Source organism: Streptomyces blattellae, from assembly GCF_009709555.1.
GTDB classification, from domain to species: domain Bacteria; phylum Actinomycetota; class Actinomycetes; order Streptomycetales; family Streptomycetaceae; genus Streptomyces; species Streptomyces blattellae.
This window is the reverse complement of sequence record NZ_WJBG01000253.1, coordinates 56,166-113,836: the sequence shown is the minus strand read 5'-3', so window position 1 is coordinate 113,836 and position 57,671 is coordinate 56,166. Positions and strand designations below refer to the sequence as shown.

At 70.8% G+C, this 57,671-nt stretch carries 48 protein-coding genes (2 of these 48 cut by a window edge); 31 read left to right on the top strand and 17 right to left on the bottom strand.

Features of this window, described 5'->3' with window-relative positions:
• Positions 1–638: the 5' portion of a magnesium and cobalt transport protein CorA gene (locus tag GFH49_RS38835; RefSeq protein WP_155060758.1), read on the bottom strand. The gene continues 478 nt to the left of window position 1, outside the view; 638 of the gene's 1,116 nt are visible here — the first part of the coding sequence; it begins with the start codon at positions 636–638; its stop codon lies off the left edge, out of view.
• A gap of 466 nt (positions 639–1,104) precedes the next feature.
• Between GFH49_RS38835 and GFH49_RS38830 the strand changes: the two genes are divergently transcribed.
• The 4 genes from GFH49_RS38830 to GFH49_RS38815 all read left to right on the top strand — a co-directional run bounded on the left by GFH49_RS38830 (position 1,105) and on the right by GFH49_RS38815 (position 4,178).
• Complete coding sequence (locus GFH49_RS38830; protein WP_155060757.1) at positions 1,105–1,689, top strand: suppressor of fused domain protein; 585 nt, start codon at positions 1,105–1,107, stop codon at positions 1,687–1,689.
• 194 nt (positions 1,690–1,883) lie between these two features.
• A complete protein-coding gene (locus tag GFH49_RS38825; RefSeq protein ID WP_155060756.1) occupies positions 1,884–2,525 on the top strand; it encodes a DUF6758 family protein in 642 nt (213 codons plus the stop codon).
• Between the two features lie 138 nt (positions 2,526–2,663).
• Positions 2,664–3,521, top strand: a complete 858-nt coding sequence (locus GFH49_RS38820) for a PHP domain-containing protein (protein WP_155060825.1) — start codon at positions 2,664–2,666, stop codon at positions 3,519–3,521.
• 51 nt (positions 3,522–3,572) lie between these two features.
• Positions 3,573–4,178 (top strand): MarC family protein, encoded by a 606-nt coding sequence (locus GFH49_RS38815; RefSeq protein WP_155060755.1) that lies wholly within the window; start codon positions 3,573–3,575, stop codon positions 4,176–4,178.
• A 78-nt stretch (positions 4,179–4,256) separates the two neighbouring features.
• Here GFH49_RS38815 and GFH49_RS38810 read toward each other — a convergent pair whose 3' ends face one another.
• Positions 4,257–4,409, bottom strand: a complete 153-nt coding sequence (locus GFH49_RS38810; protein WP_155060754.1) for a DUF8834 family protein — start codon at positions 4,407–4,409, stop codon at positions 4,257–4,259.
• 191 nt (positions 4,410–4,600) lie between these two features.
• On the opposite strand from GFH49_RS38810, the gene GFH49_RS38805 reads away from it, so the two are divergent.
• Positions 4,601–5,494 carry an NYN domain-containing protein gene (locus GFH49_RS38805; protein ID WP_196218290.1) on the top strand — a complete coding sequence of 298 codons (894 nt, stop codon included), beginning with the start codon at positions 4,601–4,603 and terminating at the stop codon, positions 5,492–5,494.
• Between the two features lie 214 nt (positions 5,495–5,708).
• Here the strand turns inward: GFH49_RS38805 and GFH49_RS38800 are convergent, their stop codons facing one another.
• Together GFH49_RS38800 and GFH49_RS38795 are read right to left on the bottom strand one after the other, a co-directional pair.
• The gene (locus tag GFH49_RS38800) at positions 5,709–6,581 is read right to left on the bottom strand and encodes an alpha/beta fold hydrolase (RefSeq protein ID WP_155060753.1); all 873 of its coding nucleotides are present in this window, start codon (positions 6,579–6,581) and stop codon (positions 5,709–5,711) included.
• A gap of 134 nt (positions 6,582–6,715) precedes the next feature.
• Positions 6,716–9,121: a DEAD/DEAH box helicase gene (locus GFH49_RS38795; protein WP_155060752.1), complete on the bottom strand. Its 2,406-nt coding sequence runs from the start codon at positions 9,119–9,121 to the stop codon at positions 6,716–6,718.
• A gap of 506 nt (positions 9,122–9,627) precedes the next feature.
• On the opposite strand from GFH49_RS38795, the gene GFH49_RS38790 reads away from it, so the two are divergent.
• Positions 9,628–10,383, top strand: coding sequence for a ferritin-like fold-containing protein (locus GFH49_RS38790; RefSeq protein WP_155060751.1), 756 nt, complete (start codon positions 9,628–9,630; stop codon positions 10,381–10,383).
• A gap of 115 nt (positions 10,384–10,498) precedes the next feature.
• Here the strand turns inward: GFH49_RS38790 and GFH49_RS38785 are convergent, their stop codons facing one another.
• The 4 genes from GFH49_RS38785 to GFH49_RS38770 form a co-directional block, all read right to left on the bottom strand.
• Positions 10,499–10,768 carry a hypothetical protein gene (locus GFH49_RS38785; RefSeq protein ID WP_155060750.1) on the bottom strand — a complete coding sequence of 90 codons (270 nt, stop codon included), beginning with the start codon at positions 10,766–10,768 and terminating at the stop codon, positions 10,499–10,501.
• A 268-nt stretch (positions 10,769–11,036) separates the two neighbouring features.
• A complete protein-coding gene (locus tag GFH49_RS38780) occupies positions 11,037–11,264 on the bottom strand; it encodes a DUF3107 domain-containing protein (protein ID WP_037674258.1) in 228 nt (75 codons plus the stop codon).
• A 189-nt stretch (positions 11,265–11,453) separates the two neighbouring features.
• A complete protein-coding gene (locus tag GFH49_RS38775) occupies positions 11,454–12,095 on the bottom strand; it encodes a TetR/AcrR family transcriptional regulator (protein WP_155060749.1) in 642 nt (213 codons plus the stop codon).
• Between the two features lie 171 nt (positions 12,096–12,266).
• Complete coding sequence (locus GFH49_RS38770) at positions 12,267–12,497, bottom strand: Rv3202a family protein (RefSeq protein ID WP_155060748.1); 231 nt, start codon at positions 12,495–12,497, stop codon at positions 12,267–12,269.
• Positions 12,498–12,730: 233 nt separating this feature from the next.
• Here GFH49_RS38770 and GFH49_RS38765 point away from each other — a divergent pair, with 233 nt between their 5' ends.
• The 7 genes from GFH49_RS38765 to moeZ all read left to right on the top strand — a co-directional run bounded on the left by GFH49_RS38765 (position 12,731) and on the right by moeZ (position 21,884).
• Positions 12,731–13,729: an alpha/beta fold hydrolase gene (locus tag GFH49_RS38765; RefSeq protein ID WP_155060747.1), complete on the top strand. Its 999-nt coding sequence runs from the start codon at positions 12,731–12,733 to the stop codon at positions 13,727–13,729.
• 8 nt (positions 13,730–13,737) lie between these two features.
• Complete coding sequence (locus tag GFH49_RS38760) at positions 13,738–15,273, top strand: DUF3152 domain-containing protein (RefSeq protein ID WP_408055992.1); 1,536 nt, start codon at positions 13,738–13,740, stop codon at positions 15,271–15,273.
• A 283-nt stretch (positions 15,274–15,556) separates the two neighbouring features.
• Positions 15,557–17,386: a DUF3492 domain-containing protein gene (locus GFH49_RS38755; protein WP_155060745.1), complete on the top strand. Its 1,830-nt coding sequence runs from the start codon at positions 15,557–15,559 to the stop codon at positions 17,384–17,386.
• Positions 17,383–18,654, top strand: a complete 1,272-nt coding sequence (locus GFH49_RS38750; protein ID WP_155060744.1) for a hypothetical protein — start codon at positions 17,383–17,385, stop codon at positions 18,652–18,654. Before GFH49_RS38755 ends, GFH49_RS38750 begins: the two co-directional genes overlap by 4 nt.
• Before the next feature lie 291 nt (positions 18,655–18,945).
• Complete coding sequence (locus GFH49_RS38745; RefSeq protein WP_155060743.1) at positions 18,946–19,905, top strand: NAD-dependent epimerase/dehydratase family protein; 960 nt, start codon at positions 18,946–18,948, stop codon at positions 19,903–19,905.
• The gene (locus GFH49_RS38740) at positions 19,893–20,642 is read left to right on the top strand and encodes a spherulation-specific family 4 protein (protein WP_155060742.1); all 750 of its coding nucleotides are present in this window, start codon (positions 19,893–19,895) and stop codon (positions 20,640–20,642) included. The genes GFH49_RS38745 and GFH49_RS38740 overlap by 13 nt, the downstream gene beginning before the upstream one ends.
• Before the next feature lie 63 nt (positions 20,643–20,705).
• Positions 20,706–21,884 carry an adenylyltransferase/sulfurtransferase MoeZ gene (moeZ, locus tag GFH49_RS38735; RefSeq protein ID WP_155060741.1) on the top strand — a complete coding sequence of 393 codons (1,179 nt, stop codon included), beginning with the start codon at positions 20,706–20,708 and terminating at the stop codon, positions 21,882–21,884.
• Positions 21,885–21,946: 62 nt separating this feature from the next.
• On the opposite strand, the gene GFH49_RS38730 is transcribed toward moeZ, so the two are convergent.
• The 3 genes from GFH49_RS38730 to GFH49_RS38720 form a co-directional block, all read right to left on the bottom strand.
• Positions 21,947–23,521, bottom strand: coding sequence for an alpha/beta hydrolase (locus tag GFH49_RS38730; RefSeq protein ID WP_155060740.1), 1,575 nt, complete (start codon positions 23,519–23,521; stop codon positions 21,947–21,949).
• Between the two features lie 138 nt (positions 23,522–23,659).
• Positions 23,660–25,204 carry an alpha/beta hydrolase gene (locus tag GFH49_RS38725; protein WP_155060739.1) on the bottom strand — a complete coding sequence of 515 codons (1,545 nt, stop codon included), beginning with the start codon at positions 25,202–25,204 and terminating at the stop codon, positions 23,660–23,662.
• Between the two features lie 61 nt (positions 25,205–25,265).
• Complete coding sequence (locus GFH49_RS38720; protein WP_196218288.1) at positions 25,266–28,061, bottom strand: lysylphosphatidylglycerol synthase domain-containing protein; 2,796 nt, start codon at positions 28,059–28,061, stop codon at positions 25,266–25,268.
• A gap of 186 nt (positions 28,062–28,247) precedes the next feature.
• Here GFH49_RS38720 and GFH49_RS38715 point away from each other — a divergent pair, with 186 nt between their 5' ends.
• The 5 genes from GFH49_RS38715 to nudC all read left to right on the top strand — a co-directional run bounded on the left by GFH49_RS38715 (position 28,248) and on the right by nudC (position 38,551).
• Positions 28,248–28,697, top strand: a complete 450-nt coding sequence (locus GFH49_RS38715) for an MGMT family protein (protein ID WP_155060737.1) — start codon at positions 28,248–28,250, stop codon at positions 28,695–28,697.
• A gap of 266 nt (positions 28,698–28,963) precedes the next feature.
• Positions 28,964–32,398: an ATP-dependent helicase gene (locus tag GFH49_RS38710; protein ID WP_155060736.1), complete on the top strand. Its 3,435-nt coding sequence runs from the start codon at positions 28,964–28,966 to the stop codon at positions 32,396–32,398.
• Between the two features lie 92 nt (positions 32,399–32,490).
• Positions 32,491–36,039 (top strand): ATP-dependent helicase, encoded by a 3,549-nt coding sequence (locus GFH49_RS38705; RefSeq protein WP_155060735.1) that lies wholly within the window; start codon positions 32,491–32,493, stop codon positions 36,037–36,039.
• Positions 36,040–36,049: 10 nt separating this feature from the next.
• Complete coding sequence (locus GFH49_RS38700; RefSeq protein WP_155060734.1) at positions 36,050–37,462, top strand: dipeptidase; 1,413 nt, start codon at positions 36,050–36,052, stop codon at positions 37,460–37,462.
• A 144-nt stretch (positions 37,463–37,606) separates the two neighbouring features.
• Positions 37,607–38,551 carry an NAD(+) diphosphatase gene (gene nudC / locus GFH49_RS38695; protein WP_155060733.1) on the top strand — a complete coding sequence of 315 codons (945 nt, stop codon included), beginning with the start codon at positions 37,607–37,609 and terminating at the stop codon, positions 38,549–38,551.
• A gap of 55 nt (positions 38,552–38,606) precedes the next feature.
• Here the strand turns inward: nudC and GFH49_RS38690 are convergent, their stop codons facing one another.
• Positions 38,607–38,849 (bottom strand): mycoredoxin, encoded by a 243-nt coding sequence (locus GFH49_RS38690; RefSeq protein WP_155060732.1) that lies wholly within the window; start codon positions 38,847–38,849, stop codon positions 38,607–38,609.
• 185 nt (positions 38,850–39,034) lie between these two features.
• Here GFH49_RS38690 and GFH49_RS38685 point away from each other — a divergent pair, with 185 nt between their 5' ends.
• The 5 genes from GFH49_RS38685 to GFH49_RS38665 all read left to right on the top strand — a co-directional run bounded on the left by GFH49_RS38685 (position 39,035) and on the right by GFH49_RS38665 (position 42,934).
• The gene (locus GFH49_RS38685) at positions 39,035–41,233 is read left to right on the top strand and encodes an ATP-dependent DNA helicase UvrD2 (RefSeq protein ID WP_196218287.1); all 2,199 of its coding nucleotides are present in this window, start codon (positions 39,035–39,037) and stop codon (positions 41,231–41,233) included.
• Positions 41,234–41,399: 166 nt separating this feature from the next.
• Entirely contained in the window at positions 41,400–41,726 is a 327-nt protein-coding gene (locus tag GFH49_RS38680; RefSeq protein ID WP_155060731.1) for a hypothetical protein, read from the top strand.
• A 173-nt stretch (positions 41,727–41,899) separates the two neighbouring features.
• Positions 41,900–42,268: a WhiB family transcriptional regulator gene (locus tag GFH49_RS38675; protein WP_155060730.1), complete on the top strand. Its 369-nt coding sequence runs from the start codon at positions 41,900–41,902 to the stop codon at positions 42,266–42,268.
• The gene (locus tag GFH49_RS38670; RefSeq protein WP_155060729.1) at positions 42,265–42,588 is read left to right on the top strand and encodes a putative WhiB-interacting protein; all 324 of its coding nucleotides are present in this window, start codon (positions 42,265–42,267) and stop codon (positions 42,586–42,588) included. The genes GFH49_RS38675 and GFH49_RS38670 overlap by 4 nt, the downstream gene beginning before the upstream one ends.
• Before the next feature lie 136 nt (positions 42,589–42,724).
• A complete protein-coding gene (locus GFH49_RS38665) occupies positions 42,725–42,934 on the top strand; it encodes a hypothetical protein (protein WP_155060728.1) in 210 nt (69 codons plus the stop codon).
• 7 nt (positions 42,935–42,941) lie between these two features.
• Here GFH49_RS38665 and GFH49_RS38660 read toward each other — a convergent pair whose 3' ends face one another.
• A complete protein-coding gene (locus GFH49_RS38660) occupies positions 42,942–44,312 on the bottom strand; it encodes an ABC1 kinase family protein (protein ID WP_155060727.1) in 1,371 nt (456 codons plus the stop codon).
• Complete coding sequence (locus GFH49_RS38655) at positions 44,305–45,519, bottom strand: ThiF family adenylyltransferase (RefSeq protein WP_155060726.1); 1,215 nt, start codon at positions 45,517–45,519, stop codon at positions 44,305–44,307. The genes GFH49_RS38660 and GFH49_RS38655 overlap by 8 nt, the downstream gene beginning before the upstream one ends.
• Before the next feature lie 292 nt (positions 45,520–45,811).
• Here GFH49_RS38655 and GFH49_RS38650 point away from each other — a divergent pair, with 292 nt between their 5' ends.
• From GFH49_RS38650 to GFH49_RS38635, 4 genes are all read left to right on the top strand, one after another.
• Entirely contained in the window at positions 45,812–46,408 is a 597-nt protein-coding gene (locus GFH49_RS38650) for a M48 metallopeptidase family protein (RefSeq protein ID WP_155060725.1), read from the top strand.
• Between the two features lie 139 nt (positions 46,409–46,547).
• Positions 46,548–48,308, top strand: coding sequence for a TerD family protein (locus GFH49_RS38645; protein WP_155060724.1), 1,761 nt, complete (start codon positions 46,548–46,550; stop codon positions 48,306–48,308).
• A 13-nt stretch (positions 48,309–48,321) separates the two neighbouring features.
• Positions 48,322–49,002 (top strand): AIM24 family protein, encoded by a 681-nt coding sequence (locus GFH49_RS38640; protein WP_155060723.1) that lies wholly within the window; start codon positions 48,322–48,324, stop codon positions 49,000–49,002.
• Positions 49,003–49,016: 14 nt separating this feature from the next.
• Entirely contained in the window at positions 49,017–49,772 is a 756-nt protein-coding gene (locus GFH49_RS38635; RefSeq protein ID WP_155060722.1) for an AIM24 family protein, read from the top strand.
• A 41-nt stretch (positions 49,773–49,813) separates the two neighbouring features.
• Here the strand turns inward: GFH49_RS38635 and GFH49_RS38630 are convergent, their stop codons facing one another.
• Positions 49,814–50,329 carry an NUDIX hydrolase gene (locus GFH49_RS38630; RefSeq protein ID WP_155060721.1) on the bottom strand — a complete coding sequence of 172 codons (516 nt, stop codon included), beginning with the start codon at positions 50,327–50,329 and terminating at the stop codon, positions 49,814–49,816.
• Positions 50,326–51,744, bottom strand: a complete 1,419-nt coding sequence (locus GFH49_RS38625) for a zinc-dependent metalloprotease (RefSeq protein ID WP_155060720.1) — start codon at positions 51,742–51,744, stop codon at positions 50,326–50,328. Before GFH49_RS38625 ends, GFH49_RS38630 begins: the two co-directional genes overlap by 4 nt.
• Before the next feature lie 191 nt (positions 51,745–51,935).
• Here GFH49_RS38625 and GFH49_RS38620 point away from each other — a divergent pair, with 191 nt between their 5' ends.
• The 3 genes from GFH49_RS38620 (at position 51,936) to GFH49_RS38610 (ending at position 55,127) form a co-directional block, all read left to right on the top strand.
• Positions 51,936–53,054 carry an SDR family oxidoreductase gene (locus GFH49_RS38620; protein ID WP_155060719.1) on the top strand — a complete coding sequence of 373 codons (1,119 nt, stop codon included), beginning with the start codon at positions 51,936–51,938 and terminating at the stop codon, positions 53,052–53,054.
• Positions 53,055–53,167: 113 nt separating this feature from the next.
• Positions 53,168–53,626, top strand: a complete 459-nt coding sequence (locus tag GFH49_RS38615; protein ID WP_155060718.1) for a molybdenum cofactor biosynthesis protein MoaE — start codon at positions 53,168–53,170, stop codon at positions 53,624–53,626.
• A gap of 406 nt (positions 53,627–54,032) precedes the next feature.
• A complete protein-coding gene (locus GFH49_RS38610; RefSeq protein ID WP_155060717.1) occupies positions 54,033–55,127 on the top strand; it encodes a YlbL family protein in 1,095 nt (364 codons plus the stop codon).
• A gap of 101 nt (positions 55,128–55,228) precedes the next feature.
• Here GFH49_RS38610 and GFH49_RS38605 read toward each other — a convergent pair whose 3' ends face one another.
• On the bottom strand, positions 55,229–55,771 hold the full coding sequence (locus tag GFH49_RS38605) for a PPA1309 family protein (RefSeq protein ID WP_155060716.1): 543 nt from the start codon (positions 55,769–55,771) through the stop codon (positions 55,229–55,231).
• A 171-nt stretch (positions 55,772–55,942) separates the two neighbouring features.
• Between GFH49_RS38605 and GFH49_RS38600 the strand changes: the two genes are divergently transcribed.
• Positions 55,943–57,671, top strand: the 5' portion of a protein-coding gene (locus GFH49_RS38600; RefSeq protein ID WP_155060822.1) for a UPF0182 family membrane protein. Its footprint extends 1,226 nt past the window's final position; the window shows 1,729 of its 2,955 coding nt (coding positions 1–1,729); it begins with the start codon at positions 55,943–55,945; the stop codon falls past the right edge of the window.

Below are 57,671 nucleotides of genomic sequence, written 5' to 3'. Positions count from 1 at the left end.
TCCGTCTCGACCTCGTCGATGTCGTCCTGCACGGCGTCGGCGACCGCGACGTACCCGTCGACGACATGGTCGGCGATCGCGTGCAGCACCGCCGAGGGGCCCTTGGCGAGCAGTTCGGGGTCGTCCTGCAGCCGGTGCCTGAGCGCCCGCAGTGAGCCCTGCCCGCCGTGCCGGACGGTGATGAAGAAGTCCCGTCCGGTGAAGCACATGACCTCGCCGGTCTCCACGATCTCGCTGGTGGCGGTGAGTTCGTCGTGCTCGATGTAGTGGATGGTCTTGAAGACCGTGAACAGGGAGTCGTCGTAGCGCTCCAGCTTGGGCCGCTGATGGGCCTGGACGGCGTCCTCGACGGCCAGCGGGTGCAGCCCGAACTCACTGGCGATACCGGAGAATTCGGCTTCGGTGGGCTCGTGCAGCCCGATCCAGACGAAGCCCCCGTCGCGCCGCACCTGGCGCATCGCCTCGTGCGGGGTGAGCGGCGCCGGGGTCTCAAGGCGGGCGCCGTCGCGGTAGATGGCGCAGTCGACCACGGCCGAGGGCGTCGACGGGTCGCGCGTCGTGTCGTACCCGGCGGTGTCCTTGCGGAGCGACGGACGGGACGGACGGACGGCGGCACGCAGGTCGCGGATCATCGACATGGCAGGCTCCTTCGCGGGCAGGCAGCGAAAGGCTCCGACGAGGGGTGGAACTACCCGGAATGGGGACGTCCGGACTTCACATGTTTGGCACGTCCACAAAGCGGGGAGCACCGCACCATCGCGGTGGTGAGCTTCGCTGCTGATTCAGCTACTGCTGCGGGACAGACAGATCAGGCAATACGAAACGAAGGCTCTTCCGCGGTGAAGAACATGCGAGAGGTGGCGGCCGGCTAGAGAAGCAGAGCGGCTACGTCAGCGGCGGGAAGAGCGGGTGCTACTGCACGGTCGACTTCGATCCATTGCAGCCCCACCTCCTCCGGCCGGTCCCTCGTAAGGGAATGTCGTCGGCGTCGGGACTCGATCGCGACGCCGCAGCGTGCTGCCCCGAACCACGGGCAAGAGTATCAGCCGAGCGAAGTGTCAAGGCGCTCGTTTGCCCGGTCCTGACGAGTTCTATGCTCACCGCATGGTTGATGTTCTCCCTCTGGTCGAGGCCCGGTTGCGCAGCGCGCTGGGCGAACCGGACGCCCGCGCCGCGGTCACCTTCCTCGGTACCGAACGCATCGAGGTGCTGCGTTTCCAGCAGGAGGACATCGTCCGCTACGCCACGCTCGGTATGTCCGCGCACCCCATGACGGACCCCACCGCGGTCGTCGCCGACCCGGTCAAGGGCCCCCGCGCCGAGCTGCTCCTCTCCGTACGATCCGGGCTCGCCGACACCGGCAAGGTGCTCCGCCCGCTCGCCGTACTCGCCGCCTCTCCGCAGGTGGAGGGCGTGATCGTGGCTCCCGGCGGGTCCCTGGACGTTGGCGATCCGCTGTGGCCCGGCGCCCCCTTCACCTCGGTCCTGGTCGCCGAGCCGGGCGGCCTGGTCGAGGACCTGGACCTCGACGAGCCCCTCGACCCGGTCCAGTTCCTGCCGCTGCTCCCCATGACCCCGAACGAGGCCGCCTGGAAACGGGTGCACGGCGCCCAGGCGCTCCAGGAGCGCTGGCTGACGAACGGAACGGACCTGCGGGATCCGTCCCGCAGGTCCGTCCCGCTGGACTGACCGGTCAGTGACCGATCTCACCAACTCTCACCAAAACTCTCACCAACCGGCGGTCGGCATCGGTCAGTTGGCGGAGGCAGTGAGTTAGCCCGGCAAATTAATGCAAGCACATCTGATTGCGCCTCGTCAGGCGTTCCAGCCGGACGGGTGATCGTCCTTGACGTGACGGAGCAGGGGTAGGACCGTGGGGCCCTATGAGGGGCGAACCCAGTTGCCCGAAGTGTGGTGGCCGGGTCAGGGCTCCCGGACTCTTCGCCGATTCCTGGCAGTGCGATGTGCACGGCGCCGTGCATCCGCTGCAGCCCGTGATCCCGCCCAGCGTCGAGGCACTCAGCGTCGTGGTGCACCGTACGCAGGTACCCGTGTGGATGCCCTGGCCGCTTCCGGTCGGCTGGCTGTTCACCGGTGTGGCCTGCGCGGGCGACGACCGCAGCGGGGGGCGCGCGACGGCCGTGGCCTGCTCGGGGCCGGGGCCGCTGGGCGGCATGGGCGAGCTGATCCTGGTCGCCGAGGAGCTTGGCGTGGGACTCGGTGCGTGGTACGCGGGGATCGACGGGCCCGACCCGGGACCGTACATGAACGTCGAGAAGCCGCCGCAGGCGAAGGTGCTGGCCGCGGGGCGTCCGACCCCGCTGTGGCATGTCGCCGGCTCGCCCGACGACCGTGCGGTCTTCGCCGGTGAGGCGCGGGGGCTGTGGCTGTGGGCGGTCGTGTGGCCCGAGCAGTCGGGGCTGCTGATGTATGACGAACTGGTGCTCACGGATCTGCGGGATGCGGGGGCCGAGGTGGACCTGGTGCCCTGCGGAGCGCTGTCGCCGCGCTTGCTTGAGCCATAGGGGGCGGGTGACGGGGATGCGCGGGCGGTTGCGGGTTCATTGCGGCTTGTCGTGCGGCTCCCCGTGATCCTTAGGCCGGTCGGGCAACCGTTATTCTTGGGTGTCCCCTTGATGCCGTTGCGCTTGGAGTTCCACCTCGTGCGAATAGATCTGCACACCCACTCCACGGCTTCGGACGGTACGGACACCCCGGCTGAGCTGGTGCGCAATGCCGCCGCTGCCGGGCTGGACGTTGTCGCGCTGACGGATCACGACACCACCCGCGGGTATGCGGAGGCCATCGCCGCGCTGCCGGAGGGGCTGACGCTCGTGACCGGGGCCGAGCTGTCCTGTCGTATCGACGGGATCAGCATGCACATGCTGGCTTACCTCTTCGATCCCGAGGAGCCGGCGCTGCTGGCCGAGCGTGAACTGGTGCGGGACGACCGGGTGCCGCGAGCCAAGGGCATGATCGCCAAGCTGAACGGGCTGGGCGTGCCGGTGAACTGGGAGCAGGTCGAGCGGATCGCCGGTGCCGGGTCCGTGGGGCGGCCGCATGTCGCCTCCGCGCTGGTGGAGCTGGGCGTCGTGCCGACTGTGGGCGACGCCTTCACGCAGGACTGGCTGGCGGACGGCGGGCGGGCGTTCGTCGAGAAGCACGAGACCGACCCCTTCGAGGCGATCCGGCTGATCAAGGCCGCGGGCGGGGTCGCGGTGTTCGCGCATCCGGCGGCCAGCAAGCGGGGACGCACCGTGCCGGAGTCCGCGATCGCCGAGATGGCGGCCGTGGGCCTCGACGGCATCGAGGTCGACCACATGGACCACGACCTCCAGACGCGTGAGCGGCTGCGCGGGCTGGGGAAGGAGCTGGGGCTGCTGACCACCGGCTCCAGCGACTACCACGGCAGCCGGAAGACGGTCCTGCTCGGCGAGTACACGACGGATCCCGAGGTGTACGGGGAGATCACGCGGCGGGCGACGGGGGCGTTTCCCGTCCCGGGGACCGGCGGAGTCTGAGGCTCGACACCCTCGCACCCACGTCCGCACTTTCTTTCCGCAAGGCACCCCGTGTTCGACGTCGCCGTCTTCGGCTCTCTCTTCCTCACCCTTTTTGTCATCATGGATCCCCCTGGGATCACCCCGATCTTCCTGGCGCTGACCTCCGGCCGTCCGGCGAAGGTGCAGAAGCGGATGGCTTTCCAGGCCGTCTGCGTGGCCGGCGGTGTGATCACCGTGTTCGGGCTGCTGGGACATCAGATCCTCGACTATCTGCATGTCTCCGTCCCCGCGCTGATGATCGCGGGCGGGCTGCTGCTTCTGCTGATCGCGCTCGACCTGCTCACCGGCAAGTCGGACGAGCCGAAGCAGACGAAGGACGTGAACGTGGCGCTCGTGCCGCTGGGCATGCCGCTGCTCGCCGGGCCCGGTGCGATCGTCTCCGTCATCCTCGCCGTGCAGAAGGCCGACAGTGCCGCCACGCAGGTGTCGGTGTGGTCGGCGATCGTGGCCATCCATGTCGTGATCTGGCTGGTGATGCGGTACTCGCTGCTGATCATCAGGGTCATCAAGGACGGCGGCGTGGTCCTGGTGACGCGGCTGGCCGGAATGATGCTGTCCGCGATCGCCGTGCAGCAGATCATCAACGGGGTCACACAGGTGATCCGGGCGAGTTGAAACCGCGCAAGCGCAGAGCCCCCGTCCGGCGTCGGCGCCGGACGGGGGCTCTGAAGCTTCTGCGGTGATCCGCGTCTGTTACGAGGCCGTGGTGTCGGCCGGACGGATCCACAGCCGCTGACCTATGGCGGCGGCCTGCTGAACGATCCGGTTGACGGAGGCGGCGTCCACAACGGTCGTGTCCACGGGCGTGCCGTCGACGTCGTCGAGTCGCATGATCTCGAAGCGCATGGCTTCTCCCTTCGTCTGGTCATCCTCCTGAGGAGAATTGCTGTACGCCGTAGTCAACGGGCTGCGTGTAACAAATATTCCCTACGCTAAAGAAATTTTTCGAACGGCTAACTACTGTCGGGTATCGGAGATTCCGGAGACCCATTGGGATCGGTTGTGTTCGCAGCGTGACCGCCGGGACAATGGAGGCGATGAACGACGACCTCGCGGCGCTCGGCGCCCGTATCGACCGCACCAACGAGCTGCTTCAGCGCATGCTCGCCGAGGTGGCGAAGACGCCATCGACCCATGCGATCTTCGTCGACGCCGGGTATCTGTACGCGGCCGCGGGCCGGCTCGTCGCCGGGACCGAGGACCGGCGCTCCTTCGACCTCGACGCCGAAGGGCTGATCGACGCGCTCATCGACAAAGCCCGCACGATCTTCGCGGACAGCAGGCTGCTGCGGGTCTACTGGTACGACGGCGCCCGCCGCCGTATCCACACCGCCGAGCAGCAGTCCATCGCCGAACTCCCCGACGTCAAGGTGCGGTTGGGCAATCTCAACGCCAACAACCAGCAGAAGGGCGTCGACTCGCTGATCCGCTCCGACCTGGAGTCGCTCGCCCGGCACCGCGCGATCAGCGACGCTGCCCTGCTCGGCGGCGACGAGGACCTGGTGTCGGCCGTGGAGGCGGCGCAGGGGTACGGCGCGCGGGTGCACCTGTGGGGCATCGAGGCACCGGAGGGCCGCAACCAGGCGGAGCCGCTGCTCTGGGAGGTCGACAGCCAGCGCACCTTGGACCTCGACTTCTTCAAGCCGTACGTCGCCCGGCGCACCGCACCCCCCTACGAGGCCACGGGCGCCCGCCCCACCCGCGAGGACGTGCGGTTCGTCGGCGCGCAGATCGCGGCGAAGTGGCTGGCGGCGCGCGGGCGGGAGTCGCTGGTGGAACTGCTGCCCGGGCATCCGTATCTGCCCGGATCGGTGGACCAGGACCTGCTGGTGGAGGCGGAGGGGCTGCTGCAGTACTCGCTGCGCGGCCAGGCGGATCTGCGCCGGGCGCTGCGCGACGGCTTCTGGGAGCACCTGCAGACGCTGTACTGAGCGGGTCCGTCGGCGTCCGGTGTGTTTCGGCAGCGTCCCGAGGGGTGCGGGGCCGTATCCACATCCACATCCACGTCCGCGCCCACGTCCACATATGCGGCTGCGGTGACGACGGTCACGACGGCGAGGACGGCGAGGACGGCGACGACGGCGAGGACGGCGACGAGACGGACCTGCGGCCGACGTGCCGGGCTTCCAGTGCGGAGCGCTTGGCTCATTCCCGGCCGACGGCGTCCCAGAAGTCCGCGAGGGCGTGGGCCGTGGGGAGCGGCTGGTCCGCGTTGGGCGAATGATCGGCATCGGCCACGACCGTGCGGTGCGCCTTCAGCCGTACGGCCATGTCGTCGAGGAGCGTCACCGGCCAGGCGTCGTCGCGGGAACCCGACAGCACATGGAACGGGAGCGGCACGGCGGCGAGTTCGGCGACCCGGTCCGGCTCGGTGCACAACTGGCGGCCCGTCGCGATGAGCTGGGCGGGCCTGTTGCCCAGCCAGCGTCGCTGGAGCTGGCCCAGGTCACCGATTCCGCGGGCCGGGCCGCCGACCTCCTCCGGGGGGCCCATGGCCAGGATCGCCTCCCACACCTCGGGCATGGTCAGCACCGCGAGCGTGTCCCGCAGCAGTTTGATGCGCTGCTGCTGGGAGTCGGAGACCTGGGCGGGACCCGAGGACATCAGGGTGAGCGAGCGGAAGGGCGAGTGGTCGATGAGGACGGCGGCGCGGGCGATCAGGCCGCCGAGGGAGTGCCCGAGGAGGTGCAGGGGCGTGCCGAGCGCCGCGGTCTGGGCGAGGACGTCCTTCGCCAACTCGGCCTGTGCGTAGGCCGATTCATCGTCCTCCGGGCCGTCGGACTCGTGCTGTCCGCGGCCGTCCACGGCCACGACCCGGTAACCGCGCGCGGTCAGCGGCTCGTGCATCAGCGTGAAGTCCTCTTTGCTGCCCGTGTAGCCGGGGACCATCAGCACGACGCCCTTCGGCTCGATGCCGGAGCGCACGGGCGAGTCGACGGCAGCGAAGTCGCCACGGGCCGTGTGCAGTCGGCGGAGGCGGGCGCCGTGCGGCGGGGGAACGGACGCTGAGCTGGTCACCAGGTGAGGTTATCGGGCGGGACGGCTACGGCGGTGCCCGGTACCCGGCCGTTGTGGGACCGGGCCATCCGGGTGCGCAACAACGCCGATGGCCCGGCCCACGGGAGGTGGGACCGGGCCATCCGGGTACGGGATCAGCTCTCCGCGGGCTCCGCGGCGGCCGTGGCCTTGCGGGTGCGGCGCGGCTTCGTCTCCGTCGTCTCCGGAGCCTCGGTGGCCGCCGTGGCCTTGCGGGTGCGGCGGCGCGGAGCGGCGGCCTCCGGCTCCTGCGTGGCCTGCGCCGGAATCTCCGCCGTCTGGGCGGTGGCGGCGGCCTTGCGGGTGCGGCGGGGCTTGGGCTCCGTGGCTTCCGGTGCTTCGGCGGCGGCTGCCGTCTTGCGGGTGCGGCGGGGCTTGGCCTCTATGGCCTCCGGCGCCTCGGTGGCCGCCGTGGTCTTGCGGGTGCGGCGGGGCTTTGCGTCCGTCGCCTCGGCTGTGTCGACTGCGGCTTCGGCGGCGGCTGCGGTCTTGCGGGTGCGGCGGGGCTTTGCCTCGGTGGGCTCCGGTGTCTCGGTGGTGGCCGTGGTCTTGCGGGTGCGGCGGGGCTTTGCGTCCGTCGCCTCGGCTGTGTCGACTGCGGCTTCGGCGGCGGCTGCCGTCTTGCGGGTGCGGCGGGGCTTGGCCTCTATGGCCTCCGGCGCCTCGGTGGCCGCCGTGGCCTTCCGCGTACGGCGCGGCTTGGCCTCCGTACTCTCGGCCGGGTCGGTCGCCACCTCGGCGGCTGCCGTCTTCTTACGGGTGCGGCGGGGCTTGGTCTCCTCCGCGCCCTCGGCCGTGTCGACCGCGGTCTCCGCCGCGGCCGTGGCCTTGCGGGTGCGACGGCGCGGGGCGGGAGCGTCGGTCTCGGGGGCCTCGGCAGCGGCCGGAGTCTCCGGGACCTGCACGGCGGACGCGGTCTGCGTCTCCTCGGTGACCGTCGGCTCCGCCGACTTGCGCGTACGGCGGCGGCGCGGCTTGGCCGGGGCGTCGGGGGCGTCCAGGGCGGGGCCCTCCGCGGTCGCTACGGCGGTTGCGGCGGGCTCGCTGGTCGGCTCCGTGGCCGTCGGCACCGGCTCTGCCGCCGCTCCGGCGCGCGTGCGGCGACGGCGGCGCGGAGTACGGGGAGCGGCGGTCACGTCGCCCGCGGTGGTCTCCGCCGGGGTGTCGGCCGCGGGGGCCGTACCGCTGGGAGCCGTCTCGTCCAGTTCGGACCCGCCGCGCGTACGGCGGCGGCGACGCGGCGTGCGGGCCGGGCGCTCGCGGTCGGCGGACCGGGACTCGCCCCGGTCACCGCGACCGCCACGGCCACGGCCGCGAGGACCGCGACCGCCCGTCTCGCCGAGGTCCTCGACCTCCTCCGCGTCGAGCCCGGCGCGCGTGCGCTCCGAGCGCGGCAGGACACCCTTGGTGCCCGCGGGGATGTTCAGTTCCTCGAAGAGGTGCGGGGAGCTGGAGTACGTCTCCGCCGGGTCGTTGAAGTCCAGCTCCAGCGCCTTGTTGATCAGCTGCCAGCGCGGGATGTCGTCCCAGTCGACGAGCGTGACGGCCGTACCCTTCGCGCCCGCACGGCCGGTGCGGCCGACGCGGTGCAGGTACGTCTTCTCGTCCTCGGGAGACTGGTAGTTGATGACGTGCGTCACACCCTCGACGTCGATGCCGCGCGCGGCGACATCGGTACAGACGAGGACGTCGACCTTGCCGTTGCGGAACGCGCGCAGGGCCTGCTCGCGCGCGCCCTGGCCGAGGTCGCCGTGGACCGCGCCGGAGGCGAACCCGCGGCGCTGGAGCTGCTCGGCGATGTCGGCGGCCGTGCGCTTCGTACGGCAGAAGATCATCGCCAGCCCGCGGCCCTCGGCCTGCAGGATGCGGGCGACCATCTCCGGCTTGTCCATGGAGTGCGCGCGGTAGACGAACTGCTTGATGTTCGCGACCGTCGCGCCCTGGTCGTCCGGCGCGGCGGCGCGGATGTGCGTGGGCTGCGACATGTAGCGACGGGCGAGACCGATGACCGCGCCCGGCATGGTCGCCGAGAACAGCATCGTCTGGCGGCGCGGCGGCAGCATGTCGATGATCTTCTCGACGTCGGGCAGGAAGCCCAGGTCGAGCATCTCGTCGGCCTCGTCGAGGACGAGCGCCTTGATGTGCTTGAGGTTGAGCTTCTTCTGGCCCGCGAGGTCGAGCAGCCGGCCCGGGGTGCCGACGACGACGTCGACGCCCTTCTTGAGGGCCTCGACCTGAGGCTCGTACGCCCGGCCGCCGTAGATGGCGAGCACGCGGACGTTGCGCACCTTGCCCGCCGTCAGCAGGTCGTTGGTGACCTGGGTGCACAGCTCGCGCGTGGGGACGACGACGAGGGCCTGCGGGGCGTCGGTGAGGGCCTCGGGCTCGGCACGCCCGGCCTCCACGTCGGCGGGGACGGTGACGCGCTCAAGGAGCGGGAGGCCGAAGCCCAGCGTCTTGCCGGTGCCGGTCTTGGCCTGGCCGATGACGTCGGTGCCCGAGAGGGCGACGGGGAGCGTCATCTCCTGGATGGGGAAGGGGTTGATGATGCCGACGGCTTCGAGGGCCTCGGCGGTCTCGGGAAGGATCCCGAGCTCTCGGAAAGTCGTAGTCAGGGTGCTGCCTCTTCTGTGTGCGCGGCGCGAGGCGAGCGCGGGGGTCGTGTCAGACCGTGCCGGGGACGTCGGCTGCCGTACGGCGAGCCGTATGGCACGGGAGACCTCTGCCGACGCTCTAGCGCTCGAACCGCTGAGGGGTCCCTCCAGACTTCGTACGCAGAGTGCCGTACGGCCGTGGAGAGCTGTCTGGTCGGAGCCGATCGGGCCACCGACCGGGCATCCTCATACGTGCAGCCTGTCGAGTAACCGTCGAGCTACGTCGAAGTACTCAGCAGGCGCATTACCACCATACCCTGGAAACGCGCACATGTGATGGCCGATTCGGTCACGTAGTCGTCGTCACACCTCTTCACGTACTCGTCGTCACAGTGACTGACCAGGGACTTCCTTAGTCCGGCGAGCGGGCTATTGTGCGCTTCATGACGACCTCTGACAAGCCTGACAACGCCTCCGACACCCCTGCCGAACACACCGGAGTCGCCGCCCAGGACTGGGCGAAGGCCTCCGCCGACCCGCAGTACCGCGCCGCGGTCGTCGACCTGCTCGGCGCGCTCGCCTACGGGGAGCTGGCGGCGTTCGAGCGGCTCGCGGAGGACGCCAAGCTGGCCCCGACGCTGGCGGACAAGGCGGAACTGGCGAAGATGGCGTCGGCCGAGTTCCACCATTTCGAGCGGCTGCGCGACCGACTCACGGAGATCGGTGAGGAGCCGACGCGGGCCATGGAGCCGTTCGTCGCCGCGCTGGACGGCTTCCACAAGCAGACGGCGCCTTCGGACTGGCTGGAAGGGCTGGTCAAGGCGTACGTCGGCGACTCGATCGCCAGTGACTTCTACCGTGAGGTCGCCGCGCGGCTCGACGCGGACACGCGTGAACTCGTCCTGGCTGTCCTGGACGACACCGGGCATGCCGGTTTCGCCGTGGAGAAGGTGCGTGCGGCGATCGACGTGGACCCACGGGTGGGCGGGCGGCTCGCGCTGTGGGCGCGGCGGTTGATGGGGGAGGCGCTGTCGCAGTCCCAGCGGGTGGTGGCCGACCGGGATGCGTTGTCGACGATGCTGGTGGGGGGTGTGGCCGACGGGTTCGATCTTGCTGAGGTCGGCAGGATGTTCTCGCGGATCACGGAGGCCCATACGAAGCGGATGGCTGCGTTGGGGTTGGCTGCGTAGCGCTCCGTTGGGGGTGCTTCTGCCGATTCGCGGCCGCGGGGTGGTGGGGGCTGGTCGCGCAGTTCCCCGCGCCCCTGAAGGGTGAACGGCGTTCTAGGGGCTGCGCGGTTGTCCTTTACGCCGTTGCCGATCGTCGGCGGAGTCTTCCCGATGGGCGCAGGAGGAGGGACAGGGAGGCTGCGGAGACGGTTGCCGCGCCGATCAGGATCAGCAGGACGTTGCCTGCGTCCAGGGCGCCCTGGGTGAGGAAAGCGCCGAAGACAGCGCCTGCGACGCCGGTCGGGACGACCAGGCGGCGGGCGGGGAGGCGGTGCGAGAGGCGGTGGATCGCGGCCCAGGCCAGTGCGAGGCCGAGCACTGCGGAGCCAAGCGCTTCCAAGATCATGACGAGGTCCCTCCCACACGGCCTGCCTGCGCACCACGGACGTAGCCCGTCATACCCGTGACCTGCGGAATGCAATCCTCCTCTGTGCTCGATATGTGCTCCGTCTGTGAAGGAAACCGGCCAGGGGGAAGCCAGGGGGAAGCCAGGGGGAAGCCAGGGGAAGCCAGGGGGGAAGGGAAGTCAGGGGGAAGCCAGCGGACAAGGAAAGGGCCCGGCGGTCGAGCGACCGACCGCCGGGCCCTACTTCGCGTATTTCCTTCACGCGTGACTACAGGGCGCCGAAGCCCACCTTGCGTGGCGCCGGCTCGCCGAGCTCGACGTAGGCGAGGCGGTCCGCCGGGACCAGGACCTTGCGGCCGTGTTCGTCCACGAGGCTCAGCAGCGCCGACTTGCCGGCCAGCGCTTCGGACACCGCCCGCTCGACCTCCTCGGCACTCTGACCGCTCTCCAGAACGATCTCGCGGGGCGCGTGCTGCACGCCGATCTTGACCTCCACGGCTATGTCCCTCCGACGGTCAGTGAAGTGCGCGACCTTCCGCGCCGTACGCAGCACACATTAGCCCGGTGAGGGGATGTACACGTTGCGCGGGGGAACGCCAGGAGCGAACAACAGGCGGGAACAAACGGACGGTATGCGGTGCGCGCCGGCATACGGCCGTCAGCGGTGCGCGCTGTTGTACGGCGGTCAGTGGTGGTCGATGCCGTGCAGCGGGAAGCCCGCGATGCCCCGCCAGGCCAGCGAGGTCAGCAGCTGGACCGCCTGGTCGCGTGGGACGCTGCGGTCACTGTGCAGCCAGGAGCGTGCCACCACCTGGGCGAGGCCGCCCAGACCGGAGGCGAGCAGCATCGACTCGGCGCGCGAGAGGCCGGTGTCCTCGGCGATCACGTCGCAGATCGCCTCGGCGCACTCATTGGTGACCTTGTCGACGCGCTCGCGTACCGCGGGCTCGTTCGTCAGGTCGGACTCGAAGACCAGGCGGAAGGCGCCGCCGTCGTCCTCGACGTACGCGAAGTACGCGTCCATCGTCGCCCGTACGCGCTGCTTGTTGTCGGTCGTCGACGCCAGCGCGTGGCGTACGGACTGGATCAAGGACTCGCAGTGCTGGTCCAGCAGGGCGAGGTAGAGGTCGAGCTTGCCCGGGAAGTGCTGGTAGAGCACCGGCTTGCTGACCCCGGCGCGCTCGGCGATGTCGTCCATCGCGGCCGCGTGGTAGCCCTGTGCCACGAAGACTTCCTGGGCGGCGCCCAGAAGCTGGTTCCGCCGGGCTCGGCGCGGCAGGCGCGTGCCCCTCGGGCGTGCCGCCTCTGTCTGCTCGATGGCTGTCACGCCGCCTCCCAAAGTCGTCCACATGCGGTGTGCGCCGCGCGGCCATCGTACTTTTCGGTAACCGTGGTGTGCGCGGTACGAGCGCAGAATTTCACGGACCGGACGGCTACGAAAGTGGTGTGAAAGGTTTGAAACAGGGGCGGGTCGGGCATTGTGCCGTCTCGTCGCTGCTCACCGGTAGTCGTCCTCGTCCAGTGACACCACGCGGGCCTGTTCCAGAAGATCCGCCTCGCTGGCGCGGTCCGGGTCCACGCCGTTCAGTGAGTCGTCGCGGTCCGGCGCGACATCGGCGTGCTGTTCGGCGGCATCGCCTTCCGGGGCCTCGACGTCGATGTCCTCGTCGCTCTCCTGGAACTCCTCGAACTCCTCGAAGGTGTCAGGATCGGTCGGGTCTACGGCCATGACGGGCTCCCTTCCTACGAACGTCCCCGGGGAAGCAGGGGCCACATGCGGGTGCCCTCTTTACGAGCCTAGGAGACACCCGATCCGGACGCTATGCGATCCGCGTCCGGATCGTGACGTGGAGTTCGTGCGGGGCGGGGGTGTGGGCTCGCGTGAGTTCCCGTGGGGCAGGGGGCGTTGGTTGTGATGGCGAACACATGAACCACTGCGTGATCGTCTCGTAACATTGCTGCATGTCTTCGACCGAGCTGCCGTCCGCACCTGCCAGCAGTGCGCTCCCGAAGGTGTCGCCCGTCAGGGTCGCGGAGGGCGAGCGGCTCAGGTCGGTGCGGCTGCCGGGGATCACGCTGACGGTCCGGTCGAGGCCCGCGGCCCGCGAAGGCCTTCCGCCCGCGCTGTACGTCCACGGACTCGGCGGCTCCTCGCAGAACTGGTCGGGACTGATGCCGTTGCTCGACGCGCATGTCGACAGCGAGGCCCTCGACCTCCCCGGCTTCGGCGACTCCCCGCCACCGGACGACGGCGACTACTCGATCACCGCGCACGCCCGCGCGGTGATCCGTTATCTCGACGCCTCCGGGCGCGGCCCCGTGCACATCTTCGGCAATTCGCTGGGCGGCGCGGTCTCCACCCGCGTCGCCGCCGTGCGCCCCGACCTGATCCGCACGCTCACCCTCGTGTCCCCCGCGCTTCCGGAACTGCGCATCCAGCCCACCGCCGTTCCGACGGCCCTGCTGGCGCTGCCCGGCGTGGCGCCCCTGTTCACCCGGTACAGCAAGGACTGGTCAGCGGAGCAGCGGGTGCGCGGGGTGATGGGGCTCTGCTACGGCGATCGCGGGCGCGTGACGCCCGAGGAGTTCGACAACGCCGTGCAGGAGATGACGCGGCGGCTGCAACTGCCGTACTTCTGGGACGCGCTGGCACGCTCCGCGCGCGGGATCGTCAACGCGTACACGCTGGGTGGCCAGCACGGGCTGTGGCGCCAGGCCGAGCGCGTCCTGGCGCCGACCCTTCTCATCTATGGTGGCCGGGACCAACTCGTCGGCTACCGCATGAGCCAGAGGGCGGCGCGTTCCTTCCGCTCCTCCCGGCTGCTGTCCTTGCCGGATGCCGGTCACGTGGCGATGATGGAGTACCCCGAGGTGGTGGCGCGGGCCTTCCGGGAACTCCTCGCCGACACCGGTGAGTTGAATGCCGTCACGGGGACTGCCGTCGAGACCGCGGGGAGCTGAGGGGCGAGGTGGGACGCCACAGCCGGCGCGGACCCGCGCCCAAGGGTGCGGCCGAGGGTGGTTCCGACGGCACTCCGGCCCGGAGTGAGCCGAGGGTTCCTGACGGTTCCTCACCACGGGGTGTACCGAGGGTTCCTGGCGGCTCCTCGCCACGCGGTGGGCCGAGGGTCCCTGGCGGCACGCCGGCGTACGGCTTTCCGAGGCTTGCGGACGGGACCCCGGCTCGTGGTGCGCCAAGGGTTCCCGAGGGGACGCCGGCTCATGGTTTCCCGCGGTTGCCTGATGGGACGCCGGCTCATGGTTTCCCGCGGTTGCCTGATGGGACGCCGGCTCATGGTTTCCCGCGGTTGCCCGACGGCACCCCCGCTCATGGCACCCCCCGTTACGCCGACGGCACGCCCGCGCGTGGTGTCCCCCAAGCCCGGGGTGGGCACCCTGAGCAGCGGGAACCCGGTGAGGGCTGGGGCGAGCCGAGCGGACGCGGCGGGGGCGGGTACGGGGCTCCGGCCGGGCCCGGCGCCGCGATACCGCGACAGCGGCAGGCACCTCCGGGTGGGCCGCGCCAGGAGTACCTCGCCGCGTTCGACGAGGAAGTCGACGCCTTCTCACCCCGTACACCCGCCTCCGATCCGTATGCCTCCGTCACCGAGTGGTCCGCCGGGGCGACCGGCCTCGCGAACGACACCGAGGACGACGCCGACGACGCGCCGCCCACCGGCGAGCCCGTGCAGGCCAAGGGCGGCAAGGGGCGGACCTTCACGGGCATCGCGGCCCTCGCTGTCACGACCGTGCTGGCCGTTGTCGTGGCCGGCCAGGTCACCGGGGGGCGCGACGACGACACCGTACGGTCGCAGTCCGCCACCGACCAGTCCCGGGACGCCCGCGACGGTGCCTCGCGCGCGGACGGGCGGCCGACGCCCTCCACGTCGCCGAGCGTGGCACCGCTGACGTATGCGCAGAAGATGGACCAGAAGTACGCGCTCAGCCCGACGCTCGACGGCTCCGGCAAGTTCGACGCCATCGCCGGCATCGACAAGGCGCCCGGCACGGGGCAGAAGTACACCTACCGCGTGGACGTGGAGCAGGGGCTCGACCTCGACGGTGAACTCTTCGCGCAGGCCGTGCAGGAGACGCTCAACGACGACCGGAGCTGGGCCCACAACGGCGCCCGTACCTTCGAGCGCATCTACTCCGGCAAGCCCGACTTCGTGATCACGCTCGCCAGCCCCGGCACCACCGCCGACTGGTGCGCCAAGTCGGGCCTGGACACGACCGAGGACAACGTGTCCTGCGACTCCGCGGCGACGGAACGCGTGATGATCAACGCCTATCGCTGGGCGCAGGGGGCGAAGACGTACGGCGATCAGATACACGCGTACCGGCAGATGCTGATCAACCACGAGGTCGGTCACCGTCTCGGCTACAGCCACGTCACCTGCGACAAGGACGGCGACCTCGCCCCGGTCATGCAGCAGCAGACCAAGTTCCTCGACCACGACGGGATCCGCTGCCGGGCCAACCCCTGGCCGTATCCCGGGAGCTGACCCCTCACCGGGGCCGCTGCGCTGATTTCATCGCCCACGATCTGGCCCCCGTACGCCGCGTCAGTGCTCGGGTCGCGGCTGGCCGTGATCTAGCGAAACGTAACTGCTTGATCTCTTAGCGCGATCGAACGTGACCCGCACGGGAAAGTTACGACCGTTCACCCCTTTTGGTGGCGTGATGGACAACCGTCCGTCGCGCCACCGCCTTGTCCGCATACGTTCTTCCCGCTGCGAGCCGTCGAGTCAACGGCGGCTCCCCATATGGGAGATCGGGGGTGCACTCGTGCGCATCGGACTGCTTACGGAAGGTGGCTATCCGTATGTGAGCGGTGACGCCAGGCTGTGGTGCGACCGGCTCGTGCGCGGGCTTGAGCAGCACGAGTTCGAGGTCTACGCGCTCAGCCGCAGCGCACGCCAGGAGGACGAGGGCTGGGTGCCGCTGCCGTCGCAGGTCGGCCGGGTACAGGCGGCACCGCTGTGGACGGCCGAGGACGACGGCGTCCGGTACGGGCGGCGCGCGCGACGGCGTTTCGCCGACTGCTACGGCGAGTTGGCGGCCGTGCTGTGCGCGACGAGGGGCAGCGGGGCGGAGGCCGGCGTGGACGCGGGGGGCACTGCTGGGGCTGCCGCCGCCTCTGGGGCAGCGGCCGCCTCTGGGACGGCGCCCACCTCTGAGGCGGACCGTTTCGGCAGTGCGCTGTACGGACTTGCCGAACTCGCCCGAGACGAGGGCGGCCTGGTGGGAGCGCTTCGCTCCGAGACCGCCGTACGCGCCCTCGAACGCGCATGTCGCGCGCCCGGCGCCCTGCGCACGGCGCGGGAGGCGCGCGTACCCGAACTCCTCACCGTCGCCGCGCAACTGGAACGCGTCCTGCGCCCCCTCTCGCTCGACTGGTACGAGGACGACGGGCTCGGCTCGGTCGACCTGTGCCACGCCGCGTCCGGCGGCCCGGCCGCCCTGCCCGGACTGGTCGCCCGCCACTTCTCGGGCGTACCGCTGCTGGTGACCGAGTACGGCGTACAACTGCGCACGCACTATCTGACCGCCGGCGACGCGGCACCCGCCGTACGGGCCCTGCTCGCGGCCTTCCACGGTCGGCTGGCCGCCGAGATCTACCGCCGGGCGGCCGTCATCACACCCGGCAACTCGCACGCCCGCCGCTGGCAGGAGCGCTGCGGCGCCGATCGCGACAAGCTGCGCACGGTCTACCCGGGCATGGAGGCCGCCCGCTTCACGGAGGTGGGCGAGGCGCCGGAGTGCGCGGATCCGGACACCCTGGTCTGGGTCGGCCGGATCGAACCCACCAAGGATCTGGTCTCGCTGCTGCACGCCTTCGCGGAGGTCCGCAAGGAGGAACCGAAGACCCGGCTGCGGATCGTCGGCACACCCTCGGGCGCCGAGGGCACGGCCTACCTGGTCCACTGCAAGGCACTCGCCGCACAGCTCTTCCCGGACGAGGCGGAGGGACCGCACGCGATCGGCCGTAACCCGGTGGCCTTCGAGGAGATCGGCGGGCCCGAGGCGCCGACGCTCGCCGAGGCATACGCCGGGGGAGCGGTGACCGTCCTGTCCAGCGTCGTCGAGGGCTTCCCCCTCGGCCTCGTCGAGGCCATGCTCTGCGGCCGTGCCACGGTGTCCACCGACGTCGGCGCCGTTGTGGAGGTCATCGGCGGCACCGGACTGGTCGTGCCGCCGCGCAATCCGCGGGCGCTCGCCGAGGCGTGCGTGGCGCTGCTCCGAGCTCCCGAGCGCCGTGCACGCCTGGGCGCCGCCGCCCGCGCCCGCGCGCTCGAACTCTTCACGGTCGAGCAGAACACCGCAGCGTTCCACGGCATTTACCTGGAGATCGTCTCGCAGAGCCCGGTCCGCCGGGTCGTCCTCGACGACACCGGAGAACCCCTGCCGTTCGGTGTCCCCGCCGAGGCCCACGTCCCCGGCCGCTGGACCGCCCCGGCGGCCCGCGTGGCGGCCCGCGGCGGCCCCGGCTGGGCGACGGGAGGGCCGGTACGGGCGAGTGGACCCGTATCAGCGAGGGGAGGTCCCGTAGCTGCGACGGGTGGCTCCGTTTCTGCGACGGGCGGCCCCGTCCCCGCGACGGAGGGAGCACGATGAGCGACCTGGGCGAACTCGACCGCCCCGGCCCACCGGCCGGCGCCGCAGCGTGGGACATGCGCTCGGAGGAGTGGCTGTCGGGAGCGGCGTGCCTGCGGGATGACGGGCAGCCGCACTCACGGAGCGGGGAAGAGCACACCAAGCCCGCCTCCGACGACGCCCCTGCCCATGGTCCCGGGCGCCGTGCCGCCGCCGCGGACCCGGTGAAGGCACTGATGCACCGTCACCGTGAGCTGTGCGAACGCGCCGTGGATCCCCTGGAGATCGCGGCCGGCCTGGAGGCCCACGGCGTCACCGACCGCACCGCGTCCCGCTTCCGTCACCGGGACGTGTTCTCCCTGGCGGAGGAGATGTACGCCCGCGTCCCGCGCGACGGCGGGACAACCCACCGTCCCACGCCGCCGGCAGCCTCCCGGCGCCGAGCCGACTGGGCGCTGCTCGCGCTGCTGCCGGGCGCGCTGTGCGCGGCCACGCTGGCCGGCCTCCGCCTCACCCACGGCCAATCACGCCTGATCACGGCAGCCGTCGGCGTCCTGGCCGTGGCTCTGGCCGTCCGCGCGGTCCTGTCCCGCGGCCCGCTCGCCACAAAGGACCGCACGCCCGCGCCGGGCACCGGCCTCTGGACGTGCTGGCTGGTGGCCTACGCCGTCCTCGGCGACGGGCTGCTCCGCGTGGCCGTGGCCGGAGGACCCGACGGCCTGCCCACCGGCACCAGCGGTCCCTGGCCCCTGGCCACCGCACCGGTCCTGGCCCTCACCCTGGCCTGCGCCCCCGCGGCGTGGAGCGCCCATCTCTTCGCCGCCCGAGCCCGCCGCAAACTGACGGCCAGTCGGGGCCTGACCGAGTTCACCTCCTCCGTACGGCCCCTGCTGTGCGGCACGTTCGCCCTGTACCTGTGCGCCCTGACCTCCCTCCTGGCCCTGACCGGCGCAGCCCTGGACGAGCCCGCGGCCTACGCCCAGACGGTCACCCTGGGTGCCCTCCTGTTCCTGGCCCGCCTCCTCACGGCCCACGGCTTCACGTACGCCCCCGGCGTCGTCCTCATCGCGACGGCCACGGTCGAAGGAGCGGCGCTGGCCACGGTCTTCGCGGGCCGCCTCCCCGGCTGCGGCTTCCTGGCCATCCCGGTCGACACACTCGTCGAGACCTGGGGCCCGGGCGCCGTCCCCGCCCTCGCCTGCTGTGCCGCGGCCCTGACCCTCCTGCTCCACGCGAACCGCCGACTGACGAAGGCGTCGGCCCACGCGCGAACGGAGGGGGCGGCATGAGACGCGCATCGGACGGTTCACCACACGACGCGCATCGGACGTGCCGGCACACGACGCGCATCGGACGTGCCGGGCATGCACGCCCATCGGCCGAGTCGCCGTGGCACGCGCGTTGGAGGCGTCGTCGTGGCGCACGCATCGGACGTGTCGCCATGACATGTGACGCGACAGCGGGCGACACACCTCCCGGCCGGTCGGCTGTGTGCCGGCCGCCCCGAACCATCACCCCCGAGAAGGAGAACCCCAGATGATCACCTCCCGACCCGGAATCTCGGCCCCGGGAGCCGCCCGATGAGGGTCCTGCTGATCGGAGCCAACGGATACCTCGGCCGCTTCGTCGCCGACCGTCTGCTCGCCGACCCGGCCGTCCAGCTCACCGCACTCGGCCGCGGCGACGACGCGGACGTCCGCTTCGACCTCGCGTCCGGCAGCCCCGGCGCGCTCACCCGCTTCCTCGACGCGGTGCACCCCGGCGTCGTCGTCAACTGCGCCGGCGCCACCCGAGGCGGCGCCCGCGAACTCACCCGCCACAACACCGTCGCCGTGGCCACGGTCTGCGAGGCTCTTCGCCGCAGCGGCTGCGGCGCCCGCCTCGTCCAGATCGGCTGCGGCGCCGAGTACGGGCCCAGCCAGTCCGGCTCCTCCACGGCAGAGGACGCCGTCCCCCGCCCCGGAGGCCCGTACGGCGTCAGCAAACTCGCCGCCACCGAACTCGTCCTCGGCTCCGGCCTGGACGCCGTGGTCCTCCGCGTCTTCTCACCGGCGGGCCCCGGTACCCCCGCCGGCTCCCCGCTGGGCCGGCTGGCGGAGGCCATGCGCCGCGCCATGCAGTCCGGAGACGGCGAACTCAAGCTCGGTGGCCTCGGCGTCCAGCGCGACTTCATCGACGTACGCGACGTCGCCCGCGCCGTGCACGCCGCCTCGCTCTCCGCCGCGCAGGGCGTCATCAACATCGGCTCCGGCCGTGCCGTCCGCCTCCGTGATGCCGCCGCGGTCCTCGCGCGCGTGGCCGGATACGGCGGAGCCCTCCATGAACTCGACGGACACCCTGGCGCTTTGAGGGCATCCATCGGCCACCCCCGCTCCGAATCAGACCACGCGGCCCCGGTCGCGTACCCGTACCCGGACGGCTGCGGCAGCTGGCAGCAGGCCGATGTGCGCACTGCACGCGACCGGCTCGGCTGGCGCCCCCGGATCAATCTCGAAGAGTCCCTCGCCGACATCTGGATGGAGGCGGCATGCCGCATCTGACCAGCACCGAACCGAGCACGGCGAGCACGGACCTGCGCACCGGCTTCGGCATCCCGGGTTTCGCGCACCCCCTCGTCGCGCCCACCGAGTGGGCCGAACTCACCCGACCCGGCACGCCCGTGCACTGGGCCGCGCTCAACGTCGCCGACGGACCGGGCACCCGTCCCGACCCGCACTGCCTGGAAGCGGCCGGCCGACTCCGCAACGCGGGCCTGCGCGTCCTCGGCCACCTCGACACCACCTACGGCGCCCGGATCTTCGGCGAGCTGATCTCCGAAGCGCACCGCTATCTCGACTGGTACCGGGTCGACGGCTTCTTCCTGGACCGCTGCCCCAGCGAAGGTGCCGCGCTCCCGGAGATCCACCGCACGGTCACCACGCTCCGCGCGATCAGTGACGACCCCCATATCGTCCTCGGCCACGGCACCCATCCCCACCCCGGCTACGCGGACAGCGCCGACCAGCTGGTCACGTTCTCCGGCCCGTGGAGCGACTACCGCTGGTCGCAGGTAGCGGAGTGGACTGCCGACCACCCGCCCGAGCGCTTTTGCCACTTCGTGCACGGAGTGCCCCTCGGCCACCTCGACGAGGCCCTGCGCATCGCCCGCTGGCAAGGCGCCTCGACGATCTACTTCACCGACCGCACGGACCACGGCGGCCGCACCGACCCCTGGGAGACGATGCCCGGCTACTGGGACGAAATCGTCTCGCGGGTCGGAACGGGTGTCTCGGAATGAAAAAGGACATGGCACTGTTACGGGAAGAACAACTGTAGTGATTGACCGACCAACGGAGCCCCCGTGTCGCTGCCACCCCTGGTCGAGCCAGCTCCTGAGCTCACCGTAGACGAGGTCCGCAGGTACTCCCGTCACCTGATCATCCCCGACGTCGGGATGGACGGGCAGAAGCGGCTGAAGAACGCCAAGGTGCTCTGTGTGGGCGCCGGCGGCCTGGGCTCGCCGGCGCTGATGTACCTGGCCGCCGCGGGCGTCGGCACCCTCGGCATCGTGGAGTTCGACGAGGTCGACGAGTCGAACCTGCAGCGCCAGATCATCCACAGCCAGGCGGACATCGGCCGCTCCAAGGCCGAGTCGGCCCGTGACTCCGTCAAGGGCATCAACCCGTACGTGAACGTGATCCTTCACGAGGAGCGGCTTGAGGCCGACAACGTGATGGACATCTTCAGCCAGTACGACCTGATCGTCGACGGCACGGACAACTTCGCGACCCGCTACCTGGTCAACGACGCCTGCGTGCTGCTGAACAAGCCGTACGTCTGGGGTTCGATCTACCGCTTCGACGGTCAGGCCTCCGTCTTCTGGTCCGAGCACGGCCCCTGCTACCGCTGCCTCTACCCGGAGCCCCCGCCCCCCGGCATGGTCCCCTCCTGCGCCGAGGGCGGCGTCCTGGGCGTGCTGTGCGCGTCCATCGGCTCCATTCAGGTCACCGAGGCGATCAAGGTCCTCACCGGCACCGGCGAGCCGCTCGTCGGCCGACTGATGATCTATGACGCCCTGGAGATGCAGTACCGCCAGGTCAAGGTTCGCAAGGACCCGAACTGCGCGGTCTGCGGCGAGAACCCGACGGTCACCGAACTCATCGACTACGAGGCGTTCTGCGGCGTCGTCTCCGAGGAGGCCCAGGAGGCCGCGGCCGGCTCGACGATCACTCCGAAGCAGCTCAAGGAGTGGATCGACGACGGCGAGAACATCGAGATCATCGACGTCCGCGAGATCAACGAGTACGAGATCGTCTCCATCCCGGGCGCCAAGCTGATCCCGAAGAACGAGTTCCTCATGGGCAGCGCCCTGGAGTCCCTGCCGCAGGACAAGAAGATCGTCCTGCACTGCAAGACGGGTGTCCGCAGTGCGGAAGTCCTCGCCGTGCTGAAGTCCGCGGGCTTCGCGGACGCGGTGCACGTCGGCGGCGGCGTGATCGGCTGGGTCAACCAGATCGAGCCGAGCAAGCCCGTCTACTGACGTCAGGCCTCCCGTACGGCGGGGGTCGCATGCACCACGGGTGCGCGCGGCCCCCGCCGTCGTCATGAGCAGACCTTGCCGTCCTCCGGCACGTTGCCGTCGAGCAGATACGCGTTCACGGTCGAGTCCACGCAGTCGTTCCCGTTGCCGTACGCGCCGTGACCCTCGCCCTCCCAGGTCAGCATCACACCGACGCCCCGGCCCAGTTCGTCCGCCATCTTGCGGGCGCCCTCGTACGGCGTCGCCGGGTCGCCGGTGGTGCCGACCACCAGGATCGGTGCCGCACCAGGCGCGCTCACCTCCGGAGTCTCGTGCTGTCCGGGCACCGGCCAGTCGTGGCAGAAGCCGGCCGTGTCCCAGCCGAGGAAGTCCCCGAACACCGGCGAGATCTCCTCGAACCTCGGCAGCAGCTTCTTCGCCTCGGCGGCGGTCGGCCGCTCCTTGTCGTCCAAGCACGATATGACCCGTTGTGAGTGGGTCGTCGTGCCGTAGTGCCCCGATGGGTCGCGCTCGTTGTAGCCGTCGGCGAGCGCCAGGAGTTCGGAGCCGTCGCCGTCCTCCGCCGCTGCCAGGGCACTGGTCAGGGTCGGCCAGGACGACTGGCTGTACAGCGGCAGCACGATGCCGGTGATCGCGAGTGTCTGCGTCAGCTCCCGCCCGGACGACGTCGGCAGCGGATCCGCGTCGATCCGGTCCAGCAGGTCCGCGATCTCCTGCGAGCCCTCCTCGGGGTCCTGGCCGGTGGACTTCAAGTAGTTGTCCAGCGCGCGCTGGAAGCCCCTGGTCTGGTTCTCGGCGTGGCCTACCGTCCCGACGGTCGGATCGACGACGGCGTCGAGGATCAGCCGCCCCACGTTCCGCGGGAACAAGTGGGCGTAGACGCCGCCGAGTTCGGTGCCGTAGGAGATGCCGAAGTAGTGCAGCTTGGCGTCCCCGAGGACCTGGCGCATGAGATCCATGTCGCGGGCGGTGTCCGTGGTGGACACATGCGCCATCAGCTCCCCGGCGTCCTGCTCGCAGCCCTTCGCGAAGTCGGCCGCGTCCTGAAGGTAGGCCGTTTCTTCCGCCGCGGTGTCCGGAGTGACGTCGATGTCCTCGGCGGCCTGGATCTCCTTGTCGCCACGGCAGCGGACGCCCTCACTGGCGGCGACCCCGCGCGGGTCCCAGCTCACCAGGTCGTAGCGCTCGCCCAGCGCGGAGAACGTGGACTCGTACGACGGCAGGGTGGAGACCCCCGAGCCGCCCGGGCCACCGAAGTTGACCAGCAGCGAGCCGATGCGGTCGTCCCCCGTGGCCGCGGCGCGGATCAGCCCGAGGCCGATCGTCTTGCCGTCCGGCTTCGCCCAGTCCAGCGGCGCCCTGAGCGTCGCGCACTGCCAGTCGCCGCCCGGCGCCGGTGAGTCCGCGGTGGCCTCGCAGCGCCCCCAGTCCAGCTGCTGCGAGGTCAGTGAGGAGGGCAGCGGGTCCGCTGTACTGCCTGATGTGCCGGAGGTACCGGACGGTGATGCCGTGGCCGAGGACCGCTGCCCGCTGCTCTCCTCCCCACCCTCGCCGTCGTCGGACGAGCCGCCGCCGCAGCCCGCCGCAAGCAGTACGGCGGCGGCCGTCAGAGCCGTCCACCGGACGATACGCGCCATGTGCACTTACCCCCTCGCAAGCCGTCCGCCTGGATCTGCGGATGGCGGTCAGGCCATAGTAGGCGGATCCCGAAAAACCCGCCGGACCCTGTGGATAACCTTCTGACCTGCACTTTTGCTGGCGCTCTGGCCTCGACGTCAGGAGCAGACGGTCCCGGCGGCCGGGACCTGCCCCTCCAGCAGATAGCCGTTCACCGCGCTCTGCACGCATTTGTTCTTGCTGTCGTACGCGCCGTGCCCCTGGCCTTTGTACGTCAGCTCGACACCGACGCCCTTGCCCAGCGCCTGCACCATCCGGCGCGCACCCTCGTACGGTGTTGCCGGGTCGCCGGTGTTGCCGACGACCAGGATCGGAGCCGCGCCGGGCGCGCTCACGTCCGGGTGGTCCGCGGAGCCCGCCATGGCCCAGTCCGTGCAGCTGACCATGGACCAGGCGAGATAGTCGCCGAACACCGGAGAGGCGGCCCGGAACTCCGGCAGCTTCCGCTCCACATAGCCGGGGGTGTAACGCGGCTTGTCGTCCGCGCAGTTGATGGCGACGTTGGCCGCCATGAGGTTGCTGTAACCGCCGTACTCGTTGCGCCCGTTCAGTGAGTCGGACAGCAGCATCAGGAGCTGGCCGTTGCCGTCGTACGCCTGCTCCAGGCCCTGAGTGAGGTATCCCCAGAAGTCCTGCGAGTACAGCGCCTGTGCGATGCCGCTGGTGGCCGCGGTCTGGGTCAGCCGGCGAGGGAAGATGCCCGTGATCGGCTTGCTGTCGAGGTCTTTCAGCAGCTTGACGATGCGGTCCTTGACGTCCTGCGCGCTGTCGCCGATCGGACAGTCCTCGACCTGCGAGGTGCAGTGCTCGGCGAAGTTGTCGAGTGCGAGCTGGAAGCCCCCGGCCTGGCCGAGCGAGCCCTGCTCGGCGTTCTGCGTCGGGTCGACGACCGCGTCGAACACCGCACGGCCCACGTTCTTCGGGAACAGATGGGCGTAGACGCCGCCGAGTTCGGTGCCGTAGGAGATGCCGAAGTAGTGCAGCTTGGCGTCGCCGAGGACCTGGCGCATCAGGTCCAGGTCGCGGGCCGCGTCGGTGGTGCGCACATGCGGCAGGACCTTCTTGGAGTTCTTCTCGCAGGCCGCGTTGAATTTCTTGGTGTTGTCGAGGAGCTCGGCGCGCTCGCGGGCGTCCTCGGGAGTGGCGTCCTGCTGGAAGTAGGCGTCGAGCTGCTGGTCGCTCTCGCACGTCACGGCGGAGCTGCGGCCGACCCCGCGCGGGTCGAAGCTCACCAGGTCGTAGCGGGTGCGCAATGTCGCGTAATCCGCGGCGAAGGCGGGCAGCGTGGTGACGCCGGAGCCGCCGGGCCCGCCGAAGTTGAAGACGAGCGAGCCGATGCGCTTGCTCTCCTCACCGCTCGCCTTCGCGCGGATCAGTGCGATGTCGATGGTGTCGCCCTTGGGCTCGTCCCAGTCGAGCGGCGCCTTCATGGTGCTGCACTGCCACTCGTCGCCGTCGGCCAGAGGTGACGGGGTGCCTCCGCCGCCTTCCGACTGGGACGGGGCCGGGCAGTCCTTCCAGCTCAGCGACTGGACCGACAGGTCCTGGTCCTGGGAGCCGTCGCCGCAGCCCGCCACCACGGCGAACAGCAGCACGGCGGTGGCGGTCAGGGCGGCGGCGCGCGGCCGGAAGCGGTTGGGCATGACCCCATCCTGCGGTCGCGCATGCATGTGCGCTCGGGGCGCGAGCCGTACGAGGTACGACCTACAGGGCGCCCTTGCGCGTCAGATGGCTGAAGGCCAGCCAGCCAGGCAGCACCGGCAGCCACAACGTCAGCAGCCGGAACAGCAGCACCGCGGGCGCGGCGACCTCGCTGGGCAGACCCACGGCGATCAGGCCGACCGTCAGGGTCGCCTCGACCGCTCCCACACCGCCCGGCGTCGGAGCGGCGGACCCCAGTGCGTTGCCGGCGAGGAAGACCACGGCGACGCTGGCGATACTGATCGACGACGATTCGTTGCCGAACGCCCGGATCGACGCGTCCAGGCACATCACGAAGCAGGCCGTCAGCAGGAGCATGCCGCCGATGCCGGTCAGCAGCTTCTGCGGCCGCTGCAGCACGTCGAGCATGCGCGGCACGACACCCGCGAACAGCGACCTCACGCGCGTGGAGACGAATTTCCGCAGGAACGGCACCGAGGTCACCACGAGCACCAGCACCGCCACCGTCAGCAGACCCGCGATGACCGTCCGGGACGGCGACAGAGACGGCGTCTTCTCGGTGCCGGTGAGATAGCCGAAGGCCAGCAGCATCGTGATGTGGGCGCCGAGCCCGAACAGCTGCGAGGCGCCGACACTGGCCACCGCCAGGCCCGGGCGCACGCCCTCGCGTTGCAGGAACCGCGTGTTGAGAGCCACGCCGCCCACCGCGGCCGGGGCGACGATCTTCACGAAGGACCCGGCGACCTGGGCGGCCACGGTCCGCAGGAACGGCACCCGCTCCGGTACGAACCCCAGCAGCGCCATCGCCGCCGCGAAGTAGCTGGCCGCCGAGCACAGCACGGCCGCCGCGACCCAGCCCCACTCGGCGTTGGCGATCAATGGACCGAACTCGATGTGCGTGAGCTGCGTCAGCAGGAAGTACGCGCCGATCGCACCGGCGATGAGGCTGATCAGCGTGCGCGGACGCACCCGCTCCAGGCGGGCCGGCTCGACCGGCGCCTGCGGCCTGATCCGCAGCACCTCATGGCGGATCTGCGTGAGCAGATCCTCCTCGCGCGCCTCCTCCAGGGCCTCGTCGATGGCCCGCTTCTCGGCTCGCTGCTCCGCTCGCGCGGCCTTCTTGTCGGGCTTGTCGAGCTTGTCGAGTACGGGCTTCGTGTCCCCGTGGGCCTCGTCCAGCCGGGCCTGCTTGGCCTGCCGGGAGGCCTCCAGGACGGCGTCGCGCTCGCGCTGCGCCCGCTCCCGGGCCAGTCTTCGCAGTGTCGCGTGCGTGGAGCGCGTCAGCGCGATGGGCTGGAGCATGGGCAGGCAGTCGGCGACGGCGTCGGGACCGAGGACTTCGACCGCGGAGGCCACCGCGCGCTCGGCGCCCACGCGCAGCCCGAGTGTCGTCACCAGCTGGGCGATGTCCATGCGCAGCAGCAGCTCACCGGCCGCGATCTCGCCGCCGCGCAGATCGGTGAGGATCACCGTGCCGGAACGATCCACCAGAATCGCGTCACCCGCCAGCCGCCGGTGCGCGATACGCCGCGACTGCAGCGCCCGCACCTGGTGCCAGGTGCTGCGCAGCAGGGCGTCGGTGATCTCCTCGTCCGCCAGCGAGTCGAGCGTGTGTCCGCCGGTGTGCTCGTAGACGAGCATGACGGCGTCCGGGCCGAGCTCGGAGGTGGCGATCAGCTTGGGCGCGTTGGCACCGGCCGCGATGGCCGCGTAGGCGAGCAGCGCCTCCTGCTCCAGCGCCTGGCGCAGCGACTGCAGACTGCGACGGGTGGCGAAGCCGCGCAGCGTCAGGTTGCGCCACACCCGGTAGAAGAAGCCCTGCGCCTGCTGCTCGCGGTCGACGACCGTGACGTCCAGCGGCGGACCGTCCTCCAGGGTGACGAAGTAGCGCCGGCCCCGGTCGCCGCTCTCCGTCGTCTCCTGAGCGTCCTCGCGGGACGCGGTCACCGGACGGAAGCCCACATGCCTCAGTCCCGCCATCAGTGTCCGTCCGGTAGGACGGACATTGGGCGAGCCGACCGCGTACAGCGTCCCGTAGGCGACGGTCCAGCCGATCAGCACCGTCAGGGTGATCGAGAACGGCGTGGTGTAGCCGGTGACGAGCATCGAGAAGGCGTCCAGGAGCAGCACGATCCACAGCACCGCGCGCCAGCGTGGCCGACGTGACATGCCGACGGCCGTCATGTACGCGATGACCGGGGCGAGATAGCCGTGCACGGGGTCGGTGAGGGCCTGGATGTCGCCCGGGGAGGGCTGTGTGAGCGCGTCCTGGATCGAGTCGGGGGCGGCTCTGGCGACCCACAGATCGGTGGCGAGGGTCACCCCGTGCGCGAGTACCGCGGCGAGCACACCGTCGGCGATGCGCAGGCCGTCCCGCTTGATCAGCCGCTCGATCGCGAATGCAACCGGTACCAGGAGGATCGCGATGCTCGACGCCAGTCCCGCGATCTTGATGAGCAGATCGGGTGCCTGTCCGGTGCCCCGGTTGATGTCCTCTTCGAGGCCCGAGGTGGTGCCGTGCGCGAACGCGGCGATCGCCAGCAGTACGGCGATGGCCAGCACGCCGACCAGGAGCCGCATCAGATCGGAAGGGCGATGCACGCGCGCGGGCAGGAGCGGTTCGTCGCCCTCGACCTCGTCGGCGTGCGGCTCGTCCTCGTCGGGATGGGCCTCGTCGAAGTGCTCGGCGCCCGGGCCGGAGGTGCTCTCGACCACCGCCTCCTCGGCTGTGTCCTTCTCGTCCTTCTCGTCCTTCTCGTCCGTGTCGGCCGTGTGCGGGCGCGGCGAGGCGTCAGAGGTGCTCTTCGCGTCCTCCGGGTGCACACCCTGCTGCTTCATCGCCTCTTCTTGATCTCGTATCACCGATCACCGCCCGCACGATGGTGGCATGCCCCACCGACACGCGGGGGCATCAGGGTGCAAACGCGGGGGCGCACAGTCTGCCCGAAGCGCCGCTAGGGGGCGAGGGATACGCACAGTCACGAGCGCGTCACATTGTCGGTGGGGTGCGGCAGGATAAGACGGATGAGCGAGGAGAGCCTTCCGCCGGACGCCGGCCCGCAGCACGCGGGCGCCCCGCAGGAATACACCGACACGTTGCCGGAATACACCGACACATTGCCGGAGTACGCGGACGCGCTGCCCCCGTACGCCGAGCGGGTCCTTGAGGTCGCCGAACTGATTCCGCCCGGGCGCGTGATGACGTACGGCGACGTCGCCGAGTGGCTCCAAGAGGCAGGCCCCCGGCAGGTCGGCCGGGTGATGGCGCTCTACGGCGGAGCCGTTCCGTGGTGGCGCGTCATACGCGCGGACGGCGTCCTGCTCCCCGGTCACGAACTGCGGGCGCTCGATCACTACCGCGCGGAGGGCACCCCCCTGAAGGAGGCGGGCAGGGCCGCAGAGGGCCACCTGCCGCGCGTCGACATGAAGCGGGCGCGGTGGGACGGCGGCGAACACGCGGAACCTCACACCTGACAGCTTCCGCCATCGAACCCCCCGAGGGGCAACCTGTGGCCCGTACGGGGGAAACAGGGCACGTCTGTGGCATGCCGTACGTTCGTGGGTCGAGGGACGTACGAGACGTGAGCGCCCTGACGGGACGGATGCACCAATCGGAAGCCCTGCTTCCGCACCATCCGTCGGCGTAGCGTCGGCTGCACGTGCCCCCCTCACCACGCGGCCAACGCCCTGAACGTGCCGCGGACCGCAAGCCAGCACACCCACCAGGACCGGCGAACCACGTGAGCTCCTCTTCCTCCACCGGGCGCCTGTCGCACTCCCAGGTGCGACAGGGGAGCCGTAGCGCCTACCGGCTGGTGCATACCCCGCCGGCGCGAGTGGATCCCCCTCATCTGGACGCCGCACAGCGCTCGGTGGTTGACCACGGCACCGGTCCACTGCTCGTCCTCGCTGGTCCGGGCACCGGCAAGACGACCACGCTCGTGGAGTCCGTGGCGGCCAGGGTCGCCCGGGGTGCCGACCCGGGACGGGTTCTCGTCCTGACGTTCAGCCGCAAGGCGGCCGTCGAGCTGTGCGACCGCATGGCACTGCGCATAGGGGCGGCGCGCGCGCCGCTGGCGACCACCTTCCACTCGTTCTGCTACGCCCTGGTCCGCGCACACCAGCACAGCGACCTGTTCGTCGAGCCCCTACGGCTGCTGTCGGGCCCCGAGCAGGACGTCGCCGTCCGTGAGCTGCTCGCCGGCCAGCGCGACCTGGAGCGGCTCGGCCTCGCGCATGTGCGCTGGCCGGACGAGCTGCGCGCCTGTCTGACCACGCGTGGTTTCGCCGACGAGGTCCGCGCGGTCCTAGCCCGCAGCCGTGAACTGGGCCTGAGCCCCGACGCCCTCGACGCCTTCGCCGGCCGTATCGGACGCCCCGACTGGCGGGCCGCCGCCACGTTCCTCGCCGAGTACCTCGACGTGCTCGACCTGCAGGGCGTGCTCGACTACGCGGAACTCGTCCACCGCGCGGTGCTCCTGGCCCGTCGCCCCGAAGCCGCCGCCCAACTGGCCGCCCAGTACGACGCCGTGTTCGTCGACGAGTACCAGGACACCGATCCGGCTCAGGTACGACTGCTGCACGCACTGGCAGGCGGCGGCCGCACCCTCGTCGCCTTCGGCGACCCCGACCAGTCGATCTACGCGTTCCGGGGCGCCGACGTGAACGGCGTCCTGGAGTTCCCGCACGTCTTCCCGCGCGCGGACAGCCGCCCGGCGCCCGTGGAGGTCCTGCGCACCTCCCGTCGCTCCGGCGCCGCTGTGCTGGGCGCGACACGGCTGTTGACCCAGCGCATGCCGCTGACCCGGCTGCCCGCCGACAGGGTCCGCGCCCACCGGGAACTCACCCCGGTCCGCGACGGCGGTCGCGTCGAGGTCTACACGTACCCGACGCCCGGCACCGAGCTGGACAACGTCGCAGACATCCTTCGCCGGGCCCATCTGGAGGACGGCGTCCCCTGGAGCGAGATGGCCGTCCTGGTACGCGCGGGGACCCGCACCATCCCGACGGCCCGCCGCGCCCTGACGGCAGCCGGCGTCCCCCTGGACATAGACGGAGACGATCTGCCCCTGCGGCACGAACCTGCTGTGGCACCGCTGCTGACGGCGTTGCGGGCGGTGGCGACGGCGGAGGCAGCCGACGCGGGGGGCGTACGGGACGGGGGGGCGGGTGAGGCCGACGCTTCTGGCGAGGGCTCAGCGGAAGCCGGCGCCTCGGCGGAAGCCGGCGCCTCAGCGGAAGCCGGCGCCTCCGGAGAAGCCCATGCCTCTGAAGAGGCTGAGTCGGACGCTGCCTGGCTCGACACAGAAACCGCTCTCACCCTGCTGGCCTCCCCGCTCGCCGGCATGGACGCGGCCGACCTGCGCCGTCTGGGCCGGGCGTTGCGCGAGGAGGAGCGGGCCGCGGGCAACCCGTTGCCGCCGCCCTCGGACGACCTGCTCGCGCGGGCGCTGGCCGAGCCGGAGCGGCTGGTCGCGCACGATCCGGCGTACGCGCGGGGCGCTCAGCGCCTCGGCGCGCTGCTGCGCAAGGCACGTGAGTGCCTGGCCGGCGGCGGTACGGCGGAGGAGGCCCTCTGGGAGCTGTGGGACGGCACTCCCTGGCCCGCGCGTCTGGAGCGGGCCGCCCGGCGCGGAGGCGCGGCCGGGCGCAACGCGGACCGCGACCTGGACGCCGTATGCGCCCTGTTCGCCACCGCGGCCCGTGCCGAGGAACGCACCGGCGGCCGTGGCGCCCTCAACTTTTTGGAGGAGATCGAGGCCGAGGACATCGCGGCCGACACACTCACGCGGCGTACCGTACGGCCGGACGCGGTGCGCCTGATGACCGCGCACCGCTCGAAGGGCCTGGAGTGGCGCCTGGTCGTCGTCGCGGGCGTCCAGGAGGGCCTGTGGCCGGACCTGCGCCGCCGTGGCTCCCTCCTGGAGGCCGACCGCATCGGCCGCGACGGACTGGCCGAACCGCTCACTCCGGGCGCCCTGCTGGCCGAGGAGCGCCGCCTGTTCTACGTGGCCGCCACGCGCGCGCGTGAACGCCTCGTCGTGACGGCCGTGAAGGCGCCCGCGGACGACGGCGACCAGCCGTCCCGCTTCCTGACCGAACTGGGCGTCGAACCCAGGGATGTGACGGGCCGCCCGCGCCGCCCGCTGTCGGTCGCGGCGCTCGTGGCCGAACTGCGCGCCACGACGGTCGACCCGCGCGTCTCCGACACCCTCAGGGAGGCCGCCGCCCGCCGGCTGGCCCGCCTCGCCGCACTCGCCGACGAGGACGGCCGCCCCCTGGTGCCGTCCGCGCACCCCTACCGCTGGTGGGGCATGTTCGAGCCGACCGAGAGCAAGGTGCCGCTGCGCGACCGCGACCAGCCCGTCGTCCTGTCCGGCAGCGCCCTCGACCAGCTCGCCAACACCTGCGCCCTGCAGTGGTTCCTGGGCCGCGAGGTGAAGGCCGACGCGCCCGCGACGGCCGCCCAGGGCTTCGGCAACGTGGTGCACGTCCTCGCCGACGAGGTGGCCTCCGGCCGCACCCCGGCGGACCTCGCCGTCCTCATGGAGCGCCTGGACTCGGTGTGGAACGCGCTCGCCTTCGACGCGCCCTGGAAGTCGGCCCAGGAGAAAGAGCACGCGCGCGTGGCGCTCGAACGGTTCCTGAAGTGGCACGTCGATTCCAGTGGAGCCCGGACGGGACGTACGCCGGTCGCCAGTGAGCACGACTTCGACGTCACCCTCGAAGCGGGTGAGTACGAGGTGCGCATCCGCGGCCAGATGGACCGGGTCGAGGCGGACGGCGAGGGCCGCGCCTATGTAGTCGACTTCAAGACCGGCAAGCAGACGCCCACAGCGGCCGAGGTCGCCCGCCATCCCCAGCTCGCCGTCTACCAACTCGCGGTCCGAGAGGGCGCTGTCGACGACGCCTTCGACGGCCTCCGCCCGGAGCCGGGCGGCGCCGAACTCGTCCAGCTGCGCCAGGGCGCCGCTCAGCGGGACGGCGGCGAGACCCTGCCAAAGGTGCAGGCCCAGCAGCCCCTGGAGGGGGAGTGGGTCGGCGATCTGCTGGCCACCGCCGCCGGCAAGGTCCTGGACGAGCGGTTCACGCCGACGTCCGGCCAGCACTGCGCGCACTGCGCGTTCCGGGCGTCGTGCAGCGCGCGCCCCGAGGGACGCCACGTAGTGGAGTGAGATACCGCACCACATGAGCTGACCTGCGCTTCCACCACCCCCCATAGCCGATTCGGCACCCACTGTCAGTGTCCGCCGCTAGCCTCTCTGAGGTGCCCGCTCGTATCACGGATCCCGATCAGCTCAAGGAGCTCCTCGGCATCCCGTTCACCCCGGAGCAGACGGCCTGCATCACCGCGCCGCCCGCCCCGCAGGTGATCGTGGCCGGCGCCGGTTCGGGCAAGACGACGGTGATGGCGGCCCGCGTGGTGTGGCTGGTCGGCACCGGACAGGTCGCCCCCGAACAGGTCCTCGGCCTCACCTTCACCAACAAGGCCGCCGGGGAACTCGCCGAACGCGTCCGCAAGGCGCTCATCAAGGCAGGCGTCGCCGACCCCGACGCCCACCCGTCACCCGACCACCACCCCCCAACGACAGCGCTGCGCGCTGACCCCTTCTGGTTGGACCCGGACAACCCTGCGGGCGAACCGGTGATCTCGACGTACCACGCCTTCGCGGGCCGCCTCCTGGCCAACCACGGACTGCGCATCGGCCTCGAACCGGCCTCCCGCCTGCTCGCCGACGCCACCCGCTACCAACTCGCCGCGCGCGTCCTGCGCGAGGCCCCGGGGCCCTACCCGGCCCTGACCCGCTCCTTCCCCGACCTGGTCGGGGACCTGCTCGCCCTCGACGCCGAACTCGCCGAACACCTCGTACGGCCCGAGGACCTGCGCGCGTACGACGCCGAACTGCTGGGCACCCTGCAAGGTGTCAAGCTCACCAACGCCGACCTGCGCAAGGTCCCCGAGGCCGCCGCCGCGCGCCGTGAACTCGCCGAGCTGGTGCTCCGCTACCGCGCCGCCAAGCGCGAGCGAGACCTGCTCGACTTCGGCGACCAGATCGCCCTGTCGGCCACCCTCGCCCGGCTTCCCGAAGTGGGCCGCATCCTGCGCGACGAGTTCCGCGTGGTGCTGCTCGACGAGTACCAGGACACCTCGGTCGCCCAACGCGTCCTCTTGGCGGGCCTGTTCGGCAGCGGCACAGGCCACCCGGTGACCGCCGTCGGCGACCCCTGCCAGGCGATCTACGGCTGGCGCGGAGCCTCCGTCGCCAACCTCGACGACTTCCCCGAGCACTTCGCCCGCGCCGACGGCCGCCCCGCCACCCGCCAGGCGCTCAGCGAGAACCGCCGCAGCGGCGGCCGTCTCCTCGACCTCGCCAACGGCCTCGCCGAGCCCCTGCGCGCGATGCACGCGGGCGTGGAGGCCCTCCGCCCGGCCCCCGGCGCCGAACGCGACGGCACGGTCCACTGCGCCCTGCTGCGCTCCCACGCCGAAGAGATCGACTGGGTCGCCGACTCCATCGCCCATCTCGTGCGAACCGGAAAGGCGCCCGGCGAGATCGCCGTCCTGTGCCGCACGGCGACCGACTTCGCCGAGATCCAGGGCGCGCTCGTCGCCCGCGACATCCCGGTCGAGGTCGTCGGCCTGTCCGGGCTGCTGCATCTGCCAGAGATCGCCGACCTGGTCGCGGTATGCGAAGTCCTCCAGGATCCCGGCGCCAACGCCTCCCTGGTCCGGCTGCTGACCGGCCCGCGCTGGCGGATCGGCCCGCGCGACCTAGCCCTCCTGGGCCGTCGCGCCCGGCTTCTCGTGTCGCACGCGCGCGTAGAGGCCGACGACGACCCGGACCGCAGGCTCGCCGAGGCGGTCGAGGGCGTCGACCCCTCCGAGGTGATCTCGCTCGCGGACGCCCTCGACACGTTCCTGGAGATGCCGATCGAGGCCCAGCGGGAAGACGATCGGCTGCCCTTCTCGCCGGACGCGCGCGTGCGCTTCGCCCGGCTCGCCGCCGAACTGCGCGATCTGCGCCGCTCCCTGTCCGACCCGCTGATGGACGTCCTGCACCGCGTCCTCGCCGTCACCGGCCTGGAGGTGGAACTCTCCGCGTCCCCGCACGCCCTGGCCGCACGCCGCCGAGAGACCCTGTCCAACTTCCTCGACATCGCCGCCTCGTTCGCCGCGGGCGACGGCGAGGCCACCCTGCTCGCCTTCCTCGGCTTCCTGCGCACCGCCGCGCAGTACGAGAAGGGCCTCGACAACGCACTCCCCGGCGGCGAGAACACCGTCAAGGTGCTCACCGCACACAAGTCCAAGGGCCTTGAGTGGGACGTCGTGGCCGTCCCCGGCCTGGTCACCGGCACCTTCCCCAGCACACAGGGCCGGGAGAAGTGGACCACGCAGAGCAAGGTGCTGCCGCACGACCTGCGCGGCGATACCGACACCCTGCCCGACGTGGAGGCATGGGACTCCCGAGGCCTGAAGGCATTCCAGGAGGCCATGAAGGACCACCAGCACACCGAGGAACTCCGCCTGGGGTACGTCACGTTCACCCGCCCCCGCTCCCTGCTCCTCGGCTCCGGCCACTGGTGGGGGCCCTCGCAGAAGAAGCCCCGCGGCCCGTCCGACTTCCTCCAGGCGCTGTACCGCCACTGCGCGGCCGGCCACGGCGAGATCGAGGCCTGGGCGGACGAACCCGCCGGGGACGAGGAGAACCCGGCCCTGCACCGGGCCACCGCCGACCAGGTCTGGCCCCTGCCCCTCGACGACATGGCCCTCGCCCGCCGCCGCGCGGCCGCCGAGACGGTCCTGGCGCACCTGGAAGACCTCGCCTCCCACACCGAAGGCCACGCGGCGGCCACGCACGACCCGGACACCTACGACGACCCGGACTGGCCGCCACCACCGGAGGACGACGAGATCCTGTACGACGAGGAGGACACCCTCTTCGAGGAGAACAGCCGCTTCGAGGAGGACCAGGGCGACTGGGATTCCTGGACCCCGGACCGCCCGACCGTCCCGCACCAGGCGGCGCCTCCGGACATCACCGAGCACACCGGCGACACGGAGCTCCCGCGCCTGCACCCCCGCCTCACGCCGGAGGAGGCCCGCACCATCGCCTCCTGGGACCGCGACCTCGACGCCCTCACCGGAGAACTCCTGCGCGCCCGGGAGGGCGGCACGGACGTACCCCTGCCGATGACCCTGACCGCGTCACAGCTGCTGCGCCTGGCCGCCGACCCCGACGGCTTCGCCCAGGAGCTGGCCCGCCCCATGCCGCGCCCGCCGCAGCCCGCCGCACGCCGCGGCACCCGCTTCCACGCCTGGGTCGAAGCCCGCTTCGAAGAGCTGACCCTGCCCATGCTTGACCCGGACGAGCTGCCCGGCAGCGAGGCCGAGATCGCCGACGAACGCGACCTGGAGGCACTCAAGGACGCCTTCGAGCGCACCGCGTACGCGCACCGCACGCCCTACCGCGTGGAGGCCCCCTTCCAGTTCGCGATCGCCGGCCGCGTGATCCGGGGCCGTATCGACGCCGTCTACAGGGAGGGCGACGGCGACGGGGCGTCGTACGAGATCGTCGACTGGAAGACCAGCCGCAGCCGCACCGCCGACCCCCTCCAGCTCGCCCTGTACCGGCTGGCCTGGGCCGAGCAGCAGGGCGTGCCCCTGGAGTCGGTCAGCGCCGCGTTCGTGTATGTGCGCAGTGGTGAGGTCGTACGGCAGCGAGATCTCCCGGACCGGGCCGCGCTGGAGCGGCTGCTGACGGAGGAGCCGTTGTGTGACGAACCGCCCAACGACGATGTCGGTGCGGGCCGATAGGCTCGTGACCATGAGCCAGTCCGTTGACAGTGCCGTCAGCGTCGTCCGCACGCACATCGAGCAGCACCGCGCCGCCTTCCTCGACGACCTCGCCGAGTGGCTGCGCATCCCGTCCGTTTCGGCGCAGCCCGACCACGAAGCGGATGTGCGCCGCAGCGCCGACTGGCTCGCCGCCAAGCTCAAAGAGACCGGCTTCCCCACGACCGAGGTGTGGGGGACACCCGGGGCGCCCGCCGTCTTCGCCGAGTGGCCCGCCGAGGCCCCCGAGGCGCCGACGGTCCTCGTCTACGGCCATCACGACGTCCAGCCCGCCGCCCGCGAGGACGGCTGGGACAGCGACCCCTTCGAGCCCGTCGTCCGCGAAAACCGCCTGTACGCGCGCGGGGCTGCCGACGACAAAGGCCAGGTGTTCTTCCACACACTCGGCGTCCGCGCCCACCTCGCCGCGACCGGCCGCACCGCCCCGGCCGTCAACCTGAAGCTGCTCATCGAGGGCGAGGAGGAGTCCGGCTCCCCGCACTTCCGAGCGCTCGTCGAGGCGCACGCGGGGCGGCTCGCCGCCGACGCCGTGATCGTCTCCGACACCGGCATGTGGGCCGAGGACACCCCCACCGTGTGCACCGGCATGCGCGGCCTCGCCGAGTGCGAGATCCAGTTCCACGGCCCCGACCAGGACATCCACTCCGGCGCCTTCGGCGGCGCCGTACCCAACCCGGCGACCGCCGCCGCCCGCCTCGTCGCCGCCCTGCACGACGAGCACGCGCGCGTGGCGATCCCCGGCTTCTACGACGGCATCGTCGAACTCACCGACCAGGAGCGGGAACTCTTCGCCGGACTGCCCTTCGACGAGGAGCAGTGGCTGCGCACGGCCAAGTCGTACGCCACTCAGGGCGAGGCCGGGCACACCACCCTGGAACGCATTTGGGCCCGCCCGACCGCCGAGGTCAACGGCATCGGTGGCGGCTACCAAGGCCCTGGCAGCAAGACGATCATCCCCTCGTCCGCCATGGTGAAGCTCTCCTTCCGGCTCGTCGCGGGCCAGGACCCCGACCGCGTCGAGCAGGCCGTCCGCGCCTGGGCGGCCGACCGGTTGCCCGCCGGCATCCGGCAGGAGATCACCTTCGCCGCCGCCACGCGCCCGTGCCTGACACCGCTGGACCACCCGGCCCTGCAGTGCGTCGTCCGCGCCATGGGCCGCGCCTTCGAAAGACCCGTGCGCTTCACGCGCACGGGCGGCTCGGGACCCGCCGCCGACCTCCAGGACGTCCTCGGCGTGCCCGTGCTCTTCCTGGGCATCTCCGTCCCGTCCGACGGCTGGCACGCCCCGAACGAGAAGGTCGAGCTGGATCTGCTCCTCAAAGGCGTCGAGACCAGCGCGTATCTGTGGGGCGACCTCGCGGAGAACTGGCGCCATGCTCCCTGAGCATGGCGCACCACCCAGCGATGTGCCCCGCGCGGGGCACACTGGAAAGGCCGCCCCGGACCGCCAAGCCGTCACCACCTGCCGCAGGTCCCGTCGAACCGCTCGCCGAAACAATCCGCTGCACCGGGGGAGTTGGAAGCACCCGTGACCACCTGGACCGACCACACCGCCGACCGACCCATCTCGCTCACCACCCCCAGCGGCATCGACCGCGCCGCCCACCACCGGCTCGACGAGGCCTGGCTCGCGGCGGCATGGAGCCACCCCACGACCCGCTGCTTCGTGGTCTCCGGCGGCCAGGTCCTCATCGACGAGACGTCCGACGGGCGCACCGAACTCGTCATGACCCCTTCCTTCGAAGCCCCCCTCACCGAGGCACACCGCTACTTCCTCGGCACCGACGAGGACGGCGTCAGCTACTTCGCCCTCCAGAAGGACGCCCTGCCCGGCCGGATCGACCAGTCCGCGCGCGCGGCCGGCCTGCGCGAGGCGGGCCTGCTGCTGTCACCCCGCGACACGGGCCTGATGGTGCACGCGGTCGGCCTGGAGAACTGGCAGCGCACCCACCGCTTCTGCTCCCGCTGCGGCGAGCGCACGGTCATCGCGGCGGCCGGCCACATCCGCCGCTGCCCGGCCTGTGGCGCCGAGCACTATCCGCGCACCGACCCGGCCGTGATCATGGCCGTCACCGATGAAGAGGACCGCATCCTGCTCGGCCGCCAGGTCCACTGGCCCGAGGGCCGCTTCTCCACGCTCGCCGGCTTCGTCGAGCCCGGCGAGTCCATCGAGCAGTCCGTGCGCCGCGAGGTCTTCGAAGAGGCCGGCATCACCGTCGGACAGGTCGAGTACGTCGCCAGCCAGCCCTGGCCCTTCCCGTCCAGCCTGATGCTCGGCTTCCTGGCCCGCGCCACCACGACCGGCATCGAGGTCGACGGCGATGAGATCCACGAGGCCCGCTGGTTCTCCCGCGACGAACTGCGCGCCGCCTTCGACTCCGGCGAAGTGCTCCCGCCGTACGGCATTTCGATCGCGGCCCGCCTCATCGAAATCTGGTACGGCAAGCCCCTGCCGACGCGCAGCACGTTCTGACGTGGTGGAGGGGCGGCTCCCGAGGCACCTCGGAAACCGCCCCTCCGCCACGCGATTACGCGCCGATCTTCTGCTTGACCTGGGCCAGCGAAGGGTTGGTGAGCGTCGAGCCGTCGGAGAACAGCAAAGTGGGAACTGTCTGATTCCCGCCGTTCGCCTTCTCCACGAGCGCCGCGGACTCCGGGTCATGCTCGATGTTGATCTCGTTGTACGCGATGCCCTCACGGTCCAGCTGGCTCTTCAGCCGGCGGCAGTAGCCGCACCACGTGGTGCTGTACATCGTCACAGTGCCCGACATGTGTCTCGCGCTCCTCGGCGGTTCGGGGGACGGGTGGGTTGCAGAGAGGGAACGTACGCGACGGCGCCGCCATTCCCGCGGGGGGTATCGGTCCGCACGTGGCTCGTGCCGCATTAGTACGACTGCGGGTGCCTGCCTGTGGACAACCGGCTCACCCGTCTCCGGTGACCTGGCAGCATGGCCGTGTGACAGCAGCAACGCACTCCACGCTCTTCCCGCAGGTACCGGATTCGGCCGACGCGGTGCTCGCAGGGCTCGACCCCGAGCAGCGCGAGGTGGCCACCGCCCTGCGGGGCCCGGTGTGCGTGCTGGCGGGGGCCGGCACGGGCAAGACACGGGCGATCACCCATCGCATCGCCTATGGGGTGCGCGCCGGAATCCTTCAGTCCTCCAGCGTGCTCGCCGTCACCTTCACCAACCGTGCCGCAGGGGAGATGCGCGGCCGGCTGCGCCAGCTCGGCGCCGCCGGAGTCCAGGCCCGCACCTTCCACTCGGCCGCCCTGCGTCAGCTCCAGTACTTCTGGCCGAAAGCGATCGGCGGCGCCATGCCACGGCTCGTCGACCGCAAGATCCAGCTGGTCGCCGACGCGGCCGCCGCGTGCAGCATCCGCCTCGACCGGGGCGAGCTGCGCGACGTCACCGCCGAGATCGAGTGGTCCAAGGTCACCCAGACCGTCCCCGCCGACTACGCGGCCGCCGCCGCCAAGTCCGGCCGCGAGATCCCCCGTCATCCGGCCGAGATCGCCCAGCTCTACTCCGCCTACGAGGACATCAAGCGCAGCCGTGCCGTCATCGACTTCGAGGACGTCCTGCTGCTGACCGTCGCAGTCCTCCAGGACCGGCACGACATCGCCGAGCAGGTCCGCGCCCAGTACCAGCACTTCGTGGTCGACGAGTACCAGGACGTCAGCCCGCTCCAACAGCGCCTGCTGGAGCTGTGGCTCGGCGACCGGGAGAACCTGTGCGTGGTCGGCGACGCCAGCCAGACGATCTATTCGTTCACGGGAGCAACCCCGGACCATCTGCTCGACTTCCGCGCACGTCACCCGGGCGCCACGGTGGTCAAGCTGGTCCGTGACTACCGATCCACCCCGCAGGTCGTCCACCTGGCCAACGGCCTGCTCGCCCAGGCCCGCGGGCGAGCGGCCGACCACCGTCTGGAGCTGATCTCCCAGCGTGCTGCCGGCCCCGAGCCCGGGTACACCCAGTACGACGACGAGCCCGCCGAGGCAGAGGGCGCCGCGCGCCGCATCCGAGAGCTCATCGACGCCGGTGTCCCGGCGAGCGAGATCGCGATCCTGTTCCGTACGAACTCCCAGTCCGAGACCTATGAACAGGCTCTCGCCGACGCCGGGGTGCCCTACCAACTGCGGGGCGCCGAGCGGTTCTTCGACCGGCCCGAGGTCCGCAAGGCGGGCATCGCCCTACGGGGCGCGGCCCGTTTCGGCGGCAACGACTCTCTGCTCGACGACGCGGTCGACCTCCCCTCCCAGGTGCGTGCCGTGCTCTCCGGGGAGGGCTGGACGCCGCAGCCCCCGGCCGGATCCGGTGCCGTCAGAGAGCGGTGGGAGTCCCTGGCCGCCCTGGTGAACCTGGCGGTGGACTTCGCCGCCGCCAGCCCCCGCGCCACCCTCGGCGATCTTGTCGCGGAGCTCGACGAACGGGCGAACGCCCAGCACGCGCCGACCGTACAGGGCGTCACGCTCGCCTCCCTGCACTCGGCCAAGGGCCTGGAGTGGGACGTCGTGTTTCTGGTGGGCGTCGCCGACGGCATGATGCCGATCACCTATGCGAAGACGGAGGAGCAGATCGAGGAGGAGCGCCGGCTCCTCTATGTCGGCGTGACCCGTGCTCGGGAACAGCTCCATGTTTCCTGGGCGCTGTCCCGCTCGCCCGGTGGCCGTCCGAATCGCAAGCCGAGCCCCTTCCTCGACGGGTTGCGTCCCGGTTCGACCACCACCGCCGGCCGTGCCGCGACAGGTGGTGCCGGAGGCGTCGAGCGCGGCTTCCCCGCCAGCGCACCGGCGGTCGCGCAGAGACGCAGACAGCGCAGCCCGGCCCGCTGCCGCGTCTGCGGACGTACCCTCACCGACGCCGGCGAGATGAAGCTGATGCGCTGCGAGGACTGCCCCTCCGACATGGACGAGGGCCTTTACGAGCGGTTGCGCGAATGGCGTGCGGAACAGGCACAGCGCAGCGGCCAGCCGGCGTTCTGCGTCTTCACCGACAAGACGCTGATGGCCATCGCCGAGGCCGTGCCCGACGACGACGGTGAGTTGGCACGCATCCCGGGCGTGGGCGCACGCAAGCTCAACCGCTACGGCGCCGATGTGCTGGCCATCTGCGCAGGCCGGGAGGGACCGGGAGCGGAAGACGAGGGCTGATGCGAACTCGTCGAAAAAATAGTTTGCGCATGCCCCAGCAATCCCCATAGGTTCTTAGCCACGGGGACGGAGGCCTTCTCGGAGGCCCCGATTCCGTGTTGTACTTGCATTTCCGTCGGACTGGCTCACCCCCAGTCCCCTGAGACGCCGAGAGGAGGCGAGTCCAGTGATCAGCATCAACACCAGCTCCACCAGCACCGTGAAAATGACCGATCGCTCGGTCGTCGCCTCCCTGTGCATGCTCGGCGCCTCCATCGAGGACACCGGTCTGTCCGGCATTCGTGCCGCGCGTTCGGCGTCCTCCGTCTCTCCTGCGGGCCTTCCCGTCCGTGAGCGCAATGAGCGACCGACCAAGGCACTGGAAGCGGCAGTAGTGGCACAGGCCAATGCCTATGCCTTTACGGCGACCGGTGCCGGATTCCGGAAGCAGACGACGCAGCACCACCTGATGTGGGCCTTCCGTGGGCCAAAACCCTGGAGTGATCCAGCCTGATTGATCAGGCCGGCGCCTTCAGGGCCGCGGAACCCCATCCGGGATCCGCGGCCCTTCTGTTTGTCCCCGACCGGGGACGGCAGAGCGAAGGGGCCTCGGGACAAGAAAAGAACCCGGTACCAGCCGACCGTCGGCCCAACAGGGCCGGACCGACCAGACGAGGAAGACGAACCGTGCAACTCGAAGCGCACGCCCCGTCCGTACCGCCTTCCGACACGATCCCCAAGCCCGGCCCCACGGAGGACTTCACCTTGACCCCGCTCACCGCGCTCACCGCGCTCGACGACGCCATCGAGAACCTCGGCGTGCCCGTCCCCTGCCGTTCCTACGACCCGGAGGTCTTCTTCGCCGAGTCGCCGGCGGACGTCGAGTACGCCAAGTCCCTCTGCCGCACCTGCCCGTTGATCGAGGCCTGCCTCGCCGGCGCCAAGGAGCGGCGTGAGCCCTGGGGCGTCTGGGGTGGCGAGCTGTTCATCCAGGGTGTCGTCGTCGCCCGGAAGCGGCCGCGTGGCCGCCCGCGCAAGAACCCGGTCACGGCATGAACACCGCAGGAACGATCGACCGCCCCCTCACGAACGACCCCAAGAAGCAGGCCCCGATGAAGCCGTCCACCAACGAGCCAGCCGGCTCCGCGACCGAAGACGTCACCAGCACCGGCGCGATCGACTCGCGTCAGAACAGGACCCGAGAGATGCAACTCATCCCAGAAGCCATGGCCCGTGCGCATATGCACGAGCGACTGCACGAGGCCGAGCGGGAACGCCAGGCCGTGCGCCTGGCGGCCGCTCGTCGGATGCAGCGCCGGGCGGAGCGCGCGTCGATGCGCGCCCGCCGTGCGCTCGCCATGGCCGTCATGCAGTGATCGAGAACACCTGAAGCGGTGGCCTCCCGAACAGGGAGGCGAGAGCTTTCCCGTGGGGGCCGGTCCGTCCGAACGGACCGGCCCCCGCGGTGCGTTGTGCCCGCTGATCCACCGGCCACGGCGATATCGTCACCGGGTGACGAGTCTTCCCGGAGGCAGTGACAACGGCGGCGCGGGCGCGGAGCCGACCTCCCTCGTGTGCGCCCGCTGCGGCACCCGTGCCGCGGGTCCCCAGCCCACCTGGACCTGCTCCGTGGAGAACGGCACCCGCCGCTACTTCTGCGACGCCTGCTCCCGGGAAAACCTCAGAGCCATCGAGGGGCGCCTGGACTCGGCCTGGTGGTGAGCCCGGCTCACGCCTCCGCCGCCGACTCCTCCTCGTCCAGCACCTCTTGCGGCACGAACCCCGGCAGCCACTCCTCCAGTTCCTCGCGCAGTCGCACCGTCGCCCCCAGCTGGCACAGCACGCCGATCGTGCTGAGGGTCACCCGGTGTATGAGGAGATACGCCGGAGGAAGGTTGAGCTGCTTGCCCAGTTGGTGGGCGGGGGAGCGGGGGTCGGCGACGCGGGCCGCCTGGCTGCGCATCCAGCCGCGAGTGAAGGTGAACTCGTCCACGCGGGCCGGTTCGATGATCGGCAGAAGGTAGTCGAGGACCGCGTCAGGGTCCAGGTCTATCGATTCCTTGACGAAGCCTTCCGTGCACAGCAGTTCGTAGACGGCGTCCGCCTCGCTGTCGAGGGTCATGCGCAAGGAGTCGCCGATGGGGGTCGGCAGTCCGCCCGGGAGGCGATCGACGGTGCCGAAGTCAAGCACCCCCAGACGCCAGTCGCCCTCGCCGTCGGGGCCGCCGGGCAGGAGCCGGAAGTTGCCCGGGTGCGGGTCGGCATGCAGCAGGCCGGTGCGGGCCGGGCCGGAGAAGAGGAAGCGGGCCAGGAGCTGCCCGGCACGGTCGCGCTGCTCCTGGGTGCCGTCCGAGATGATCTCCGACATCGGGATGCCGTCGATCCACTCGGTGATCAGGACCTGCTCGCACTGGTGGACCACCTCGGGCACCGTGACGTCCGGGTCGTCCGCGAACTCCTCGGCGTGGGCCTGCTGGGCCTGGGCCTCCAGGTCGTAGTCCAGTTCCTCCGAGACCCGGTCGCGTAGCTCCGCGATCAGAGGCTTGATGTCCATGCCCGGGATGAGTGGGCCCAGCAGGCGGGCGAAACGGCTCAGTTGGTTCAGATCGGACAGGAGGGCTTCGCCGGCGCCCGGGTACTGCACCTTGACCGCCACCTCGCGGCCGTCATGCCACACTCCCCGGTGCACCTGGCCGATCGACGCTGCCGCGGAGGGCTTGTCCTCGAACTCAAGGAACAGGTCGTGCCAGTCCTCGCCGAGCCGTTCCGAGAGCACGGCGTGCACGGTGCGCGTCGGCATCGGCGGGGCCGCGTCCTGCAGCTTGGTCAGCGCCGCCCGGTAGGGGCCGGCGACCTCTTCGGGCAGCGCGGACTCGAAGACGGACAGAGCCTGCCCGAACTTCATCGCCCCGCCTTTGAGCTCGCCGAGGACCTTGAACAGCTGCTCCGCTGTGCGCTGTTGCAGTTCGCGGCCGACGATCTCCGCGGACTCGCCGACGATCCGTTTGCCGAGACCCCAGGTGGCCCGCCCGGCGAAGCCGAGCGGGAGTGCGGCGAGCTTGGCGGTCCGGGTGACCGCCTTCCGGGGAAGATCAGACATGCGCCCTCCAGGTCCCAGCCAGCCGCGCCGCGTGTGTCGTACGGCGAAACTCCTTCGACGGTTGTTGCTCTGCCATTGTCTCGTGTGAGTCCTCGTCCTCCGAGGAGTGTTCCCCCTTAGCTTTCTCCGCGGCGCCGCAGGAGCATGCGGGATGGGCCCAGATCGGCCGCGCATGCCAGTGGAGGCCGGGCAGGGACGTCTCCCAGCGGGCGCCGGCGGTCGACGGCAGATGGCCGTCCAGGAAGGTGAGCGCATGCGTGGCCGCGAGCCCGGCGACCGTGGTGGCCAGTGCGAGATCGCAGGGGCCCACCTGCCGTTGTTTCCCCGAGCGCCACTGGGCCACCAGTCGCGGCCAGGCCGGATCGCGGTCCGTGCGGCCCTCGTGCAGACAGCCCGCGCAGCTGGTCTCCCCGGGCAGGACGAGGGGGCCGACCACGCCGGTTCCCTCCACGACACCGGCGTACAGATGAGGCGTACCGGAGGTGGTCAGCGGCTCGGCGGTGGCGGGGACGGGCGCGTGCACGCCGACGTCGTCCCGTGGAGCGAGCACGACCAGGGAGAATCCCGGGTCGGGGTCCTGCAGCGGGGACTGCGGGCCGTGGCGTGGCGGGCGGTCCGGCGCCGCCCGGCGTACGGCCCGCCCGGCCGCTTCGGTCCTCCGGTCGCCGATCGACTCGGCGGGCAGCCCACCCGGTGCGATGTCCCACGGCTCCACGGTGCCGCCGTCGAGCACGTCCACCTCGCCGACGCCGGCGCCGGACAGCAGGGAGGCGAGAACCGCTCCCACCCGGCCCGCGCCCCGCACCTGGACCCGCAGGGAGCGGCGGGCAGCCAGCTGCCGCATCGCGTCGCCCGGCGCGGAGGTGGTCAGGGTCAGGGAGGCCAGGTCGGGACGGAGCCGGTCGAGGACGTCCTTCTTCCCGCGCAGCGCTTCCGCGGCCGGGCCGCCGCCTGTTGCGTCGTCGATGAGGCCGGAGCGCGCCAGCTGCTCCACCAGCACGTCGACATGACCGTCAGGCAGATCCATCCGCCGCCCCTCTTCGCGCAGCAGCGGGAGCCCGCGCGCGCCGTTGAGCAGATCGAGAAAGCTTCCCGTCGCCGTGTCCATCGGACCCAGCGTCATCGCGTGCGCCGGTGTCATCCCGAACTGCACGGTGTTGAGGTCGCGCCAGCCGCGCCTGAGCGCGGGCTTCACCATCGGATGCATGTCGGCCCCCGTAGCCCCGTGAAAGATCCCGGATATCCCGGTCATCTCTTGAAATGACTGGGCATCGTGGGATATCTATCAACATCCCCAGATATCCCCTTACATCCCTGTTTGCCGCTGGAGCGTGTTGCTCCGTCGACGAATGTCAGCATGCCCGCCCGCGTCACCGGACGCCGAAAGTTGTCCACAGGCCGTGGGTATTCTTCGTACAAATCAGGCGCCGTGCGGGGGATCGGAATCGAACCGTCCCGGAGTCAAGACTTCCCCCATGTGCAGCGGGTAACGTCGGGGCGTGTCCGCCGACCCACTGCACCGCGCCGGAACTCCACAGCGCAGCACGACGAGCCCGCCGCCGAGCGGCTCGGGGGCGAGCGCGATCGAAGTGCGCCGGAGCGCCCGCAGACGGAGGACGGTTTCCGCGTACCGCGAGGGCGATCGCACCGTGGTGCTCATCCCCGCCCGCATGTCCGAGGCGGAGGAGCAGCGCTGGGTGAGCGTCATGCTCGACAAGCTCGCCGCCCAGGAGAGCAAGCGGCAGCTGGGCGACGCCGACCTCGCCGAGCGGGCGGAGCGGCTCTCGGACCAGTACTTCGGCGGTCGGGCCCAGCCCACGTCAGTGCGGTGGGTCACCAACCAGAACACGCGCTGGGGCTCGTGCACCCCGGCCGAGAGCAGCATCCGGCTCTCGCACCGGCTGCAGGGCATGCCCGAGTACGTCGTCGACTACGTCCTGCTTCATGAGCTGGCGCATCTGCTTGTGCCCGGACACGGGCCCCGGTTCTGGCGTCTGCTGGAGGCGTACCCGCGGACCGAGCGGGCCCGTGGCTATCTCGAAGGGGTGGTCGCCGCCGACCGGCTGCCCCATCTGCCCGGCGCGCGCAGTGAGTGACCGCAGCTCCTGACGGCGCCCGAAGCGCCGTCGACGAGTGATTGTGTACCGGATTTGTACCGACCTCGTCCGGTGTCCGAGTTTGCAGTTAGCCTGGCGCGACGCAAAACACATTCGGGATGGGGGACGGTCGTTACGCATGGCCAGGGAATTCCAACGCGGCCACAAGGCCAAGATCAGTGACCTCACCGCGGGCACGGATCTGTACGTAGGTGTGCAGATCTCGGGCCCCGGGCTGACCTTCGACATCAGCTGTTTCGGCCTCGACGCCGACGAACGGCTCTCGGACGACGGGTACTTCGTCTTCTTCAACCAACCGAAGTCCCCCGAGGAGTCCATCCAACTGCTGGGGGCGCAGGCCGGCGACACGGAGTCCTTCCGGGTCACGCTCGACAGGATCCCGCCGCAGATCCAGAAGCTGTCCTTCACTGCGACGCTCGACGGCGCGGGTCAGATGTCGCAGATCGCTCCCGGATACATCCGCATCGTCGCCGGTGGCGAGGAAGTGGCCCGCTACTCCTTCAACGGCTCGGAGTTCTCCACCGAACGGGCCGTGATGCTGGGTGACTTCTACCTGAAGGACGTCTGGCGGTTCGCCGCGGTCGGCCAGGGCTTCGACGGTGGTCTCGACGCGCTGCTGAAGAACTTCGGCGGCGAGGTCCTTGAGGAGGAGACGCCCGAGCCACAGGCCCAGGCCGGCGCCACTCCCGGTTTCGCTCCGCCCGGGCAGGCCGCCGCGCCGCCCGCCTTCGGAGTCCCGTCCAGCCCCGACCCCGCCCCCGCACCGACCCCGGCGCCTCCGGTACCGCAGCCCGCCGCGCAGGGCTTCGCGCCCCCGCCCGCGGCCACTCCGCCGGCCGCGCCCCAGCCCCCGGCGCCCGCACCCTCCGTGCACCCCGCGCCCACCGTCGTCGCCCCGATGACACCGCCCGGCGGCGCCGAGGTGCCACCTCAGGCCCCCGCCCCCGCCCCCGCCCCCGCGCCCTACGGACAGCCGCCCGGCCAGCAGCAGCCGCCGTACGGCCAGCCCCCTGGCCAGTCCGCCCCGCTGCCGCCCGGCTATGCCCAGCCGCAGGCACCGCAGGCACCGCAGGCACCGCAGGCACCGCAGGCACCCACGCCCCCGCCCGGCTACGCTCAGCCGACCCCGCCCCCGGGCTACGGACAGCAGCCGCAGTTCGGGCAGGCCCCCGGCCAGCAGGCAGCCTCGTACGGCGCTCCCCAGGGGACCCCGCAGGCTCCCGGTGTCGCCGCCGCGCTCCAGCCGTTCAAGGAGACGCCCACCGGGCAGCGCTGGACGCAGCAGAACAAGAAGATGGTCCGCGTCGACCTCGGCGTCGGCGGTCAGCCCGTGCTGGCCCGGCAGGGCAGCATGGTGCTCTACCAGGGCAAGGTCGACTTCAGCTACAAGGGCGCGGGCTTCGCCGGCCGTATCGCGGGCAGCGCGACCGGCCAGGAGATGCAGCTGATGCGCTGTACCGGCCAGGGCCAGGTGTTCCTCGCCGAGAACTCCGCGATGCTGCACCCCATCGAGCTCCAGGGCGACGGCATCTGCGTCTCCGCCGAGAGCGTCCTCGCCTTCGACGAGAGCCTCCAGTACGAGATCCGCCGCATCGAGGGGCACGGCATCCCCGGAGGCGCGCTGTTCACGATGCAGTTCACCGGTACCGGCACGATCATCGTGAAGACGCACGGCACGCCCGTGGTGCTGCCGGTCACGCCCACGACGTTCGCGGACTGCAACGCCGTGGTCGCCTGGTCGGCGGCCTCCCAGGTGGTCGTCTCCAGCCAGGTCCGCATGCGCCGCAACGCCTACCCCGGCGACACGGGAGAGAGCATCAATCTCCAGTTCCGCGGCGTGCCCGGCAACTTCATCGTCGTCCAGCCGTACGAGATCTGAGGGAGAGCCCGTCATGAACCAGCCGCTCGCGGGCTACGCCCCCGCACCCGTCACCGCCCGCATGGAGAACCACGGCGACCACATGCTGAAGGTCGCCATGCAGACCGGAAACGACCTCCTCGCGCGCGTGGGGTCGATGGTCGCCTACGAAGGGTTCGTCCAGTACGAGCCCAACCCGCCCGCCGTCCGTCAGATCGCCCGTGACTGGGCCACCGGCGAGGGCGCACCCCTGATGAAGTGCTCCGGCGACGGCCTGCTCTACCTGGCCGACTACGGCGCCAACGTCGTCGTGATCAACCTCAACGGCGACGGGATCTCCGTCAACGCGACCAACCTGCTCGCCTTCGACGCCCACCTCTCCTGGAGTGTCGAACGGGTCAAGGGGCTGGCGAAGTTCGCCGGGCAGGGCCTGTGGAACACCAAGATCTCCGGGCAGGGCTGGGTCGCGCTGACCTCCCGGGGCAAGCCGATCGTCGTCGACTGCGGCGGGGGCGAGGACGAGACGTACGTCGACCCCGACGCGCTCGTCGCCTGGTCCCCGAACCTCAAGGTGAAGGGCAAGCGCAGCTTCAAGGCGCAGTCGCTCATCGGCCGGGGCAGCGGCGAGGCCTTCCAGATGGCCTTCTCCGGCCAGGGCATCGTCGTCGTCCAGCCGAGCGAGGACAGCACCGACCGTCTCCGGATCCGGGGCTGAGGGGGAGCACCACCATGCAGAGTCCACTTTTCGCGTACAACGACCAGCAGACCCAGGAGCGTTGGAGCCTGCAGAACAAGCAGATGCTCCGCGTCGCCGTGGACGGTCACGAGGACCTCCTCGCCCGCAAGGGCACCATGGTTGCCTACCAGGGGCTCGTCGAGTTCGACGCCGAGTACCAGAGCCGCAGTCGGGGACGCGCGCGTGCGCGCACCGGCGAGGGCCTGAGCCTGATGCGCTGCCACGGGCAGGGCACGGTCTACCTCGCCAACCTCGCGCAGCATGTCCATGTGATGGAGGTGGACCACGAGGGGCTGACCGTCGACAGCAGCTACGTCCTCGCCATGGACTCCTCGCTGCACCACGAGGTCATCGCCGTCGACAGCCTTTACGGAATTTCCGGCTCCGGGAAGTACCAGCTCAACATCACCGGCCGCGGCAAGGTCGCGCTGATGACCTCGGGCGCCCCGCTGATGATGCAGGTGACCCCCGACAGGTACGTCAACTGCGACGCCGACGCCATCGTCGCCTGGTCGACCGCCCTGCGCGTGCAGATGCAGGCCCAGACGCACTCCTCCGGGATCTGGCGGCGCCGCGGCAACACCGGTGAGGGCTGGGAACTCAGCTTCATGGGCAGCGGCTACGCGCTCGTCCAGCCCAGCGAGCTGCTGCCGCCGCAGAACGCCCAGATCGGTTCGGGTGCCGCCGCGCAGTTCGGCATGGGGCAGCAGGGGTCGCGGGGGCAGAACCGAGGCAACGTCTGGAACTGACCGGTAAGGGGTGACCGCAAGGGCTGTCACCCCTTACCCGTTCAGAGCCTGGCGCGGGTCGCTTCCAGCAGTCGTACGACCGACTCGTCCGCTACGGTCGCCACCTCGGCGTAGGCGAACCAGCGCAGGTCGAGCGACTCGTCGCTGATCGCCTCCACGGCTCCGGCCGGAGCCACCGCCGTGTACTGGACGTCGAGGTGCCAGGCGCAGGGCGTGTGATGGCGGTCCAGGCGCACAGGACCCCCGGGCAGCAGGGCCAGGCCCGCCACCCCCGACTCCTCGGTCGCCTCGCGCAGGGCGGCAGCCGCCAGCGTCTCGTCGGCCGGTTCGCAGTGGCCGCCCATTTGGAGCCACATGCGCAACTTCTTGTGGAGCGTCAGCAGTACGCGCTCGCGCGACGGGTCGATCACCATGGCGCTCGCCGTGATGTGCCCGTCCTTGCAGGCCTTCCACATGCCGTCCGGATGCGCCGCGAGGTGTTCCAGGTAGGCCTGGCGCAGCTCCTCCTGGTCCTCGTACCCCTTCAGGACGAGGACCGCGTCGTCGTACAGGCTCACTCGGTGTCGTCGCCCTCGCCCTTGTCCCGCTTCTTGAGGTCGGGCTTGTCCGCTGCCTCGCCGAGCATCTTGTCCAGCTCGGAGAAGTCGAGCTGCTCGCGGTGCACGAAGCCGTCCGGGTCGTCCAGGTCGGACGCGGTCGGCAGCATGTCCGGGTGGGCCCACAGGGCGTCGCGGCCGTCCACCCCGCGCGCGTCGGTGAGCGAGGCCCACAGACGCGACGCGTCGCGCAGCCGGCGCGGACGCAGCTCCAGACCGATCAGCGTGGCGAACGTCTGCTCGGCCGGGCCGCCTGAAGCACGGCGGCGGCGCAGCGTCTCACGCAGCGCGTCGGCGGACGACAGACGGGGTTTCGCGGCGGCGTGCACCACCGCGTCCACCCAGCCCTCGACGAGCGCCAGAGCCGTCTCCAGACGGGCCAGGGCGGCCTTCTGCTCGGGCGTGTCCTCCGGCTGGAACATGCCCTGCTGGAGGGCGTCCTGCAGCTGCTCGGGGTTCTGCGGGTCGAACTGGCCGACCACGTCCTCCAGCTTGGCGGTGTCGACCTTGATCCCGCGCGCGTACCCGTCGACTGCGCCGAACAGGTGCGAGCGCAGCCACGGCACGTGCGCGAAGAGGCGCTGGTGGGCGGCTTCGCGCAGGGCGAGATACAGCCGCACCTCCTCCTTCGGCACACCGAGGTCCTTGCCCAGCGCCTCGATGTTCAACGGCAGCAGCGCGGCCTTGCCGGCCGGGCCGAGCGGCAGGCCGATGTCGGTCGAGCCGACGACCTCGCCCGCGAGCACGCCGACGGCCTGCCCGATCTGCGTGCCGAACATGGCGCCGCCCATGGAACGCATCATGCCGATCAGCGGGCCCGCCATGGCCTGCATCTCCTCCGGCAGGACGTCGCCCATGGCCGCGCCGACGCGCTCGGCGACCGGGTCGACGAGCTCCCGCCACGCCGGCAGGGTCGCCTCGACCCACTCCGCGCGGCTCCACGCCACGGCGGTGCCCGCGCCGGACGGCAGCGATGTCACGTCGTCGAGCCACAGGTCGGCCAGACGGACGGCCTCCTGGACCGCGGTGCGCTCGGCGGGGCCGACGCTTGCGTCCTTGACGCCGTCCGACGTGCCCTGGGAGACCGTCTGGCGGGCGATCTGCTTGGCCATGTCCCAGTTCACCGGCCCGCCCTCGTACGAGAGCATCTGGCCGAGCTGCTGGAACGCGGCGCCCAGGTCGGGGGGGTTCAGCGAGCCGAACATGGCCGCGAACGGATTGTCCGCGCCGGGGCCTGAAGCTCCGGGCAGCCCGCCGAAACCGAACGGGTTGGCCGGGCCCTGACCACCGCCGCTCTGCTGGTCCTTCTTCTTGCCCTCGTCGCCGTCTTCCGGCTCCTCCGGCGGAAGGCCGAATCCGAATGGGGTGTCACTCACGGGATTCCTCGGCTGTTAAGGCCACCGGTTGGCTCCGGCGGCACGACTGCCCGATAACACCACCCAGCGTAGACACCCGGGGCCGTTCGGGCCTCGGTGCTCCGCCGACTCTTCGCCTGCGGCAGGATGGATGCACCTGGTACGCACGCGTCGCTCGCGTTCGTACTGAAGACAACCGCTGGAGACGCCCGGTGAGTTCCCCAGATCCACAGGTTCGCGCAGCGCGAAACCACTCAACCACGCCTGCGTCCGCTCTGCGCGGACCCGTCGTCGCGATCACCGGTGCCGCCTCCGGCATCGGTGCGCTGCTCACCGAGCGGCTCGCCGTGTCCGAGGAGGTCAAGCAGGTCATCGCGATCGACGAGCGGCGCGGTGAGTGCGCGGGGGCGCAGTGGCACATCCTCGACGTGCGGGACCCCGTGATCGCGGACAAGCTGCGGGGCGCGGACGTGGTGGTGCATCTGGCGCTCGACCTGGATCTGGAGACGGATCCCGCGGCCCGTACGGCGTACAACGTCCGGGGGACGCAGACCGTGCTGACCGCGGCCGCGGCGGCCGGGGTGCACCGGGTGGTGGTGTGTACCTCGGCGATGGTCTACGGGGCGCTGCCGGACAACGAGCTGCCGTTGTCCGAGGACGCGGAGTTGCGGGCCACGGCCGAGGCCACCGGGGTCGGGGACCTGCTGGAGGTCGAGCGGCTCGCGCGCCGGGCTCCGCGGGCGCATCCGGGACTCAATGTCACCGTCGTCCGGCCCGCGGTGCTGGTCGGGGGCACCGACACCGCGCTGACCAGGTACTTCGAATCGCCTCGGCTGCTCGTCGTCGCCGGGTCCCGGCCCGCCTGGCAGTTCTGCCACGTCGAGGATCTGTGCAGTGCTCTGGAGTACGCCGTCCTGGAGAAGGCCGACGGGGAGCTGGCCGTCGGATGTGACGGCTGGCTGGAGCAGGAGGAGGTCGAGGAGCTGACCGGGATCCGGCGAATGGAGCTCCCGTCCGCGGTCGCGCTGGGCGCTGCCGCTCGGCTGCACCGGATCGGCCTCACGCCGTCCCCGGCGGGAGATCTGGCCTACACGATGTATCCGTGGGTGGTGAGCGGAAGCCGGCTGCATGACGCCGGGTGGCGGCCGCGGTGGACCAATGAGGAGGTCCTTGCGGAGCTGCTGGAGGAGGTCTCCGGGCGGCACACGGTCGCCGGGCGGCGGCTGGGGCGCAAGGACGCGACTGCGGCGGGTGCGGCGGGTGCGACGGTGGCGTTGTTGGGCGCGGCGGCTGTGGTGCGGCGGGCGCGGAAGGCGCGGCGTCGGGTTTAGGCGGGTGGGTGCGGCCGGAGCGGGTGTCCTGTAGGGGGCTCCGAAGCTCTGCGTGCGCGTGCCTGGTGAACGTTCTGTTCCGGGTTGTCAGTGGTGTGGGGCACGATGGAGACATGGCACCCACATACGATCACCCCGGCGAGCAGGCCGCTCACGATCCCATCAAGCTGATCGCCATCCGGGAGACGGCCCTCTCCCTCGACGAGGTGTTCAAGGCCGTCGGGGACGACGCCGCTGGCGGGACCGCTCTGTTCGTCGGGACCGTGCGGAATCACGACGGGGGTGCCGATGTCGATGCGCTCGGCTACTCGTGCCATCCCAGTGCCGAGGCCGAGATGCGGCGGATCGCCGAGAAGGTCGCCGCCGCGTTCCCGGTGCGCGCGCTCGCGGCCGTGCATCGGGTGGGCGACCTCGCGGTGGGGGACCTCGCCGTCGTCGTCGCCGTGTCCTGCCCGCACCGGGGTGAGGCCTTCGAGGCGTGCCGAAAGCTCATCGACGACCTCAAGCACGAGGTGCCGATCTGGAAGCACCAGAAGTTCTCGGACGGCACCGAAGACTGGGTCGGCGCGTAGCGCTGTCGTTGAGGGGTGGTGGTCGGGTGACGGGAGGGCGGGTCGGCGCCTGCTGACCGAGCCTCGCCGCCCTTCCGGTTGCGTAACCCGACCCCCGGCGTGAGCGTTGTCCGTGCAGCTGGTTAATCTGCTGATCAGTCAGTTGCGGTCGCTCATGGGGATGGGAGGACGGCATGGCGGCGCTCGCCTGGTTGCTGATTCCGCTTGTAGCTGCGATCGGTGCCGGCCTGTGGGGCAGTTGGGCCAACCGGACCCGGAGGACGCGGGGTGACGGCCCAGAGCTCGACGGGTACGCGCGCTTCCGCGAGGCCATGGAGAAGCCCCGCACCCGTACGTGACCGGGGGTGGCCGCCCGGACGGACGGCCCGGAAGGTCCGCTCACAGCAGCGTCCCGTACTGTCGTTCCATGCCACGCCGCACTGCGACGATGCTCGCCTCCACCCTGATGCTGATAGCGCTCCTGTGCGCCGGGGTCTTCATCAACGTGCCGTACTCGGAGATGTCGCCGGGGCCGACGGTGAACACGCTCGGGGACCACGACGGCGAGCCGGTGCTGCAGATCGACGGGCGGAAGACGTATCCGACGAGCGGGCATCTGAACATGACCACGGTGCGCGTCACCAGCGCCGACTACCGGATGAACCTCGTCGAGGCGGTCTACGGCTGGCTCACGCGCGACAACGCGGTCGTGCCGCACGACACGGTCTACCCGGACGGCCAGACCGAGGAGGAGTCCACCCAGGAGAACGCCGAGGAGTTCAGCCAGTCCCAGGAGAGCGCCAAGGTCGCCGCCCTGGAGGCGCTGGACATCCCGGTGGAGTCCTGGGTGATCGTCTCGACCGTCCTGAAGGACTCCCCGGCCGAGGGCAAGCTGCACGCCGGCGATGTGATCAAGGCCGTCGACGGTACGACCGTGAAGGAGCCCGAGGACGTCGCCGAACTGGTGACCAAGCACAAGCCCGGTGAGGACGTCGACTTCACCATCGTGCCCGCCGAGGAGCAGGCCGCCGCGGAGAAGGAACAGCGGGAGGCGACCAAGACCGAGGAGGTCACCATCCGGACCGCGAAGTCCGACGACGCCGGCGAGGAGCGCGCCATCGTCGGGATCTCCGCCGGGACCGACCACACCTTCCCGTTCACCATCGACATCAAGCTCGCCGACGTCGGCGGACCGAGCGCCGGCCTGATGTTCGCGCTCGGCATCTACGACAAGCTCACGCCGGGCAGCCTCACCGGCGGGTCGTTCGTCGCCGGGACGGGCACCATCGACGACGACGGCGAGGTCGGCCCGATCGGCGGCGTCGAGTTGAAGACCGTCGCCGCGCGCGACAAGGGCGCCCAGTACTTCATGACGCCCGCCGACAACTGCGAGGCCGCCGCCGACGACACCCCCGATGGCCTCACCCTGGTCAAGGTGAAGACCCTCGACGACGCCCTCGGCGCCCTTGAGGACATCCGCAGCGGCGACACCGCCGACCTGCCGACGTGCACCGCGAAGTAGCCGCCCGGGCCATTCCTCGAAGCCCAAGCCAATCCTCGAAGCCCAAGCCATTCCTCGGAGCGAGCCAATCCTCGAAGCGAGCTACTCCTCGAATCCCGGAGCTACTCCTCGAACGTGGCCGCCAGCGCCTGCGCCAGCCCCGGCACCAGCTCGGAACCGGTGAGGACCTCCGTGGGCGTGTCCTTCTCGCGCAGCCTCAGGGCCGATTCGCGTGACCCCTCCCGCAGGACGGCGACCGTCATACGGACCTCCTGGCGCTCCGGGTGGTCGGCGACCCACCGGGTGAGCTTCTTCTCGCTCATGCCCTCCGGGACGGACGCTTCGGCGGACGGCGGCAGCATCAGGCGTTCCACGCTGAGCGCGCAGCCGACCACCGCGTCGGGCCAGGCGATGGTGCCGAGGAACTCGTCGAGCGGCTTGCCCGTCGGAACCTCGTCCTGCTCGATCGGGGTGAGACCGGAGGTCTCCTGCTCATCCCCCAGACCGAGCCGGTCCGCCAGCGAGGGCTGTTCGGCCCGCAACCGGGCGGTGTCTACGAGGGCGAAGAGGCGCGCGGGCTGGTCCCAGCCGAGTCCGGACACGTACTCGTCGATCTCGAGTACGGCCCGGGTCAGGGGGCTCGCTGCCATGGGAGTGTTGGACATGGTCACAATCCTGCCTCGTTCACAGCCCACAGCCGGAATCGGGAACCGAGTAAAGCGTGAGTAAGTTGCATAGGTGAGGGCCTACGATCACGGGGCCCTTCGGACGGCCCGCGGACTCGGGGGCCCGACAGACCAACAGCGAACTTCGAGGTGCACACCTTGGCTTTCCAGATGCCGGACCGCGGCGGAGGCCCGACGGGGCCACGGATCAGAGTGGGCCGCCCGTCCCGGCGGGTCCGGACCCTCCTCATGACGCTGGGCGTCCTTGCCGTACTCGGCATGGCGTTCACCATGTTCGCGGGTTTCTGGACCGACTGGCTCTGGTACCGGTCGGTGCACTATTCGTCCGTGTTCACGACCACGCTGTGGACCAAGATCGGGCTGTTCTCCGTCTTCGGTCTGCTGATGGCCCTCGCGGTCGGCTTCAACATCTGGCTGGCCCACCGGCTGCGCCCGCCGCTGAGCGCCATGTCGATGGAGCAGCAGAACCTCGACCGCTACCGCATGGGCATCGCGCCGTACAAGAAGTGGCTGCTGTTCGGCATCACCTCCCTGATCGGCCTGATCGCGGGCGCTTCGGCGTCAGGGCAGTGGCGGACCTGGCTGATGTGGGTCAACGGCGTGCCGTTCAACGAGAAGGACCCGCAGTTCCATCTCGACGTCTCCTTCTACGCCTTCGACCTGCCCTGGTACCGCTTCCTGCTCGGCTTCGGCTTCGCCGCCGCGATCCTCTCCGCGATCGCCGCCGCGCTCACGCACTACCTCTACGGCGGGCTGCGCATCACCAGCCCGGGTGCGCGCGCCACCTCCGCGGCCACCGGGCATCTGTCGGTGCTCATCGGCAGCTTCGTCGCCCTGAAGGCGGTCGCGTACTGGCTCGACCGGTACAGCCTCGCGGTCAAGTCCAGCGACTTCAAGGCGACCGACAACTGGACGGGCCTGAGGTACGTCGACGCGAACGCCTATCTGCCCGCCAAGACGATCCTGTTCTGCATCGCCGTGATCTGCGCGCTGCTGTTCTTCGCCACCCTGTGGCGGCGTACCTGGCAGCTGCCCCTGATCGGCTTCGGCCTGATGGTGCTGTCGGCGATCCTCATCGGCGGTCTGTACCCGGCGATCGTCCAGCAGTTCCAGGTTCAGCCCAACGAGCAGGCCAAGGAAGCGCCGTACGTCGAGAAGAACCTTGAGGCGACGCGCAAGGCCTACGGCATCGACGACACCAAGGTCACCGACTACAGCGGTGTGAGCCAGACCGAGGACGCGACCAAGCTGCGGGACGACGTGGACTCCACGGCGAGCATCCGCATCATGGACCCGAACGTCGTCTCGCCCACGTACCAGCAGCTCCAGCAGATCCGGAACTACTACGCGTTCCCGACCAACCTGGACGTCGACCGCTACAGCGAGAACGGTCAGGACCAGGACACGGTCATCGGTCTGCGTGAGCTGAACCTCAACGGCATTCCGAAGAACAACTGGATCAACGACCACTTCCGCTACACCCACGGGTACGGCGTGGTCGCCGCCAAGGGCACCGAGGTCGACTCCGAGGGCCGCCCGGTGTTCACGGAGTCCAACCTGCCGTCCGAAGGCGACCTGGGGACGTATGAGCAGCGGATCTACTACGGCGAGAGGACCAACACGTACTCGATCGTCGGCGGTCCGCAGAAGGAGATCGACTACTCCGACGACAGCGGCGAGAAGACGTACAGTTATGAGGGCGACAGCGGCGTCAATCTCGACAATCCGGTCAACCGGGCCGCGTATGCGCTGACGTTCAGTGAGCCGCAGATCCTCTATTCCGGCGCGATCGGCGAGGGCTCGCGGATTCTGTACAACCGCACGCCCAAGGAACGCGTCGAGGCGGTGGCGCCGTGGCTCACCATCGACGGCGACGCCT

Excerpts from the sequence above, each read along its gene's own strand:
- GFH49_RS38765 (WP_155060747.1), top strand. The coding sequence starts at position 12,731 with ATGTCTTCGACCGAGCTGCCGTCCGCACCTGCCAGCAGTGCGCTCCCG.
- GFH49_RS38610 (WP_155060717.1), top strand. The coding sequence starts at position 54,033 with ATGCCACGCCGCACTGCGACGATGCTCGCCTCCACCCTGATGCTGATA.
- GFH49_RS38830 (WP_155060757.1), top strand. The coding sequence starts at position 1,105 with ATGGTTGATGTTCTCCCTCTGGTCGAGGCCCGGTTGCGCAGCGCGCTG.
- GFH49_RS38725 (WP_155060739.1), bottom strand. The coding sequence starts at position 25,204 with ATGCCCAACCGCTTCCGGCCGCGCGCCGCCGCCCTGACCGCCACCGCC.
- GFH49_RS38640 (WP_155060723.1), top strand. The coding sequence starts at position 48,322 with ATGAACCAGCCGCTCGCGGGCTACGCCCCCGCACCCGTCACCGCCCGC.
- GFH49_RS38745 (WP_155060743.1), top strand. The coding sequence starts at position 18,946 with ATGAGGGTCCTGCTGATCGGAGCCAACGGATACCTCGGCCGCTTCGTC.
- GFH49_RS38805 (WP_196218290.1), top strand. The coding sequence starts at position 4,601 with ATGAACGACGACCTCGCGGCGCTCGGCGCCCGTATCGACCGCACCAAC.
- GFH49_RS38690 (WP_155060732.1), bottom strand. The coding sequence starts at position 38,849 with ATGTCGGGCACTGTGACGATGTACAGCACCACGTGGTGCGGCTACTGC.
- GFH49_RS38785 (WP_155060750.1), bottom strand. The coding sequence starts at position 10,768 with ATGATCTTGGAAGCGCTTGGCTCCGCAGTGCTCGGCCTCGCACTGGCC.
- GFH49_RS38605 (WP_155060716.1), bottom strand. The coding sequence starts at position 55,771 with ATGTCCAACACTCCCATGGCAGCGAGCCCCCTGACCCGGGCCGTACTC.
- GFH49_RS38660 (WP_155060727.1), bottom strand. The coding sequence starts at position 44,312 with ATGTCTGATCTTCCCCGGAAGGCGGTCACCCGGACCGCCAAGCTCGCC.
- GFH49_RS38730 (WP_155060740.1), bottom strand. The coding sequence starts at position 23,521 with ATGGCGCGTATCGTCCGGTGGACGGCTCTGACGGCCGCCGCCGTACTG.
- GFH49_RS38770 (WP_155060748.1), bottom strand. The coding sequence starts at position 12,497 with ATGGCCGTAGACCCGACCGATCCTGACACCTTCGAGGAGTTCGAGGAG.
- GFH49_RS38810 (WP_155060754.1), bottom strand. The coding sequence starts at position 4,409 with ATGCGCTTCGAGATCATGCGACTCGACGACGTCGACGGCACGCCCGTG.
- GFH49_RS38655 (WP_155060726.1), bottom strand. The coding sequence starts at position 45,519 with ATGCATCCGATGGTGAAGCCCGCGCTCAGGCGCGGCTGGCGCGACCTC.
- GFH49_RS38615 (WP_155060718.1), top strand. The coding sequence starts at position 53,168 with ATGGCACCCACATACGATCACCCCGGCGAGCAGGCCGCTCACGATCCC.
- GFH49_RS38750 (WP_155060744.1), top strand. The coding sequence starts at position 17,383 with ATGAGCGACCTGGGCGAACTCGACCGCCCCGGCCCACCGGCCGGCGCC.
- GFH49_RS38715 (WP_155060737.1), top strand. The coding sequence starts at position 28,248 with ATGAGCGAGGAGAGCCTTCCGCCGGACGCCGGCCCGCAGCACGCGGGC.
- GFH49_RS38825 (WP_155060756.1), top strand. The coding sequence starts at position 1,884 with ATGAGGGGCGAACCCAGTTGCCCGAAGTGTGGTGGCCGGGTCAGGGCT.
- GFH49_RS38720 (WP_196218288.1), bottom strand. The coding sequence starts at position 28,061 with ATGAAGCAGCAGGGTGTGCACCCGGAGGACGCGAAGAGCACCTCTGAC.
- GFH49_RS38700 (WP_155060734.1), top strand. The coding sequence starts at position 36,050 with ATGAGCCAGTCCGTTGACAGTGCCGTCAGCGTCGTCCGCACGCACATC.
- GFH49_RS38740 (WP_155060742.1), top strand. The coding sequence starts at position 19,893 with ATGCCGCATCTGACCAGCACCGAACCGAGCACGGCGAGCACGGACCTG.
- GFH49_RS38670 (WP_155060729.1), top strand. The coding sequence starts at position 42,265 with ATGAACACCGCAGGAACGATCGACCGCCCCCTCACGAACGACCCCAAG.
- GFH49_RS38645 (WP_155060724.1), top strand. The coding sequence starts at position 46,548 with ATGGCCAGGGAATTCCAACGCGGCCACAAGGCCAAGATCAGTGACCTC.
- GFH49_RS38635 (WP_155060722.1), top strand. The coding sequence starts at position 49,017 with ATGCAGAGTCCACTTTTCGCGTACAACGACCAGCAGACCCAGGAGCGT.
- GFH49_RS38795 (WP_155060752.1), bottom strand. The coding sequence starts at position 9,121 with ATGACGCTCCCCGTCGCCCTCTCGGGCACCGACGTCATCGGCCAGGCC.